Source organism: Roseateles sp. GW821-FHT09G09 (assembly GCF_059415965.1).
Genome location: NZ_JBWKOG010000004.1, coordinates 586854 through 634207, shown reverse-complemented (window position 1 = coordinate 634207; position 47354 = coordinate 586854). Strand labels below are relative to the sequence as shown.

Sequence of the window (47354 nt, the reverse complement as noted above, 5' to 3'; positions counted from 1 at the left end):
GTCATCCTCAACGCCATCTTCAAAACCGGCCAACCCTGGAGAAGTGCCGAGGGCGCTTGACACGGTTGCTCTCCCGCAAGCGGGAGAGGGAGTTCGACCGAGGCCGTCGAAGCGGGGTGGCGCCTCGGCGGGAGTGAGGCAGGCACTGCCGCTTGGTGGATCAGCGAGTCACTTCACCAGCCGCGACAGTTCCGCCGCGTCGAAGTGCTCGCCCTGCTGGGCGCCCTGCGGCACGCAGTCGGTCTGCTCCTGCTCGGACAGCTTCGCGATCGCCTGCCACAGCAGCGCGATCTGGTGTTCCTGGGTCGAGGCGTTGTCGATCAGGCCCTTCATCGCCAGCGCCACCGGGTCATCGCCCTGCGTCACGCCATAGGCCGAGAAGCCCATGCGGGCCGCCGCCTCCTCGCGTCTGGCATCGAGCTTGGCCTCGATGACGCGCGCCGGATTGCCGACCGCGGTCGCGCCCGGCGGCACCGGCTTGGTCACCACCGCGCCGGAGCCGACGCGCGCGCCCTCCCCGACCGTGAAACCGCCCAGGATGCAGGCATTGGCGCCGACGATCACGCCGCGTTCCAGCGTCGGGTGCCGCTTGGCGCCCTTCACCAGCGAGGTCCCGCCCAAGGTCACGCCCTGGTAGATCGTGACCTCGTCGCCGATCTCGGTCATCTCGCCGATCACGACGCCCATGCCGTGGTCGATGAACACGCGTCGGCCGATGGTCGCGCCGGGGTGGATCTCGATGCCGGTCAGGAAGCGGCCGATGTGGGATGTGAAGCGCCCCAGCCAACGGAAGCCCCGGAGCCAGAACCAGTGCGCACAGCGATGCACCACCAGCGCGTGCAGACCCGGGTAACAGGTCAGCACCTCCCAGGCCGAGCGGGCGGCGGGGTCGCGTTCGAGGATGCAGGCGATGTCTTCGCGAAGACGCTGGAACATGGTGGGGGGACCCGATGGCAGCCCGCGAGGGGCTGGAGCTGAGGGTCGGCCAGTTTAGCGGCGGGTCCCGACCTTGCCGGGCGCAGGCTTACTGACGTGCCGCGTGATCGCCACGCCGCGGCGACGCCCGGTCTACTCGTCCCCCCCGAGCGCGGGGGGCGTGCCCGCGGCGGGGTGGGTCTTCGCTATCGCCCGGGCGATGCCGCGCAGGATGTGGACCTCTTCCTTCGTCAACCCGGCGCGGTTGAAGAGCTGGTTCAAGCGCGGCATCAGCTTCTTGGGCGAGGCCGGATCGAGGTAGCCGAGGTGCACGAGGCTGCTTTCCAGATGCGTCAGCAGGCCTTGCACCGCCTGCGCGTCCGCGAGCTGCGGATCCGCCGTGCGCGCCTCCACCGCAAAACCGCCGAGCGCTTGGCGCCAGTCGTAGGAGATCAACTGCACCGCCTGCGCGAGGTTCAGCGAGCCGTACGCCGGATGCGTCGGGATCGAGAGCACCGCGTGAGCGCGGTACACGTCCTCGTTGCTCATGCCGTAGCGTTCGGACCCGAAGAGGAAGGCCACCTGATGGGGGAGCGGTTCCCCCCGGGCCAATTCCGCGAAGAGCGATCTCGGCTCGCGCGTCGGCGGCCCGAAGTCCCTGGGCGTCATCGCCGTGGCGCAGACGAAGGTGCAGCCGTCCAGCGCGTCCTCGACGCGATCGACGATGCGCGCGCGGGCCAGGATGTCGGCGGCGCCGCTGGCCATCGCGACGGTCTCCTCCTGGCTCAGCACATCCGCGAAGCGGGGTCGAACCAGCACGAGGTCGCGGAAGCCCATCACCTTCATCGCCCGCGCGGTCGAGCCGACGTTGCCGGGGTGGCTGGTCTCGATCAGCACGAAACGTGTCGGATCCGACGTCGGAGGGCGGGCGGTCGAGCCGGAGTCAGCCGGGGGCATAGGGGAAACCACGAGTCTGTGTCAAAATGGTCGATTATCCGCGCCGGCCCTGCCTCGTTCCGATTCCATTCGGACCGAAGCTCTGCAGGTCCGACGCCCGCTCTTTCCCTTCGCCAGTCCACTTCCCAGCACAGGAACCGTCCCGCATGACGCAAGCCGCTCACCATCCCATGCTCAACGTCGCCATCAAGGCGGCGCGTACCGCCGGCGCGATCATCAACCGCGCGTCGATGGACCTGGACATCCTGAAGATCAACACCAAGTCGCCCAACGACTTCGTGACCGAAGTGGACCAGGCTGCCGAGCAGGCGATCATCGAGACGCTGCTGCAGGCCTACCCCGACCACGGCATCCTGGCCGAGGAATCCGGCCGCGAACACGGCGCGAAGCATTCCGAGTACCAGTGGATCATCGACCCGCTGGACGGCACGACCAACTTCATCCACGGCCTGCCGTTCTACTGCGTGTCGATCGCGCTGGCGCATCGCAACGTCGTGCAGCAGGCCGTCGTCTACGACCCGACCCGCAACGACCTGTTCTACGCGACCAAGGGCCGCGGCGCCTACCTGAACGACAAGCGCATCCGCGTGAGCAAGCGCACCCGCATGAGCGACGCGCTGATCGGCACGGGCTTCCCGTTCCGTCGCGGCGACAACTTCAAGCGCTACCTGAAGATGTTCGAGGACGTCATGACGCAGGTCGCCGGCGTGCGCCGCCCCGGCGCCGCGGCGCTGGACCTGTGCTACGTGGCCGCCGGTCACTACGACGGTTTCTTCGAGACCGGCCTGAACCCGTGGGACGTGGCCGCGGGCTCGCTGATCATCCAGGAAGCGGGCGGCCTGGTGGGCAACTTCACCGGCGAGCCGGACTTCCTGCACCAGCGCGAGATCGTGGCCGGCACGCCGCGCATCTACGGTCCGCTGGTCCAGATCCTGGCGCCCTACACCCGCGTGATCACGCAGGACGCGCTGGACGCGGACGCTGCGGCGGCCGAAGAGCCGACCGACACGCCCATCCCCAGGAAGAAGGCTGCGGCCACCACCGAAGGGGGAAGCGAGGCGCCGAAGAAGCGCGCGCCGGTGCGCATCAAGAAGAACGACGGCGGCGCGGAAGCCTGATTCCATCGGCCTTCCGGACGATCTTCGGCGTCATTGACGCCGATCAAACAGAGCCCTCCCCTTGGAGGGCTTTGTCGTTTTTGGCGCGAACGGATGATCCCGCAGGGCCTGGCGCCCTCCTAGGATCAGCGCATCCGATTCACCGCGCCACGTGCCATTGAACGCCATGCTCTCCAACGCCCAGACCATCGCGGACTACATCCTTCATTTCTTCCAGTGGAAGAACGATCCGATCAACAACGCCAAATTGCAGAAGCTGCTCTATTACGTGCAGGGATGGCACTTGGCCATCCGTGACGAACCGGCCTTCCACGAACGACTCGAGGCCTGGATTCCTGGCCCCGTATGTCCGCCGGTCGATGAACGCTACAGGTCCCTGCGGTGGTACCCCATCCTCGAGGAGGTGAGCGAGCCGCAGGGTTTGCCGGAGACACTGACGGCAGTCATCGACGATGTCCTGCAGCTGTACGGTTTTGACACTGGATGGGATCTGGAACGACGCGTCCACCTCGAGTCGCCTTGGAACGAAGCGCGCCGTGGTGTCGCCACCATTGAAGAATCGACTGCCGAGATCACGCACGACTCGATGAAACGGTTCTTCAAGGCTGAAGCCGCGGCCATGGAAGGCTGACCATGCTTGTCACGAAACGCACAAGCCGGCATCTCGCCGTCCGGGAACACGACGTCGCCGGGCTGCCTGACACGCTCCTGCGCTTCTCCTTCCGATTTCTTCATTCGGACGGAAAGTTTGGAAGTGAGCATGCCCCGGATCCTGCAACATACCTCCCCCAGTTGCTCAGCAGGCTGCGCGGTCTTTCGACCATGCGACCGGAAGAGTTCCGCACGACTCGGGACCCCAGCTTGCGCATTCACACGCACGACTGGGCGGGCACAACGGAAAAACACGGGTTCGGGAAGCTGTCCGCACAACTGAACGGTCACGTGGGATGGCAGTTCCAACTCAGCGCCAACAAGCACGGCCGCGTCCACGGCATCCTGGTCGACGAAGTTTTCTACATCGTCTGGCTGGATCCCGAACATCGTCTCTACCCATGAGCCCGGAGCGACCGATCATGAACGGCCATGCCCTACACTCGTTGCCCAGCCCGCCACCCCAGCGCCCTCAGCCCGAGGGCGTTGTCCATTTCCCGTCCCCACCGCTCCCGATGACCAGCGCCGTCCCTGCCGATTTCAGCCACCATACGCCGATGATGCAGCAGTACTTCGGCCTCAAGGCCGAGCATCAGGACACGCTGCTCTTCTACCGGATGGGGGACTTCTACGAGGTCTTCTTCGACGACGCGCGCAAGGCCAACGCGCTGCTCGACGTCACGCTGACCACCCGCGGCCAGAGCGGTGGCGAACCGGTCGTCATGGCCGGCGTGCCGGTGCACTCGCTGGAGTCCTACCTCGCCAAGCTGATCAAGCTCGGCGAGTCCGTCGCGATCGCCGAGCAGACCGGCGAGGTCGGCGTCAACAAGGGCCCCGTCGAGCGCAAGGTGACACGGGTCGTCACGCCCGGCACCATCACCGAGTCGGAGCTGCTCGCCGACAAGCAGGACGCGATCCTGCTGGCCATCGCGACGCAAGGCAAGACCTTCGGCCTGGCCTGGCTGTCGATGACGCAGGGCCAGATCGGCCTGGCCCAGTGCGCCGAACGTGAACTGGCCTCGTGGCTCGCGCGCCTGTCGCCGGCCGAGGTGCTGGTCGACCGCGAGAAGCATCCGGCCGCCGTGCTGGCCGCCAAGCTGCCGATCACCAACCGCCAGAGCTGGCAGTTCGACGCGCCGCTGGGCCAGCGCAAGCTGTGCACGCAACTGGGCGTCACCGGCCTGCAGGGCCTGAACGCGCAGGACCTGCCCGCCGCCCACGCCGCCGCGTCCTGCCTCCTCTCCTACGCGGAGAGCACGCAGGGCAGCCGGGCGTTGACCCATGTGAAGAGCCTGCGCGTGCTGCGCGCCTCCGATCTGCTGGACCTGCCGCCCGCCACGCAACGCAACCTGGAGCTGACGCAGACGCTGCGCGGCGAAACCTCGCCGACGCTGCTCTCGCTGCTGGATTCGTGCCGCACCGGCATGGGCAGCCGCGCGCTGCGTCACTGGCTGCTGCATCCCGAGCGCGACCGCGCCGTCGCGCGCGAACGTCAGGCCGCCATCGCCGAGCTGATCACCACCGGCTTCGAGCCGCTGCGCGAGGCCTTCCGCCAAGTGTCCGATGTCGAGCGCATCACCGCGCGCATCGCGCTGCGCCAGGTGAAGCCGCGCGAACTCGCCGGTCTGCGCGCGACGCTGCTGATCCTGCCCGAACTGGCCCAGACCGTGCCCGGCGGCTCCGCCCTGCTGGAGCAACTGTCCGAAGGCCTGCGCGCCTCGCCGCACATCGCCGAGCTGCTGACCCGCGCGATCGCCGAGGAACCGCAGGGGCTGATCCGTGACGGCGGGGTGATCGCCAAGGGCTTCGACGAGGAACTCGACGACCTGCGCGCCGTGCAGACCGACTGCGACCAGTTCCTGCTCGCGATGGAGGTCCGCGAACGGGCGCGCACCGGCATCAACAACCTGCGCGTCAAGTTCAACAAGGTGCACGGCTTCCATATCGAGGTCACCAACAGCGGCCTCGGCAAGATCCCCGCCGACTACACCCGCCGCCAGACGCTGACGAACGCCGAGCGCTTCATCACCCCCGAGCTCAAGGCCTTCGAGGACAAGTCGTTGTCCGCGAACGAACGCGCGCTGGCCCGCGAGAAGATGCTCTTCGATCTGGTCATCGACCAGCTCACCGAGGAGATGCCGGCGCTGAGCCGCCTGGCCCAGTCGCTGGCCTCGCTGGATGTGCTGGCCGCGCTGGCGGAACGCGCGGCGACGCTGAACTGGTGCCGCCCCGAGTTCGTCGCGCACCCCTGCATCGACATCCAGGGCGGCCGCCACCCGGTGGTCGAGGCGCGGCTGCGCGAGACCGGCGCCGGCGAGTTCATGGCCAACGACTGCCGGCTCGACGCCCGCACCAAGCTGATGGTCATCACCGGCCCGAACATGGGCGGCAAGAGCACCTTCATGCGCCAGGTCGCCCTGATCGCGCTGCTGGCGGCGATCGGCGCCTACGTGCCGGCGACCGCCTGCCGCCTCGGCCCGATCGACGCGATCCACACGCGGATCGGCGCGGCGGACGACCTCGCGAACGCACAGTCGACCTTCATGCTGGAGATGACCGAGGGCGCCGCGATCCTGCATGCCGCCACCGAGCAGTCGCTGGTGCTGATGGACGAGATCGGCCGCGGCACCTCGACCTACGACGGCCTGGCGCTGGCCGGCGCGATCGCCACGCACTTGCACGACAAGTGCCGCGCATTCACGCTGTTCGCGACGCACTACTTCGAGCTGACCGAGTTCCCGGCCAAGCACCCGCAGGCGGTCAACATGCATGTGTCGGCGGTCGAGAGCGGCGAGGACATCGTCTTCCTGCACGAGATCCAACCCGGCCCCGCCAGCCGCAGCTACGGCGTGCAGGTCGCACGGCTGGCCGGCATGCCGGGCCCCGTCGTGCGGCAGGCCCGCGCGGCGCTGGAGGCGCTCGAAGCGCGGGCCACCGAAGGCGAGACGCAGATCGACCTGTTCGCCGCGCCGCCGGAGCCCGCGCCGGGCGCGGCGGCCGAGGAATCCTCGGAGCTGCTCGACGCGCTGCGCGACCTCGATCCCGATGCGCTGAGCCCGCGCGAGGCCCACGCGGCGCTGTACCAGCTCAAGCAGTTGGCCGCCGGCCGGGCCTGACCGCGCCCGCAAGGCCCCACGTCCCCACGCCCACACGACGCCCCATGGACGCCGCCAAGACCATCGTCTTCTCGCATGCCAACGGGTTCCCGGCGGGCTGCTACCGGGTGCTCTTCGAGCGCTGGCGCGACGCGGGCTGGACCGTGCACGCGCTGCCGCGCATCGGCCACGACCCGCGGTATCCGGTCACCAGCAACTGGCCGCACCTGCGCGACGAACTGCTGCACTTCATCCAGGACGAGGTCCAGCCGACAGCGCCGGTGATGCTGGTCGGGCACTCGCTGGGCGGGCTGCTGTCGCTGCTGGTCGCCTGCCGCAAGCCGGCCTTGGCGCGAGGCCTGGTGATGCTGGATTCGCCGGTGATCGACGGCTGGCGCGCGCACAGCCTGCGCGTGGCGAAGTCGGCGGGCTTCATCAAGCGCGTCTCGCCGGGCAAGATCTCGCACCAGCGGCGCTACGAATGGCCCAGCCTCGACGAGGCGCACGCGCATTTCGCCGCCAAGAACAAGTTCGCGCGCTGGGACCCCCGGGTGCTGAAGGACTACATCGCCAGCGGCTTCGACGCCCACGAGGATGGCCAGGTGCGCCTGGGCTTCCAGCGCGAGATCGAGACCCGCATCTACAACACGCTGCCGCACAACCTGCCGCGCATCCTGAAGGGCCACGCCCCGAAGTGCCCGGTGGCGTTCATCGCGGGCACGCAGTCGGAGGAACTCCGGCAGGCCACCGCGGCGGGCTCCAAGGCGCTGGCCAAGGACCTGTTCCGCTGGTTCGAGGGCACCCACCTCTACCCCTTCGAAAGACCCGACGACACGGCAGCGCTCGCCCTCGAATTGATGGGCGAGATCGAGGCCAAATCGGCGTCGCTATAATCTCCTTTTACCACCACGGCGTTTTCGGTTTCCTGCGCGGAAAACCGGCGCTGCAAGACAATGACCAAGTACGTCTTCGTCACCGGCGGTGTCGTGTCCTCTCTCGGCAAGGGCATCGCATCGGCCTCTCTCGCGGCCCTTCTCGAGTCCCGCGGCCTCAAAGTCACCCTGATCAAGCTGGATCCCTACATCAACGTGGATCCGGGGACGATGTCGCCGTTCCAGCACGGTGAAGTGTTCGTGACCGACGACGGCGCGGAGACCGACCTGGACCTGGGTCACTACGAGCGCTTCATCACCACGCGGATGAAGAAGAGCAACAACTTCACCACCGGACAGATCTACATGTCGGTGCTGGAGAAGGAGCGCCGCGGCGACTACCTCGGCAAGACGGTCCAGGTGATCCCGCACATCACGAACGAGATGCAGGACTTCATCCGTCGCGGCGCCGGTCACGGCACGCCGGACGCGGTGGACGTGGCGATCGTCGAGATCGGCGGCACGGTCGGCGACATCGAGTCGCTGCCCTTCCTGGAAGCCGCGCGCCAGATGAGCCTGAAGTCCGGCCCGAACAACGTCGCGTTCGTGCACCTGACCTACGTGCCCTGGATCGCCGCCGCCGGCGAGCTCAAGACCAAGCCCACGCAGCACACCGTGCAGAAGCTGCGCGAGATCGGCATCCAGCCCGACGCGCTGCTGTGCCGCGCCGACCGCCGCATCCCGGACGACGAGCGCGAGAAGATCTCGCTGTTCACGAACGTGCCCGAGTACGGCGTGATCTCGATGTGGGACGTCAACACGATCTACAAGGTCCCGCGCATGCTGCACGAGCAGGGCCTGGACCAGATGATCTGCACCAAGCTGCAGCTCAACACCAAGTCCGCGGACCTGAAGCGCTGGGACACGCTGGTCAACGAGGTCGAGAACCCCAAGACCGAAGTGACCATCGCCATGTGCGGCAAGTACACCGACCTGTCGGACAGCTACAAGTCGCTGAACGAGGCGCTGCGCCACGCCGGCATCCACAACCACGCCCGCGTCAACATCGAGTATGTCGATTCGGAGACGCTGGATGCCGAGCACTCGAAGCAGCTCGACAAGTACGACGCCATCCTGGTGCCGGGCGGCTTCGGCAAGCGCGGCGTCGAGGGCAAGATCCTCGCCGCCCAGTACGCCCGCGAACACAAGACGCCTTATCTGGGCATCTGCCTGGGCATGCAGGTCGCGACCATCGAGTACGCGCGCCACAAGGCCCACCTGGACGGCGCGAACTCGACCGAGTTCGAACCCGACGCGCCGCACAAGGTGATCGCGCTGATCGACGAGTGGCAGGACGCGGACGGCTCGATCCAGAAGCGCAACGCCCAGTCCGACCTCGGCGGCACGATGCGCCTGGGCGCGCAGAGTTCCGACGTCAAGCCGGGCACGCTGGCCTACGAGATCTACGGCCCGGTGGTGAACGAGCGTCACCGCCACCGCTACGAGGCCAACGAGCAATACCTGGACCAGCTGCAGGATGCCGGCCTGGTGATCTCGGCGATCACGCAGCGCGAGAAGCTGACCGAGATCGTCGAGCTGCCGCGCAACGTGCACCCCTGGTACATGGGCGTGCAGTTCCACCCGGAGTTCAAGTCGACCCCGTGGGACGGCCATCCGCTGTTCATCGCGTTCATCAAGGCCGCGCTGGAACACAAGGCCAAGGCCGGTCACGAGGTCAGCGCCCCCGCGGCGGCCTGAACGCCGCCGGTATCCGGGACGACTTCAGACACCAACGATAGCGACACCGCCCATGCCCGCCTTCATCATTGCCGACGTGACCGTGACCGACGCCGACCAGATGGCCAAGTACCGCGAATGGAGCACGAAGGCGATGCAGGAACACGGCGCGGAAGTGCTGGTCCGCGGCGGTGCGTTCGAGGTGCTGGAAGGCCCCTGGACGCCGAGCCGGCTCGTGGTGCTGAAGTTCCCCGACCGGGCTGCGGCCAAGGCCTTCTACGACTCGGAGACCTACCAGCATGCGAAGTCGCTGCGCGAGCACGCCGGCGTCATGCGCATGATCGTCGTCGACGGCGTCTGATCCCCCGCCATGCCCTGCACGAGCCATCGCGCCGCCAGCCTGTCCAGACGGACGGCGAGCGGCCCGGTGGCTTTTTCTCGTCCCGCTTCGTTCGTCCTCATTTCAGGGCGCAGCTTGTTCAGCACAGGTAACCCGTTGCTGGCACCATGCGCGCCGACCGAGTTTTTTCACTTCTGGAGACTGTTCCCATGAGCGCCATTGTTGACATCGTCGGCCGAGAGATCCTCGACAGCCGCGGCAACCCCACCGTGGAATGCGACGTGCTGCTGGAGTCCGGCGTGATGGGCCGCGCCGCCGTGCCGTCGGGCGCATCGACCGGCTCGCGCGAAGCCATCGAACTGCGTGACGGCGACAAGTCGCGCTACCTCGGCAAGGGCGTGCTGAAGGCCGTCGAGCACATCAACACCGAGATCTCGGAAGCCGTGCTGGGCCTGGACGCCTCCGAACAGGCCTTCCTCGACAAGACCCTGATCGACCTGGACGGCACCGAGAACAAGAGCCGCCTGGGCGCCAACGCCATGCTGGCCGTGTCGATGGCCGTGGCGCGCGCCGCCGCGGAAGAATCGGGCCTGCCGTTGTACCGCTATTTCGGCGGCATGAGCGGCAACCAGCTGCCGGTCCCGATGATGAACGTCATCAACGGCGGCGCGCACGCCAACAACTCGATCGACCTGCAGGAACTGATGATCATCCCCGTGGGCGCGCCGACGTTCCGCGAGGCGCTGCGCTGGGGCGCGGAGGTCTTCCATGCGCTCAAGAAGATCATCGACGCCAAGGGCATGTCCACGGCCGTCGGCGACGAAGGCGGCTTCGCCCCCAACGTCGAGAACCATGAAGCCGCGATCCAGATGATCCTGGAAGCGATCGACAAGGCCGGCTACACCGCCGGCGAGCAGATCGCGCTGGGCCTGGACTGCGCCGCCAGCGAGTTCTACAAGGACGGCAAGTACGTGCTGGAAGGCGAAGGCGGCATCCAGCTGACGGCCGAACAGTGGACCGACATGCTGGCCACCTGGGTCGACAAGTACCCGATCATCTCGATCGAGGACGGCATGGCCGAAGGCGACTGGGACGGCTGGAAGCACATCACCGAGAAGCTCGGCGACAAGGTGCAGCTGGTGGGCGACGACCTGTTCGTCACCAACACCAAGATCCTGAAGGAAGGCATCGACAAGGGCATCGCCAACTCGATCCTGATCAAGATCAACCAGATCGGCACCCTGACCGAGACCTTCGCCGCCATCGAGATGGCCAAGCGCGCCGGCTACACGGCCGTGATCTCGCACCGTTCGGGCGAGACCGAGGACTCGACCATCTCCGACATCGCCGTCGGCCTGAACGCCGGCCAGATCAAGACGGGTTCGCTGTCGCGCTCGGACCGCATGGCCAAGTACAACCAGCTGCTGCGCATCGAGGAAGACCTGGGCGACGTGGCGGTGTACCCGGGCCGCGCGGCGTTCTACAACCTGCGCTGATCGTCGGCGTCGACCTCCCGCACCGGCAGGCGACGCTGGAACGTGCACCGCGCGGGCGCTCCCCGCGTTCGAAGGGCAGGCCGTGGGGCCTGCCCTTTTTCGTTGCAGCTAAACTCGCGGCCTGTGAAAGCCCTGGCCATCGTCCTCACCGCGTTCCTTGTCGCCATCCAGGCCCAGCTCTGGTTCGGCAAGGGCGGCCTGGCCCGCGGCGTCCAGCTGCGCGCCGAACTGCGCGAGCAGGCCGACGCCAACGAGAAGGCCCGCGCGCGCAACACGCAGCTCCAGGCCGAATTGCTGGACCTGCGCGAAGGCCTCGAGATGGTCGAGGAAAAGGCCCGCATGGAACTGGGCATGGTCAAGCCGGACGAGGTCTTCGTCCCGCTGCGCCGCTGAACCACAATTCCCCTTCCGCAACTCCCGCATGCTCTCAGCGATGGATGCACTGCTGGCCTGGGCGCTCTCGCCCGCCTTCCATGCCCTCGGCAGCCCGATCAGTTGGCTGGAACTCGTCGCCTTCGCGCTCGCGATCTGGATGGTCGTGTGCAACATGCGCGTGCAGGTGATGGCGTGGCCGCTGGCACTGACCAGTTCGCTGCTCTACTTCCTGCTGTTCTGGAGCGGCAAGCTCTACGGCGAAGCGTCGCTGCAGCTGCTGTTCGCGGCACTCGCGCTGTGGGGCTGGTGGCAATGGATGCGCGGCCGCACCGCAGACGGCGACACCTTGCACGTGCGCACGCTCGGACCGAAGGGCCGAGTCGCCGCCGTGCTGTTCACGCTCGCGGCCTGGCCGCTGCTGGGGCTGTTCCTGCAGCACCGCACCGATTCGCCCCTCCCCTATTGGGATGCCCTCCCGACGGTGGCCAGCATCACCGGCCAGTGGCTGCTCGGGCGCAAGTACCAGGAGAACTGGCCCGTCTGGGTGATGGTCAACCTGGTGAGCATCGGCTTGTTCGCGTTGAAGGGCTACTGGCTGACGGTCGTGCTGTACGCGGTGTTCGTGCCGATGTCGGTGGCGGGCTGGCGCGCTTGGCAACGTCAGCTGCGGCCGGCGGCGATTGCCGCCTGAGCGGCAACGCCTGACCCTCTTCGACCCTCTTCAATTTCTTTCGATCCTTTTCGACCCGAAGCGACCCCGCCGGCCGTCCCCCTCATGACCTTGCACATCGCCCTCGTCGGCGCAGAGAGCACCGGCAAGAGCCGTCTCGGCGTGGCGCTGCTGGAGCATCTGACTGCCCAGACGCGGCTGCGCTGTGCGCTGGTCGGCGAGTACCTGCGCGAGTGGTGCGAGCGCGAGGGCCGCACGCCGCGCCCCGACGAGCAGCGCGCGATCGCCGAGGAGCAATGGCGCCGCGCCGAAGCCGCCGCTGCGGATCACGACCTCGTCCTGCACGACACCACGCCGCTGATGACCGCCGTCTACAGTGAGCTGCTCTTCGACGACACCAGCCTCCATCCCTTCGCGCTGCAGGTCCAGGCCCGCATGGACGCCACGCTGCTGATGGCGCTGGACTTGCCCTGGATCGCCGACGACTTGCGCGACGGCCCGCACGCGCAGCAGCCCACGGACCGCTTGCTGCGCCGCGCCCTGCGCGATGCGGGCCTGGGCTACAGCCTGGTCTCGGGCAGCGGCCCGGAGCGCCTGCAGCATGCGCTCAATGCGCTCGGTCCGCTGCTGAGGCCGCATCTCGGCCGCGAGGACGGTCTCTTCGGCCGTCTGCTCCAGCGCGAGGAAAGCCTGGGCGGCCCGGGCGGCTGGCAGGGCTGCGAGCTCTGCGACGACCCGGCGTGCGAGCACGCCAGCCGCGCCGCCAGCCGCAGCGCCGAACGCGAGCCGCGCGGCTGAACGCAGGGCTCACCGCGCCGCCACACAGGCGAGGCACAATCCGCCGCTTCAAATTCGTGGACTTTTCGCAGACCTTTCCGCAGACCTTTTCGCAAACTTTTTCGCAAACATTTGCGACCAACGAATTTCCCGAGATTCACGGCGTTCCAGGAGCCTCCCCCGATGAACCGTCCTTCCGTCCGCCGCCCGCTGGGCGCCCTGTCGATGCTGCTGAGCGCGGCCCTGCTCGCCGCCTGCGGATCGATGAGCTCCTCCGGACCGCAGGCGCCGCTGCCGCCCGCGCTGGAGGCGGCCGCCGTCAGGACGGCCCAGCCCGCGAAGCCCGTGTCGGGCTCGGTCGCCGTGAAGGTGCTGGCCATCAACGACTTCCACGGCAACCTGCTCCCGCCGGCGGGCGGCATCAAGCTGCCCGACCCGCAGGACCCCGACAAGACGATCACGCTGGGCGCCGGCGGCGCCGAGCGCATGGCCACGGTGGTCGCGCAGATCAAGGCGAAGAATCCCAACCACGTGTTCGTGGCGGCCGGCGACCTGGTCGGCGCGAGCCCGCTGCTGTCGGCCCTGTTCCACGACGAGTCGACGATCGAGTCGCTCGGCATGATGGGCCTGGACATCTCCTCGGTCGGCAATCACGAGTTCGACCAGGGGATCGAGGAACTGCTGCGCAAGCAGCGCGGCGGCTGCCACCCGAAGGACGGCTGCAAGGGCCCGACCGAGTTCAAGGGCGCGAAGTACCAGTACCTGGCCGCCAGCACCATCGACGAGAAGACCGGCCAGTCGGTGCTGCCGGCCTACGCGATCAAGCGCTTCGACGGCGTGCCGGTGGGCTTCATCGGCCTGTCGCTGAAGGGCACGCCGGAGCTGGTCAGCCCGACCGGCATCCGCGGCCTGCGCTTCGACGACGAGGCCGAGACGGTCAACCGCCTGGTGACCGAGCTGGACCGCCAGGGCGTGCATGCGTTCGTGGTGCTGATTCACGAAGGCGGCTACCCGACCGGCGGCATCAACGATTGCCCGGCGATCTCCGGGCCGATCGTCGACATCGTCAAGAAGCTGGACAAGCGCGTCGGCCTGATCGTGTCGGGCCACACGCACCGGGCCTACAACTGCCGCATCGACGGCCGGCTGGTCACCAGCGGCGACAAGTACGGCACGCTGGTCACCGAGATCGACCTGACCCTGGACCGCGCGACCGGCGCCATGACCGAGGCGCGCGCCAACAACGTCGTGGTGCGGCCTGAGACGGCCAAGGACCCGCGCCAGACGCTGCTGATCAGCAGCTACCAGCACGTGGCACAACCCTTGATCGAACGCCAGGTCGGTTTCCTGGCGCAGGCGCTGAGCAAGGAAGGCGACGACCGGAACGAAGGCGGCGGCTCGACGATGGGCCAGCTCGTGGCCGACGCCATGCTGGCCGCGACGCGGGCTCCGGAGAACGGCGGGGCGCAGGTCGCGTTCCAGAACATCGGCGGCGTGCGCACCGGCCTGATCCACCGCGCGGACGACACGGTCACCTTCGGCGACCTGTTCGCGGCACTGCCGTTCTCGAACGCGCTGGTGGTGCTCGAGATGAGCGGCGCGCAGTTGCAGGCCGTGCTGGAAGAACAATGGTGGGCCAACGACGCGAAGTTCCTGCCGCTGCAGGCCTCGCAAGGCTTCCGCTACCGCTGGGACAAACGACGTCCAGTCGGCTCGCGCGTGGTGCCGGGAAGCATGACGCTGAACGGCACGGCGGTCGCGCCGGACCAGAAGATCCGCGTCGCCATCAACAACTTCCTGCAGGTCGGCGGGGACAGCTTCAAGACCTTCACGACCGCACGGCTGGTGCAGACCGGACCCATGGACGTGGAAGCGCTGGAGGCCTACTTCAAGGCCCATGGCACCCAGCGCGTGAAAGCCACGGCGCTGGATCGGGTCGTGCGCGTGGATACGCCGTGACGGGTCGAAGACCGACGTCGGCAGGCCAGGCGCGGGCTCTCCGCGACGCAGGGGGCATCGCGTCCGCGAACCCCCAGCATCACTCCGGCCCCACTCGCGCTCGCTGACCCCGGTTCTTGGCGGAGCGCTTGGGTGGTGGCGTTACTGAACTTGCTTCGAGCCGGGGGCTTGGTATTGCGGGTCGGTGAAGAGCTCGCCGACATCCACCGGGTCGAAGACGTAGTGGTTGCCGCAGAACTCGCAACCGATCTCGACACCACCCAGCTCCGCCAGGATCTCGTCGACTTCCTGTCTGCCCAGGCCCAGCAGCATGCGGCCCACGCGCTCGCGCGAGCAGGTGCAGGCAAAACGCGGGTACTGCGGATCGAAGCGGCGGACGTTCTCTTCCCAGAACAGGCGGCGCAGGATCGTGTCACTGTCCAGCGTCAGCAGCTCTTCCGCCGTCAAGGTCGCGGCCAGCATGCTGATGCGGTTGTAGGCGTCCTCCATCTCCTCGCGCTCGACGCCCGACGTGGCACCCGGCTCCAGGTTGCCTTCGCCTTCGATCGGCAGGCGCTGGATCAGCAGGCCGGCGGCCAACTGGTCGTTGGCGGCCAGCACCAGCGTGGTCTCGAGCTGCTCGGACTGCCGCATGTAGTGCTGCAGCACGTCGCTGAGCTTCTCCAGCGGCTGGCCCTGCGGACCGCTCAGCGGGACGACGCCCTGGTACGGCTGCTGGCCCGGCAGGCGGTCCTTGGGATCGAGCGTGATTGCGACACGGCCCTGGCCGTGCACGTTGAGCATCTGCTGCAGCGTCGCGTCGTCCGCCACCGTCTCGCGCGTCTTGGCGGTGGAACGGAAGCTCGCATCCGGCTGCACTTCGACGACGGCCAGCTTCAGCGGGCCGTCGCCCATCACCTGGAAGATGAGCGCGCCGTTGAACTTGATGTTGGCCTGCATCAGCACGCCGGCCGCGGTCATCTGACCGAGCAGGTCGCGCACCGCCGGCGCCAGCGGCTCCTTGCGGCGGCCAAGCAGTTCCTTCCAGCTGTCGTCGAGCCGGACCAGCATGCCGCGCACGGGCAGGCCTTCGAAGAGGAATTTGTGGAGCTCGCTCGGAGCGGGCTTGATCGACGTGGCCATGGGCTTCCTTTGAATTCGAGTTATCTGGGGACGGATTGCGGATCGTCAATGCGGACGAGTTCGTCGGCGTAACGCTGGCCGTTCTTGACGTAATGGGCGGCGCTCATCGCGAGGCCCTGGATCTGCTGCGGCGTGAGCTCGCGCACGACCCGCGCGGGCGAACCGACGATCAGGCTGCCGTCGGGGAACTCCTTGCCCTCGGTGACCAGCGCGCCGGCGCCGACCAGGCAGTTGGCGCCGATGCGCGCGCCGTTGAGCACGACCGCGCCGATGCCGATCAGCGCGTTGTCGCCGACGGTGCAGCCGTGCAGCATGACCTGGTGGCCGACGGTGACGTTGCGGCCGAGGACCAGCGGCATGCCGGCGTCGGCGTGCAGCACGCTGCCGTCCTGGATGTTGCTGCCGGCGCCGATGGTGAGGTGTTCGCTGTCGCCGCGCAGGACGGCGTTGAACCAGACGCTGACGTCGTCCTCGAGCGTGACGCGGCCGACGACCTGCGCGCTGTCAGCGATCCAGACGCCGGTGCCGAGTTCCGGCGTGTGTTCGCCGAGGCGGTAGACGGCCATGCGCTGCTCCAGCTTGTCCAAAAGGGATAATTCTACGAATGGAACTTCGAACCCGCGCGCTGCAGGTGCTTCTGATCGCGGATCCGCAGGCCAAGGCGCTGGCGGCCCGGGAGCTGTACGCTGCGGCCGATGTCGCGGAGCTCGACATCGCCGCCCTCCTCACCCCCGACATCGAGCCACCCGGCCGCCCGGAGCGGCCGCGGCTGCTCGCCGCGCTGCAGGTGGGCTCGCGCTCGCCGTTCACGCCGGAAGGCCGAGCGGCGCTGATCCACGCGATCGCGCACATCGAGTTCAACGCGATCAACCTGGCGCTGGATGCGGTCTGGCGCTTCCCCGGCATGCCGCGCCCGTACTACCTCGACTGGCTGCGGGTGGCGTCCGAGGAGGCGTTGCACTTCACGCTGCTCGACGAGCATCTGCGCGGCCTCGGCCGGTCCTACGGCGACTTCGACGCGCACGACGGCCTGTGGACGATGGCGATGCGCACGGCGGGCGACGTGCTGGCGCGCATGGCGCTGGTGCCGCGCACGCTGGAGGCGCGCGGGCTGGACGCCACGCCGCCGCTGCAGGCGAAGTTCGCCAAGGCCGGCGACGCGCGCGCGGTGGAGATCCTGGACGTGATCCTGCGCGACGAGGTGGGCCACGTGCGCATCGGCAACCACTGGTACCGCCACCTGTGCCGCGAGCGCGGGCTGGATCCGCTGACGCTGTATCCCGAGCTCGTCGAGCGCTACGAGGCGCCGCGGCTGCGGCCGCCTTTCAACGTCGAGGCGCGCAGCGCCGCCGGCTTCAGCGATGAAGAGATCGCCTACCTGAGCAGTTGATCGTCAAGCGCACCGGCGCTCCCGCAAGCCTCCCCTGCCCGCCCAAGAAGGCTGACTCGCCCGTGCCATCCGGCGCGGGCGCCGAGATCCCCGACACTCCCGCCCATGACCCGCATCCAAGCCAACCTGCTGCTGACCCTCATCGCGATGATCTGGGGCTCGGCCTTCGTCGCCCAGGCCCATGGCATGGAGAGCATCGGCCCGATGATGTTCACCGGCATCCGCTTCCTGATCGGCGCGCTGGTGGTGCTGCCGCTGATCGTGCGCGAGCGGCGCGCGCCGGGCGCGACCGTGCTGCGCGGCAGCGACGCGCTGAAGATCATGGGCCTGGGCGCGCTGCTGACCACGGGCGCGGCCTTGCAGCAGATCGGCATCCAGTACACCTCGGTGACGAACGCCGGCTTCCTGACCGCGCTGTACGTGCCGCTGGTGCCGCTGCTGGGCTGGCTGCTGCTGCGCCAGCTGCCGCACTGGTCGGTGTGGCCCGGTGCGCTGGCCTGCCTGGTGGGCGCCTTCCTGCTGTCGGGCGCGCATCAGCTGGACATCGGCGTGGGGGACGCCTGGGTCATCGCGTCCTCGCTGCCCTGGGCGGTGCACGTGCTGCTGATCGGCATGGTCGCGGACCGGATGAATTCGCCGTTCACCGTCGCGGGCGGGCAGTTCCTGTTCTGCGGCCTCGTCTCGCTGGCGTGGGCGCTGGGCTTCGAGTCGTGGAGCTGGGCCGGCATCCAGGCCGCCGCCGGGCCTATCCTCTACACCGGCGTGCTGTCGGTGGGCGTGGCCTTCACCGGCCAGGTCGTCGCGCAGCGCTATGCGCACGCGGCGGACGCCGCGATCATCCTCTCGTCCGAGACGCTGTTCGCCGCCGTCTTCGGCTACCTGATGATGGGCGACCGCCTCAACGGCGCCGGGCTGCTGGGCTGCGCGCTGATCCTCGGCGCGATGCTGCTGATCCAGCTGCTGCCGATGCTGCGCGTGCTGCGGCCGCGCACGGCCTGACCCCCGGCGCTCAATCCAACGGGAACGCGCTCGTTTTCTTGACGGTGCGCAGCACCAGCATCGAGTTCGCCTTCGCCACACCCGGGAGTTGCATCAGCACGTGGGTGTGCAGGCGCTCGAGGTCCTCGGCGTCCTTGTAGGCGAAGCGCAGCAGGTAGTCGTTGCTGCCGGCGACGTAGAAGCAGTCGAGGATGTCGGGCGCGTCCTTCACCGCCTGTTCGAACTCGGCCAGCGCGGCGGGCGTCATGCGCTCGACGTTGACGATGGTCCAGCTCGTGCCGGGCTTGCCGATCGCCTTCGGATTGAGCAGCGCGACGACACGGTCGATCACGCCGGAATCCTCCAGCCGCTTGACGCGCCGCAGACAAGCCGACGGCGACAGGTGGACCTGCAGCGCGAGGTCCTGATTCGAGATGCGCGCATCGCGCTGCAAGACCGCGAGGATCGCGCGGTCGATCGCATCCAGTTGCACTTCCTTGATCATGGACGGCATTCTGTTCGAAGAATCCGGCGTCAAGCCGCATCGGATTGCGTCGCCGCGGGTTTTCCCGCCGACGGAACGCTCACCGATTGCGCGTCGGCTTGCCTAGACTGAGTCCATCGCTGAGCCTATTGATCACGCGCGCCGAACGCGCTCCGGGAGCTTCACCATGTCCACCCCCACCCGCCCCGACCTCGACGCCTACTGGATGCCGTTCACGGCCAACCGCCAGTTCAAGCAGGCGCCGCGCCTGCTGACGCGCGCCGACGGCATGTTCTTCACCGACGACCAGGGACGGCAGATCCTGGACGGCGTCGCGGGCCTGTGGTGCGTGAACGCGGGCCACAACCGGCCGCGCATCGTGAAGGCGATCCAGGAGCAGGCGGCGGAGCTCGACTTCGCGCCGCCGTTCCAGATGGCGCATCCGAAGGCGTTCGAGCTCGCGTCGCGACTCGCGGAGATCTCGCCGGAAGGCATGAACAAGGTGTTCTTCACCAACTCCGGATCGGAGTCGGTGGAGACGGCGCTGAAGATCGCGCTGGCGTATCACCGCGTCCGTGGCGAAGGCCAACGCACGCGGTTGATCGGCCGCGAGCGCGGTTATCACGGCGTCAATTTCGGCGGCATGTCGGTGGGCGGCATGGTCGCCAACCGCAAGATGTTCGGCACGCTGCTGTCGGGCGTCGACCACCTGCGCCACACGCACGACATCGGTCGCAACGCGTTCAGCGTCGGCCTGCCGGCGCACGGTGCGGAGCTGGCCGACGACCTCGAGCGGATGGTCGCGCTGCATGACGCGTCGACGATCGCCGCGGTGATCGTGGAGCCGGTGGCCGGCTCGGCCGGCGTGCTGATCCCGCCGCAGGGCTACCTGAAGCGCCTGCGCGAGATCTGCGACAGGCACGGCATCCTGCTGATCTTCGACGAGGTCATCACCGGTTTCGGCCGCACCGGCAGCCCGTTCGCGGCGCAGACCTTCGGCGTGACGCCGGACCTGATGACGGTCGCCAAGGGCCTGACCAACGGCTGCGTGCCGATGGGCGCGGTGTTCGCGCAGCAGCGCATCCACGACACCTTCATGAGCGGGCCGGAGCACCTGATCGAGTTCTTCCACGGCTACACGTACTCGGCGCATCCGCTGGCCTGCGCGGCGGGCCTGGCGACGCTGGATACCTACGCGGAGGAAGGCCTGCTGACGCGGGCCTCGGAACTGCAGGGCTACTTCGCCGAACAACTGCATTCGCTGCGCGGCGAGCCCAACGTCATCGACGTGCGCAACCTCGGCCTGGTCGGCGGCGTCGAGCTGTCGCCCCGCGCGGGCGAGCCGACCAAGCGCGCGTTCGAGACCTTCCTCGACTGCTGGCAGCAGGGCGTGCTGATCCGCACCACGGGCGACATCCTGGCGCTGTCGCCGCCGCTGATCGCGGAGCGGGAACACCTGGATCGGATGATCGACGCGATCCGGGTGGCGTTGCGGCGGTTGAAGTGAGTTTGCTTTCCACCTGCTCAGGCCAGGGCGTTGGCCGCCAGGTCGCGGGGCCCTGGCGTCAAGCGCCAGAACCCCGCGACCAGCCGTCCCCGATCACTTGCTGACTGCCCGCAGTTCTTTGCGTACGACGAGCTTGAGGCCAGACCACACCGCGCTGACGGCGCAGACCTTCACGTCGACCCAGCCGAGCGGCAGACACTCCTCGCGGATGACATCCTCGGTGATCGTGGTCGGAACCCTCGAGGCCTTCTTCGGCCACGAGATCCACAGCGCGGCGTCGTCGCGCAGTTTGCCTCGCAAGGCCTTCAACTGATGCGCAAGGTCCTCACGTTCGACGAGGAACACATGCGCGACGTCGACGGTCGCCGACGGCTGCTTCGCGCGTGCGACGCCCTCGGGCATCGGCGCGAGCCAGTCCTCGTAGCCCTCGGGCGCACTCAGTGTCCACAGCGAGCTGCCCGCCTGAATGCCCAGCTTGCGTGCGAGGGGCGTTCCCGAGTAACCCGCCGACGTCGCTCCCACCCCTGTCGCCATGTCTGACCCCTCCCTGCGTCGGGCATCATCACCCACCATGTCCAGCGCCACAACCGACCGGAAACCCGCGACCGCCACGACGTCCTCCGCGACGCCCTCCCCGGCAGCCGACGCAAGCTCCGGAATGATCGCCTCCCCCGGCCATCACGTCCCGTGGCTCTCCTATCTGAGCCTGGCCGCCAGCACCAGCGTGATCGGCAGCTACGTCGGCCTGTCCAAGCTGCTGGTCGTCGTGTTCCCGGTCTTCCTGCTGGCCTTCCTGCGTTTCGGCATGGCCGCCGTGTTCATGCTGCCGTGGCTCAGGCGCGGCCCGGCCGAGAAGCCGCTCACCGGCCGCACGCGCTTCCTGCTCTTCCTCGAATCCTTCTTCGGGAACTTCCTGTTCTCGATCTGCCTGCTGTTCGGGATGAAGCACAGCTCGGCCGTCGTGGCGGGCGTGATCATGGCCGGCATCCCGGCCACCGTCGCGCTGATGAGCTGGATCTTCCTGCGCGAACGCATCGCGCCGCGCACGCTGTTCGGCATCGCGATGGCGGTGGGCGGCATCGCGATGGTCGCGCTCGATCGCCATGGTGGCGGTGAACACCTCGGCGACACCTCCGCCTGGGGAGCGTTGCTGTTGGTCGGGGCCATGTGTTGCGAGGCCAGCTACGTCGTGATCGGCAAGAAACTCACCGCCGACCTGCCGCCGCGCCGCATCAGCGCGCTGATCAACCTCTGGGGCCTGATCCTCGTCACGCCGCTGGGGCTCTGGCAAGCCGTCGACTTCGATTTCGCCACCGTCGCCGTCAAGGACTGGGGCCTGCTGCTCTTCTATGCCATCGCCGCCAGCACCGTCACCGTCTGGCTCTGGATGAAGGGCCTGCAGCACGTCAGCGCGGCGAAGGCCGGCGTCTTCATGGTGTTCCTGCCGATCTCGACCGCGCTCATCGGACTGTTCCTGCTCGGGGAGCAGATGAGCGGCACCCAGTTGCTCGCCTACGCGCTGGCGCTGGGCGGCGTCGTGCTGGCGACCTGGCCCGGACGCGCCGCGTCCTGATGTCATCGACGCCGCGTCCCGACGACCGCCGGCAGCGTCAGGTTCTGTCTTCGGGCACCGGGGGCCGGCGGTGTCGCCAGACGGTCCAACCGGTCTTCTCCGGGATTACACCGGTCTCCATCTAGTTTTACTACCAATGTAATACCATTCGGCGATCCGGCCCGCTAAGATGGGTCGATCGAACCTGCCCGGACGCCTCGCGCCCGAGCCGCCAACTTCTCGCCGATGAACGCGACCGCCCCTTCCACGGCCTCTGCGCCTGCCTTTCCGACCGCCGTCAGCCCCGCCGTCAGCCAGGTCGACAACCAGGTCGTCAGCCAAGTCGTCAGCCAGGCCGACTGGGAAAGCTGGATCGCCAGCTGGTATGCCCTCCTGCGGCAACCCGTGCGTACCGGTGTGAGTCCGTTGGCGCCGACGTCGACGCCGCCTGGTTCCGGTACCAGACCGCCGCACGTGCTGGTCTTCGCGCCGCATCCGGACGACGAATGCATCGTCGGCGCGCTGCCGTTGCGGCTGCGCCAGGAAGCCGGCTGGCGGGTCACCAACATCGCCGTGACCTTGGGCAGCAGGCAGGACCGCCGCGCCGAGCGCTGGACCGAGCTCGGCGCCGCCTGCGACGTGCTGGGCTTCGACCTGCGCCTGCTGGCCGCCGACGGCTTCGAGCAGGTGAAGCCGGAAGCCGCCGCCGCGCGCACGCCGCTCTGGCAGCAGCAGGTCCGGCTGGTCGCCGAATTGCTGGCGGCCGAGCAGCCCGCGCTGATCCTCGTGCCGCACGCCGGCGACGGCATCCCGACGCACATCGGCGTGCACCTGCTGGTGAGCGAGGCGCTCGCGCAGGCGAAGATCTCCACCGTCTTCGCGCACACCGAGTTCTGGGCCACCCAGCCCGCACCCACGACGCTCGTGGAGACCGGCCAGCGCGACACCGCGCTGCTGGTGCGCGCCCTGGCCTGCCACCACGGCGAGATCGCCCGCAACCCCTATCACCTGCGCCTGCCGGCCTGGATGGCCGACAACGTGCGCCGCGGCGGCGAACTGCTCGCCGGTCCGGGCGAAGCACCGCCGGACTTCGCCTTCGGCACGCTGTACCGCCTGACGCGCTGGGTCGATGGCTCCGCCGCCGGCGAGCTGCCCAACACGCACTGGTCCTGCGACGCGCCGCTCGATCCGGACGCGCTGCTCAGCGCCTGACGCATCCCGGCGCAAGGCTGGGCGCCTCCCAACTTCAACTCATCGCTGCCCGCGCTTTCGGCATACGCGACGCGCACGCGGGGACGGTGCGCGGCCTCCTGCGGGCCTATGCTTCGGATTCCTTTTCGAGCCCTTCCGCCACGCCATGAGCGACGCCCGCACCGATCATCCGACCCACCTCCGCGTCCACCAGTTCGCCGGCCTCCAACCCGGTCCCAAGCTACTGGTGACGGCCGCCGTGCACGGCAACGAGGTCGCCGGCGTCGGCGCGATCCAGCGCGTGATCGCGATGCTGGACGAGGGCGCGCTGACGCTGCGCAAGGGCACGCTGACGATGATCCCCGTGGTCAATCCGCTGGCCCATCGCCTGCAGCGCCGCGAGGGCGAACGCAACCTGAACCGCAACCTGCGCGTCAACCCGATCCCGCAGGACTTCGAGGACCGCATCGCCAACCGCCTGTGCCCGTGGATCGCCGCGTGCGACGTGCTGCTGGACCTGCACAGCTTCAACAACCCCGGTCCGGCCTTCGCGATGATCGGCCCGCGCGACAACGACGGCGACCTGGAGCCCTTCCGCCACCAGGCCGCCGAGACCGCGCTGGCGCTGGCCGTGGGCACCTCGCGCCTGGTCGAGGGCTGGTTGTCGACCTACGCGCTGGGCCTGAAGCGCCGCGCCGACAAGGCCGCGGACGGCTCGCGCAAGATGGCGCTGCAGCAGGACCCGCACTACGGCGTCGGCACCACCGAATACATGCGCAGCACCGGCGGCTACTGCATCACGCTCGAATGCGGCCAGCACGCCGATCCGCAGGGCCCCGAGGTCGCCTTCAAGGCGATCCTGCGCACGCTGGTGCTGCTGGGCATGATCTCGCCCGAGGGCGTCGAGCTCGCCGACCCCAAGCGCCCCGTCGAGCTGCTGCAGCTCTATGAGGTCGTCGACCGTGAGAGCCCGGAGGACACCTTCACCCGCGCCTGGGCCAGCTTCGACGCGATCGCCGAGGGCGAACGCATCGGCACCCGCGCCGACGGCACGCCGGTGCTGGCGCCCTCCGGCGGCCGCATCGTCTTCCCGAACAACAACGCGCAACCCGGCCACGAGTGGTTCTACCTGGCAAAGCCCAGCGACCGCGTGTTGACTTGAGCTTCTGGCTAGAGTGGGCGGCATGAACCACACCCCCGCTGACACCCCCGCTGACACCTCCGCTGGCACCAACGCGTCTTCCGCCGGCGCCTCCGCTGCTGCTTCCGCCCAGCCGCCGAGCCCCCTCCAGCCGCTGCGCATCGACTTCGTCTCCGACGTCGCCTGCCCCTGGTGCGCCGTCGGCCTGAAGTCGCTGGAGACCGCCCTGGCGCGCGTGCCGGAGGTGCAGGTCGACATGCACTTCCAGCCCTTCGAGCTGAACCCGCAGATGGTCCCCGAGGGCGAGGACATCGAGGAACACCTGACGCGCAAGTACCGCTCGACGCCCGAGCAGCGCAAGGACATCCGCGCGCATCTGAAGCAGCGCGGCGCCGACGTCGGCTTCACCTTCACCGAAGGCGCGCGCAGCCGCGTTTGGAACACCTTCGACGCGCACCGCCTGCTGCACTGGGCCGGGCTGCAATCGGCACGGGCGCAGCGCGACCTGAAGCTCGCGCTGCTGACCGCGTATCACACCCACGGCAAGAACCCGGGCGATCGCGAGACGCTGCTGGACACGGCGCGCGAGATCGGCCTCGACGCCGCCGAGGCGGCGCGCGTCCTGGACAGCGGCGAGTTCGCCGACGAGGTGCGCGACGCCGAGTCGCTGTGGCAGAGCCGCGGCATCAGCTCGGTGCCGGCGGTCGTGATCAACGAGAAGTACCTGATCTCGGGCGGCCAGCCGCCGGAGGCCTTCGAACAGGCATTGCGCCAGATCGCGAGCGAACAGCAAGTGCAGGCGACGTAACGTACGCAAGGGGGTTGTTCCGCTGCCGGCACGACCGCCAGACCTGAGACAATCCCTCATCGTTTGAACGGGGCCCGCGTCGTCCGCGTGGCCCCGTTTTCATTGCTGTCGTCTGTCGTTGTCGCGAGTTTTCGTCCGTATGTTCAAGAACCTGATCGTTTACCGTCTGGCCGCCGATTGGCAGCCCAACGTCGAGAAGCTCGAGGAGGCCCTCGAGAACGAGCGTTTCGCCCCCTGCGGCGCCACGGAAGCGCTGTCCGCCGGCTGGGTGCCGCCGCGTGGCGAACCGGGCGCCCGGCTGCTGGAAGAGATCGGCGACCACTGGCTGCTGAGCCTGCGCATGGAAAAGCGCGTGCTGCCCGGTTCGGTGGTGCGCGAGAAGGTCGACGAGATGGTCGAGCGCATCGAGCTCGAGACCGGCCGCCGTCCCGGCAAGAAGCAGCAGCGCGACATGAAGGAGCAGGCCACGCTGGAGCTGCTGCCCCGCGCCTTCACGCTGCAGTCCCACCTGCGGGTGTGGATCTCCCCCAAGCAGGGCTTCCTGATGGTGGACGCGGGCTCCATCGGCAAGGCCGACGAGCTGATCACGCTGCTGGTGAAGGCCGACTCGTCGATCAACCTGCACCTGCTGCAGAGCGCCGAATCGCCGGCCGCCTGCATGGCCGCGTGGCTGATGGACGGCGTGCCGCCGGCGGAGTTCGTCATCGACCGCGACTGCGAGCTCAAGGCCGCCGACGAGATGAAGGCCGCCGTGCGCTACGCCCGCCACAACCTGGACACCGACGAGGTCAAGGCGCACCTGACCAGCGGCAAGATGCCCACGCGCCTGGCGATGACCTGGAAGGAGCGCGTCTCCTTCACGCTGACGGACACGATGCAGATCAAGGGCATCAAGTTCCTGGACGTGGTCTTCGACGGCCGCGACAAGCCGGCCAAGGACGAGGCCTTCGACGTCGATGCGGCGCTGGCCACCGGCGAACTCGCGCAGCTGATCCCCGACATGATCGAAGGACTGGGCGGCGAGCTCGACTTCATCGGCCAGTCGGCCAAGATCGCGGCGGAACATGCGCCAGGGGGCGCGGCGGCCAAGCCGGCGGCATCGGCATCGGCATCGGCATCCGAAGCCGCCGGAGCGAAGGCGTCCAAGACGGCCTCGCCCGCGAAGGACGAAGACCTCGCCGCTGAAGCGGCGCCCTGGGACTGAGTCCGCAGAGCCTGCCATGACGCACGCCCCCGCCGCGGACACCGACTGGGTGCGTCACGGCGCGGGCCAGGACGGCCTCCATCGACTCGAGGCCTTTTTTCATGGCGAGGCCTACACGCCGCATCGCCACGACACCTACGCGATCGGCACGACGCTGGCCGGCGTCCAGTCCTTCACCTATCGCGCGTCGCTGCGGCACAGCCTTGCCGGGCACACGGTCGTGCTGCATCCGGACGAACTCCACGATGGGCACGCGGGCACCGACGCCGGTTTCCGCTATCGCATGCTCTACCTGGCGCCGGCGCGGCTGCAGGAGATGCTCGGCGGCGTGGCCCTTCCCTTCGTGCCGGGCGGCGTGTCGACCGATCCCCGGCTCGCCCGTGCCACACGCGCGCTGCTGGCGCAGCTCGCCGCGCCGCTTGACGCGCTGGAGCAGGACGACGGGCTGCTGACACTCGCCACCGCGCTGCAACTTGCGGCGGGCTCGTCGCCGCGGCGACTGCGCGGCGACTACCGCGCCGCCCAGGTCGCGCGCGAGTACATGGACGATCGCCTTGACGGCGTCGTCACGCTGGATGAGCTGGCCAGGGTCGCGGGCCGCGATCGATGGAGCCTCTCGCGCGACTTCCGCGCGAGCTTCGGCACCAGTCCGTATCGCTACCTCACCTTGCGGCGGCTGGACCTCGCGCGCCGCTTGATGCTCTCCGGGCAAGCGCTCGCGGACTGCGCGGTCCACGCCGGCTTCGCGGACCAGAGCCATCTGACGCGTCAGTTCGCAAGCGCCTTCGGTGTCACGCCGGCACGATGGCTGCGCATGACAGGCAAATAGGGCCAGGGCTAAAGCTAGAGCTAGGACTCGAGTTCGAGTTCGAGTTCGAGTTCGAACTGGACGCACGATCGTTCAAGACGCAGCGAGGGCCGGTCGACAAGATGGGCGCTCCATCAGATTTCTTCGCGCTGAACGCCTTGAACGCCATGACAAGCCCTGCCTCCCTTCCGACCTCGCCGCGGGGCTACCGCGCCGTCAACCTCGCCGACAAGCTCTCACTGCTGCACGAGCAGTGGTCGCAGCGCGTGGTGGCCGAGATCAACGACTACCAGTTCAAGATCGCCAAGGTCGAAGGCGAGTTCATGTGGCACGCGCATGCCGAGACCGACGAAGCCTTCCTCGTCGTGGCCGGCGAGCTGCGCCTGGACTTCCGCGACGGCGCGGTCACGCTGCGCGCGGGCGAGCTGTTCGTCGTCCCGCGCGGCGTGGAGCACAAGCCCAGCGCCGAACGGGAGACGCATATCCTGGTCATCGAGCCGCGCGGCGTGGTCAATACCGGCGAAGCGCACAACGAGCGCACGCAACCGAACGACCGCTGGGTCTGAGCTGCGTCGTCGACCGGCGGCCGATGTCGGTCACCGCGTCCGCCCATCCTGCCCCATCAGACGCAGCATCTCCGCCGGGTTCACGTCGACGAGCCGGAACAGGGCGTCGCGGAGCGACTTCCTGAACTGGTCGAACTCGTCCTGAGAAGGCAGCTCGTCCTGACGCCCCTGTGCACGACGCCGCAACACCTGGCACAGCAGATCGGCGAATCCTTCGAAGCCCGGTCTGTCGAAAGCGACCCAGGTGATCTCACAGCCGAAGCGTTCCGTGATCGCCACCATCACCTCGCTCTGCATGCCCTTGTCCGAGTGGAGGACGCGCAAGGTTCGAGAGTTCGGAGGATCGACGGGACGTTCCATCGAGCCGCTCGCGCTGGCCGGCAGCACCGTCACCTCCGTGCCGTCCAGGTCCTTCATCTCGACGGCCACGATCGCCAGGGTGGTCATCGACGCGGTGCGCAGGGTGGGATCGCCCCAGGTGGCTTCCTCGTCGATCATTTTCTTGACCAGGGCGTGAGCCAGGTCGGTCTGCTTTGCTCGTTCGACGGACGACGTCGTGGTGGCGGATGGCGAACCATCGCGCGTCAGGATCGACGTCGTGTCAGCAGAAGTGGCGAGGGACAAACAGTTCAGCAAGAGGAGCTCCTGGAAATCGCAAGGAGCCACTCAGTGTGCAGATGACAACGACCGTTCGCCTCTGCGCGAACAAGCGCGCTAGAACAGATCCTGCTGTTCGCCCACCTGCTGCCCGGTCGCCCGGGCCTCGATCGCGAGGATCTTCAGCTTGGTCGCGACGCCGCCCGGCGCGGAGAAGCCCGTCAGGTTCGCCGCCTTGCCCGCCGCCGGCGCGCCCATCACGCGATGGCAGGGCACGATGGGCGCGAACGGGTTGTGGCCCTCCGCGCGGCCGACGGCGCGCGCGGCGTTCGGCTGCCCGAGCCGCGCCGCCACCTCGCCGTAGGTCAGCGTCTGCCCGACCGGGATGCGCCGCGTGAACGCCAGCACCTCGCGATCGAAGGCCGGGACCGCGCTGTCGTCGAGTTCGATCTCGAGCAGGTCGCGCGACTCGCCGTCGAGCAGCGCGCGCACGCCGAGGCAGGCCTGCTTCACCGCTTCGGGCAGGAGCTCGAAATCCGCCTCCTCGCGCGCAGCGGGGAAGCGCACCCACATGCGGTCGCGCGTGACGGACAGGCTCTCTTCCGGCAACTGCGAAGCGACGATGCCGCGCTCCGTCCACGCGATGCCGCAGTGGCCGAGCACCGTCGGATAGCAATGGAAGAACACCTGCGGCGCCATGGGGCAATGCTGATCCGCGACGCGGTCAGTTCGTGACAGGAACCGGCGAGGCCGGCGAAACTGGCGAGGCCGGATCGATCGACGCGTCGACCGGCGGCTTGAACGCGGGATGCTGCATCGCGATCTCGGCGGCCTGCAGGCGCGCGGCGGTGGCGAGCTTCGCGACCTCGCGCGGCGCCATCGCCTTGAGCTTGTGGTCCGACCACACCTGGCGCCAGCGGCGCGCGCCGGGCAGGCCGTTCCACAGGCCGAGCGCATGCCGCATCGCCTGCGACCACGGTCGGCCGAGCGCCACCTGCCGGTCGAGATAGTCCAGCCACTGCGCCTCGACCGCCTCGCGGCTCGCGACCGGCGCCTGCGACTCGCCGAAGAAGCGCTGGTCCCACTGCGCCATCTGCCAGGGCTCGTGATAGGCCTGCCGACCGACCATCACGCCGTCGACATGGTCGAGCTGCGCGGCGATCTCGTCGTCCGTCTTGAGGCCGCCGTTGATGGCGATGGTCAGATGCGGGAACTCGCGCTTGAGGCGGTGGACGAGTTCATACCGCAGCGGTGGGATGTCGCGGTTCTCCTTGGGCGACAGGCCTTGCAGCCACGCGTTGCGCGCATGGACGAGGAAGACCTCGCAGCCGGCCTCGGCGACCTGGCCGACGAAGTCGCGCACGAAGTCGTAGCTCTCGATCCGGTCGATGCCGATGCGGTGCTTGACGGTGACCGGAATCGCGACCGCGTCGTGCATCGCCTTGACGCCGTCGGCGACCAGCGCCGGCTCCGCCATCAGGCAGGCGCCGAACGCGCCGCGCTGGACGCGTTCACTGGGGCAGCCGCAGTTCAGGTTGACCTCGTCGTAGCCCCACTGCTCGGCCAGCTTCGCGCAGGCGGCGAGATCGGCCGGCTCCGAGCCGCCAAGCTGCAACGCGACCGGGTGTTCCTGCGCGTTGAAATCGAGGTGCCGGGGCTTGTCGCCATGCAGGATCGCGCCGGTCGTTACCATCTCGGTGTAGAGCAGCGTGTGGCGGGTCAGCAGCCGATGGAGATACCGGCAGTCGGCGGTCGTCCAGTCCAGCATCGGTGCAACGGACAGGCGCCAAGGGGAAAACTTCGAGGACATGGGGCGATTATCCCGCGATGCCCGCGAGCGGGCGCCCGACGGGGCTTGTCGGCTGCACCCCACATCGGCGCCGTCAACGCCTCCTTCGAGGCAGTCGATTGTTTCCAATTGCATCGAAGCCCTCGAATGCGGCGACGCCCCGGCTTGCGTACGTCGTACCATCCCCGCGCCTCCGCGGTCTCCTGCTCCACGTCCGATGTCTCCGTTCCGTCGCCCGCCTGGCTTTGCCAGGGGCCTCCTGCGCCTTCGCGGCGCCGTCCCTGCGCTGCTCATCGCCGCGGGAATGGCGCTGCCGTCGGCGCACGCGACGCAGGCACTTACGAAGCCCAGGACGGCCAAGGCAATCACGGCAACGACGGCTGCGAAGGCAGCAAAGCCAGCGACGGCGGCTTCCTCGGCGACCGAGCCGGCGCCCAACCTGGCGAAATCCGAACTTGCCGACATCGCCGACCTGCGCAAGCGGATGGCCGCCAAGACCGTGGTCGTGACCCGGCATGCCGAGGTCGCCGACATCGCCATCCAGGTCTGGGCGCGGACGACGCTCCCAAGGAAGTACTACGCGGCCGTGACGCAGCAGGGCACGCTGCGGCGCACGCTCAGTTTCAACGACGAGGCCGAGGCCTGGCGCAGCTACGACAGCTTCCGCCGCATGGCCGGCCTCGGCGAGGTGGGACGCCCGGTGCTGCTCGGTCAGCAGATGCCGGCGACGGTCGGGCAGGCGACGGCGTCGACGATTGCGACGATTCCCCTGCCGACGACGGTGCCCTCGACGTCGCCTTTCACGGCGCCTGCGTCTCGCGTGCCGGTGCCCGTGCCCGTGCCCGTGGCCATCGCCGCCATTGGCTCACCTGATCCGGACGTCATCGCCCGCGCGCCATCGCCGAGGAACGACACGCTCATGGCGGCGCGCGAGATCTCCGCGACATCGGGCGAATCCGTGGAGCCGCGCGCGGCAGGTTCCGCCGTCGAGACCCTGCGTCGCGCCCGCTTCGGCGACGAGGTGGCGCGCCTGGTCTGGAGCGCCGAGAGCTCGCAGTACCTTGTATCGCTCACGAGGCAGGGCTCGGTCGTGGCCATGCTGCGCAGCCGCGATGCGGCCGAGGCGACACGCGCCTACGAGGACTATGCGCGCCAGGCTGAGACGCGCGCCTCGCTGCTGCCGGGGCGCTCGGCGGCGCCCGTGTCGGCGGCGGCTCGCTAGCGGCGGCCCCTCGTCCTACAGACACCGACCCGGGAACGGCGAAGACTGCATGCATCCGGCCCTCGCGGCCATTCGCGCATCAGGAGCACGCCATGATCCGCAAGCTCAGCAACGGCCAGTACCGCCTGTACTCCCGCAACCCCGATCCGAAAACGGGCAAACGCCGCAACCTCGGCACCTTCGACACCCGCGAGGCCGCCGAGAAGCATGAGCGGGAGGTGCAGTACTTCAAGCGGCATTGAGCGCCTCAAGGCGTTCACTCGTCCTCCTCGTCGTAGTCTTCGTAATGGTCGTAGCGAAGTCGATTCGCCCTCGAAGGGCGATTAAACGGGGGACACACCTTCGTGTGAGTCACTCCCCCTACACAAACCGATGCAGGTCACTGCATCCAAGCCTCTATGCTTGTGTCGAACCGGCACGCCCGGGCGTGCCGATCACCAGAGCACAGGGAGACAAGACATGCGACTTTCCGTTCGAGGCGGCAGCAGGCCGCTGGGTGCATTGACCTTGGCGATCGCCGTCGGATCGGCCGCGCTGCTTGCGGGCTGCGGCGGCGATGACGACGGCGACGATGGCGGCACACCCGCCGCCAGGTACAGCGCCGAGATCCGGCGCACCGCCCTGGGCGTGCCCCACATCAAGGCCGCCGACTGGGGCGGCGCCGGTTACGGCTACGGCTACGCGCAGGCCCAGGACGACCTGTGCACCATCGCCAACTCGATGCTCACCTTCCGCGGCGAACGCTCGCGCCACTTCGGCGCCGACGCCGTCGTCCCCTTCCAGGGCACCATCGGCCAGCCGAAGAACCTGGACTCGGACTTCTATCACCGCCACGTCCTCAACGACGACGCGATGCAGCGCCTGATCGCCGCGCAGCCCGACAAGCTCAAGCAGCTCGTCGCCGGCTTCGCCGCCGGCTACAACCGCTACGTCCGCGAGATCAAGACCGGCGCCGAACCCACCGCCCACGCGGCCTGCCGCAACGAGGCCTGGGTCGTGCCGGTCACGGACACCGACATCTTCCGCCGCATGTACGCCGCCCACTTCGCGGCGGGCTACAGCAACTTCGTCGCGCAGATCGCCAACGCGACGCCGCCCGCCGCCGCGACACCCACGATGGCCTCTGCCAAGCCGCAGGCCACGCGCCGCGCGCGCACCGCGGCGCCGCGACCGCTCGCCATCGCCAGGGCGCACCTGCCCGACTTCCAGGTCGGCGGCAGCGACGGCGTGGGCAGCAACATGATCGGCTTCGGCACCGCCGCGACCGGCGACGGCAGCCCGCTGCTGTTCGGCAATCCGCACTGGTACTGGCGCGGCCCCGACCGCTTCTACCAGGCGCAGCTCACCATCCCCGGCGAGCTCAACGTCGCCGGCACGTCCTTCCTGGCGGTCCCGGTCATCCAGATCGGCTACACCGACAACGTCGCCTGGAGCCACACCGTCTCCACCGCGCGCCGCTACGGGCTGTTCCAGCTCACGCTGACGCCCGGCGATCCGACCAGCTACCAGCGCGACGGCGCCGCCGTGAAGATGACGGCGCGCGCCCTCACCGTGCAGGTCAAGCAGGCCGACGGCAGCGTGACGCCGGTCTCGCGCACGCTCTACGAATCGCAGTACGGCCCCATCGTCAACCTCGGCCCGCTCAACGCCGCCCTGGGCTGGAACACGAACACCGTCTTCGCGATCCGGGACATCAACGGCGACAACCACCGCGTGTTCCGCGTCTGGCTGCGCTGGAGCCAGGCCAAGACGCTGGACGAGCTCGCCGCCATCCAGCGCGAGGAGTCCTCCATCCCCTGGGTCAACACCGTCGCCGTCGCGCGCGGCAGCGGACAGGCCTGGTACGCCGACATCGGCGCGATGCCCAATGTCTCGGCCTCGCAGCTCGCGAGCTGCGCGACGCCCTTGACCGCCGCGCTCAGCGCCGCGCTGCCGCGCACGCCGGTGCTGGACGGCTCCAAGAGCAGCTGCGACTGGCAGAGCGATCCGGACTCGAAGCAGCCCGGCGCGCTCGGCCCCGCGCGCATGCCCAGCCTGCTGCGCGACGACTACGTCCTCAACAGCAACGACAGCTACTGGCTCGCCAACACGGCCGCGCCGCTGACCGGCTATCCGGACGTGCTCGGGCCGGCCGGCACGACCTCGGTCAGCTTCCGCACGCGACTGGCCCATCTGCTGGCGCAGGGACGCCTGGCCGGTACCGACGGTTACGCCGGCAACAAGGCCACCAGCGAGACCGTGCGCGCCATGGTGCTCAACAGCCGCACGCTGACCTCGGAGCTCTTCCGCGACCAGGCGGTCGCGATGTTCTGCGCGCCGCCGGCGGCCTTCACCGTGAGCGGCGATCCCGCCACGGGCGAGACCTTCAGCCCGGCGCGCAGCGTCGATCCGACCGAGGCCTGCGCGGTGCTGCAGGCGTGGGACGGCAAGGCGCTGCTCGCATCACGCGGCGCGCATGTGTGGGACGAGTTCTGGACGCGCGCGTCGCGCATTCCCGAGGCCACGCTGTTCGCGGTGCCCTTCAGCAGCGCCGACCCGCTGCACACGCCGCGCGACCTGAACCCCGCCGTGAAGACGACGCTGCAGCAGGCGTTCGGCGCGGCGATCCTGCGCGTGCAGGCCAGCGGTTTCGCGCTCAACGCGACGCGCGGCGAAACGCTCTTCGCCACGCGCGGCGCCGAGAAGATCCCGCTCTTCGGCGGCTGCGGCCAGCCGCAGGGCTACTACACGGTGGCCTGCGCGCTCAGCCGGCTGGACCAGGGCGGCTACGACCTCAACACCGCGACCAGCGCCAACAGCTACATGCAGGTGGTCCGCTTCCCTGGCGAAGGCGTCGAGGCCTACACCTTCCTGACCTTCTCGCAGTCGGACGATCCGGCCTCCGCGCACTACAGCGACTACACGCGCGCCTACAGCGCGGGACAGTGGCAGAAGGTGCCGTTCTCGGAGGCCGACATCGCGAAGGACACGGCCTTCTCGACGAAGACGATCAGCGAGTGACCCGGCACGCGGGCCCACGACGACACAGCCGGCCGACCGCCTCGACATCGAGGCGGCGCGGCCGGCCGTGGCGCCCGATCGCGGGAGCGATCGGGTGGGGGGGAACGTCTGGGTCAGACCTGCAGCGCGCGCTCGATCTCGGTGAGCTTGTAGCGGGCCAGGGCCAGGTTGCCCTTGTTCTTGTCCAGCACCAGGTACAGGAACAGGCCGGCGTTGTTGGGCACCAGGCGGATCAGGTGGTACTGGTCCGTCAGCGTGATCAGGATGTCCTCGATGCCCTTGCGCAGGCCCAGCGACTCCATGGTCTGCAGCTTGGCGCGCACCACCTGCGTGTTGCCGGCCGCGGCCAGGTCCAGGTTCACGGCGGTGCCGGCCTGGGCCAGGCACATGCCGCTGCGGAAGTCGACCAGCGCGGCGGCCAGTGCGCCGTCGATGGTCATGGCGGCGTCGATGGACTGCTTCAGATTGCTCATGGGGTCTTTGTTCAGGGAGGGGGTGGGTTGCAGGGAGGTGAGCCCGAAGCGGCTCGTCAGCTTGTTGAATTCCTCGATCAGGACGAACCACAGCGTCTCGGGGCTGCTGTCGGGCAACCGGTAGAGCAGCGTGGACGGCGTGTCCGCCGTCACCATCGGCACGAGGGTCATCTCCTCGACGATGGCGCTGGGCATCAGCAGCAGGCGCACGGCCGGCACCTCGGCGGCCCAGGCGCGGCGCAGCAGGTCCAGCGCGCCGTGGACCGAACCCGGTCCGACGATCACCAGCAGACCAGCGGGGCCGTCGGCGGCGGCGAGGTCGTCGTTGGGATACGGCGGACGCACCCAATCGATGGTGGGCATGCCCGGCGTCGTGCTCAGCGCGATCGCCTGGCGGGATTCCGTGGTGGACAAGGTCGCGCCGGTCTGGCCGATGGCCAGACCGCCCAGGCGGGCCGTCATGTCGACGACACGCACACCGGATCTGCTCATGAAGTGGTCCCGAAAGTGGAGGAGACGACGCTTTGGCCGCCGGTCGCGGAGTGTGGAGAAAGCGCTTGCAGAGCGCGCCCCCACGCTTGAGGGGTCAGGGCTTGCTGCAGGCGCTCCGCGTGCCGAAGGTCACGACCGTCATGACGGGTCGCGGTGCATTCGGGCGCTGAGCGCCCTCGCCTTCACAGGCGTTGGCTGAAGGTCAGCTTGATGTTGCGACCCGGCGCATAGACCTGCTCGGCCAGGTAGGGCTGCACGCTGCGGTTGAAGAGGTTGTCGACCGCGAGCTGCACCTTCGTGTCCGCCCACGCGCCGCGGCCCTGCCACTGCGCGAAGAGCCCGTGCAGCCCGTAGCCCTTGGCCGGCGGCAGCGCGTAGGGCACGACCTCGTCGTCCGGCACCTTGTTCTGCGCGGCGACGAACTTCCCCTGCCAGCCCGCGGCCAATCCCAGCGACGGCCACTTCCCGCCGATCACGACGACCGCCTTGGGCGCGCCGATGTCGATCAGCGGCTGGTTCTTCGTCGCCCACGGGTCGCGGATGGAGCCGCGATGCTCGCCCCGCATCCAGGCCAGCGACACGCTGGCGAAGCCGCGCCGTTGCTCGTAGTGCGTCTCCGCCTCCGCGCCCTCGCTGCGGTAGCCGGGCAGGTTCCGGTAGAACGGCATGTTGGGCGGACGCTCGGTGCCGGGCTCCACGAAGATGCCGAAGCGCTTGTGGATGTTGTCGTGCACGAGGTTGCGGAAGACGGTGAAGGTCGCGGCCAGCGCGTCGCCGCTGCTGAGCCAGTCGGTGCGCTCGTGCTTCAGGCCGCCGCGCAAGGCGGTGACGCGCTCCTTGCGCAGGCCGCGGCTGGTGGCCGGCGCGCTGCTCGCGGCGGACTGGACCTCGAAGAGCTCGTCGATCACCGGCGCGCGCCAGGTCTTGCCGGCGTCCGCGAACAGCGCCGTGGCGGCCGTGGCCTGCCACTTCGCCGACAGGTGCTGCGACCAGCCGCTGTGATAGACGGCGCTGTAGTCGTGGCCGGCGGCCGGGTCGTTGTAGCGCGGCGCGAAGTTCGGCTGCCCCGCCGTGCGGACCTGGTCGTAGCGCAGGCCCGGCGTGACGGTCCAGGCGCCGAGGCGCAACTCGTCCTCCACCCAGCCGGAGACGGTGCGCTGCTCGCCGGACGGCATGTAGTACGGCTGCAGCCAGCCGTAGTTGTAGCTGGCGTCCCCGGTGCGGGTGTGCAGGAACATCAGCGTGTCGCGGTCATGCCGCTGCGCCTGCAGGCCCGTGGCCAGCGCGTGCGTCACGCCGCCGAGGTCGAAACGCGCGGTGTTGGTCACGTCGATCTGGCGGTCGCGGTAGGTCGCGTGGCTCTCCTTGCCGAGGCTGGCCGCGAAGTCGCTGGTGATGCTGTCGGGGCGCTGGTCGTCCTGGCGGCTGGACGACTGGGTCAGCCGCACCTGCAGGTCCAGCAGCGGCTGCGACGCGGGCGCATAGCTCCACAGCAGCGACTGCGTGCGGTCGGTCTGGTCGCGCCACAGCACCTTGCGGAGCCAGGCTTCGCGCTCGCCGTACTTCGCGATCTCGGCGGGCGTTGGCGCTGGCACCTCGTCGCGCTTGGCGGCGAACGGCGCCCAGGCCTTGCTGCGGCCTTCGATGTCGGAGAGCGTCAGCCGGCTCTCCCCGAGCTGCAGCGTCAGCTTCGCGAGCGCGGAGCGGCTGTGGGTCTCGGAGAACTCGTAGACGGTGTGATCGGCGCGCTCCTGGTTGCCGGAGTCGCGTCCGGTGACGGCGACCAGGAACTGCCAGGGCAGCGCGGCGCCCGGCTCGGCGCGGGCGAAGACGCTGCCCGACACGACGCGCTGGTCGTCGTTGCTCGCCCAGCCGAGCTTGGCCAGACCACCGATGCGCTCGCCGGGGCGCAGCAGGTCCTCGGCGTCCTTGCTCTCGACCAGCACCGTGCCGCCGAAGCCGCCGTTGCCGTAACGCACCGAGTGGGCACCCTTGTCGACGGTGATGCGCTTGATCAGTTCGGGCTCGATGAAGATCGATCCCTGCCGATACTTCTCGAAGCCCTTGTTGGCGCCGTCGAGCTGCACGCGGATGTCCTCGACATCGCCGAAGCCCCACATGTTCAGGCTCTGGCCGCCGGGGCGGAAGCTGCCGTTGAGGTCGACGCCCGGGAGGTTGTCGAGCAACTGCTGGACGGTCAGCGCCTGCTGACGCTCGATCTCGTTGGGCGTGATCGTGGTCTTGCCCGGAGCGACGCTGCGCACGCCGTAGACGGTGACTTGAGACAGCGTGACGGTGGGTGCTGAGGCAGCCGCTGCTGGCGCGGGCGCGGCGCTCGCGGAACTCGGCGCAGGCACCTCATCCGCCCAGGCGGCGAACGCGATCAGGGTGCTGACGAGGGGAAGAAGGCGGAACCGTTGGACGCTTCGAACTTGACGGAAGGACTGATTTTGCTTTTTAACTTCAAACACTTACAGAACAGATGAGAATTATTCTCAACAAAGTGTAGCAGCAGAACTTCCGTCTTGTGAACGAGCCGTGAAGGGGGAAGGGGTTTGTGCGAACAGCGCCGGACGAGGCACCGGGGTCAGGGTGTGCGTCGGGCGTCGCCGATGCATGTCGCGATCGATCAGGCGCCAAATGAACTTGTCGGTCAGCGCGCGAGCGACCTGATGCGACGCGTCGATCCGGAGGTCGTAGCTGAAGCCGGGCTCTTCCATCTCCGGCGGATAGATGTCGACACACTCGGGGTTTCCGCGGCAGATCTTCAGCCCACTTTCTCGCAGCACTTCCGCTGCGACCTGCAAGATCTCGACCATGCTGGTTGCCGTCATCCAATGCTCGGCAGCCGTCTGCTGAGCAACGTCCAGCAACTCATCCCAGTCGACGCGAGGGCATTTGGCATTCGGATCGACGCCTTTGTCGCAGGGCACCCCGAACAGCGCGTTCGGCTCTCGCAGAATGGCCATCAGATCGTGGAAATGGAAAGTCTTCCGGGGCGGAAGCCGCGACATGCCGGCCACCACCAGAGTTGCCCGTTCCAACTGCGCATTCATGTTCATTCCACATCTCCTGTTGCCAAGTCCACGACCCGGGAAGGCATGCAGTGTCGAATCAGAAGCGCGTTTGTCGATTCCCCTCGAAGGGCGATTCGGTGGGGGAAATCACTTCGAGTAGGTGAGTCCCCCTGCACATACTCATGAGGGCCATTGCGAAAGAATTGCGAGCGTCGCTGCGACGCTCACGGGCCTATTGATTGCAATGCCTGCGCGGCTTCGGGACGCGCGGGCTGCGCGTCGCGGAGTGCGGTGAGGACGCGGCTGGCCGTCGCCGCATCGCGCGGTGCGAGCGCCACGGCCATCTGCAGCAGCGGGTCGTAGGCGGGCCGGAAATCCGGACTCAGGCGCACCGCCTCGAGCAGCGGCCCGCCCACCTGCGCGAGCATCTCCGCAGGATCGGCGACAGGACGGGCCGAACGTCCCGCTTCCAGGAATCGGTCGCGCGCCTGCCAGTACGCGGCGATCCGCCGAGCGTCGGTCGGCGACCGCAGGCCGATGTCCGACGGTGAGGCGCTCACCTGATGCAGGAACTCGAAGAGCCGCTCCCTCGGTGTCGATGTCGATGTCGGCGCGTACACCAGACGCGGCGCGAGGTACGCGACGATCGGACGATCGTCCGTGTTCATCGGCACCCCAGCAGAGAAGGTCGCCAGCGATTTCGGTCCCGCAACGACGACGCCAAGCAACGCGAATTCGTCGTCGAGTCCGAAGTCGGCCAGCGACCGGCCATCGCGTCGCGCAGGCGCCCCTTCGACACGCGCGTGCCAGAACGCCAATGTCGGAGCCGGAACCAGAGTGGGAGTCGATGACGCCGCCGGACGCGGCGTCGTGGGATCGCGGCGGCCCACGAGCCCGATCACCGGCGTTTCCAGGCTGTTGGCCGCCAATACCGCGATCGCGTCGGGGTACACCGACAGGAAAGCGCGCGTGACGCTGCGCAGGCTGTCGAGGTCGAGCTGGTGCAACGGCAGCCATTGGCAGAACAGCCCCTGCGGTGCGAGGCGCTCGCGCACCGCTGCGAAATGCTCGCGGGTGTAGAGCGCGCCGGAGCCGCTGCGCGCCGGATGGAAGTTGTCCGAGACGATCACGTCGTAGTGCGCCTCGGACGCGCGCACGAAACGCCGCGCGTCCGCCGCGACGAGGCGCGGCATTGCGCCGTCCAGTCCCAACGCTCGCGTGAAATGCGGCGACGCCTCGATCACCTCGGGAAGCAGCTCGACCGCGTCGACCTGCAGCGAGGCATCCTGCGCCGCGACGCCCGAGGTCGCACCCGTGCCCAGTCCCAGGAACAGAGCGCGACGCGGCGCCGGGTGCATCAGCACGGGCAGCAAGGCCTGACGCCCGTCGACGAACAGGCTCGCGCTGCTGCCCTCCTGCTGCCGGTTGTTGATGCGCAGCCGGGCGACGCCTTGTTCGTCCTCGACGACGCTGACCGCGGCCATGCTGTCTTCGGCGTAGCTCACAAGATGCGCACCGACCGGCAGGTCGACGAACGCGAGCGGCGCCCCGAATGCAGCCATGAACACGAGCGCAACGGCCGCCACCGCCGGGATCGACGGGACCACCGCGATCGCGCGCCCGGACACCGCCCTCGATCCGCTCCTCGGCGCGCGCTTCAGCCTCCGCCACGTCTGCGAGCCGGCCATCGCGGCGGCCAGGTAGCCGCCAGCGATCAGCAGCAAGGCCGCCTTCGGACCGAGCCACGGCGCAATGACGACGCCGAACAGCGGCGCGGCCAGGGCGGCGCCGAGCGTGTTCACTGCGAGCGCGCGTCCGAAGGCGACGCCCTGCCCCATCGCCTGCGCGCTCAGATGGCTGAACCACGCGCCCATGGCGAGCGTCGGCAGCCCGAAGGCGGCGACGGCGAGCAGCGCCTCCGCGCCGAGCGCCGCCGCGAAGCCCGTGCCGAGCGTGTTCATCGCACCGTTCTTCAGCCCTGGCGCCGCCCACAGCGCGGCGAGGCCGAGCAGGCAGGCCGCGCCGAGGGCACCGGGCAGCAACGACGAGAGCCGGTCCTCTTCCTTTGGCTTCACCCATCGTCGCCACCACCACTGGTAGCCCGCCGCGCCGAGGGACGTGCCGACCAGGTACACGGCCAACAGCAACGCGAAGGTATAGACGGTGTCCTCGTTGAGCTGACTGAGCACGCGCACGACGATGACTTCGTACCCGATGCCCAGCAGGCCGCTGAGCGCGAGCAGCGTCAAGGCCATGGCCCGAGGCCAGCGAGCGCCGGCGGGACCGGAACGGTGCGTGGAGGTCCCGGACGGGAGCCTCCATGCATCGTGCAGGGCCGCGCTCGGCCGTTCGGAGTGAAGCCACGTCCATGCGCCGATCGCGCACAGGGCGTTCATCCCCACGCAGACGCCGGTCGTCGCCGCGAGGCCGAAGGCGGGCACCAGCCAGAACGTCGCCAACAGCACGCCAAGCACGGCGCCGAACGTGTTGGCGGCGTAGAGCCCGGCGATGGAGCGTTTCTCCTCGGCACCGACGATCCGTTCGATTGCCGGCAGCGTCGCGCCCATCGCGGCGGTCGCGGGCAGCAGCAACAGGAAGCTCGCGCTGAAGGTCACCGTCCACTGCCACCAGACGGCGGGCTCTGCGCCGATCCAGTGCTCGACGGCGTCCCCCACGGGTTGCATCAGGACGATCAGCGCCAGCCCCCACAAGCCGATCACTGCCTCGCAGGCGATGTACCAGCGCAGCGGCGACGCCGATCGCTCGATGCGTCCTCCGAAGGCGACCGCGCCCAACGCGAGTCCGCCGAAGAACGCCGTGATCACGGCCAGCACGGCCGCCGCTTCGAATCCGAGCCACAGCGCCGATTGCTGCGTCCAGACCATCTGGTAGCCCAGCCCCGCGAAGCCCGACAGGCCCATCAGCGCCAGCGCGACGCTGCGCGCGCGTGTCGTCATCCGCTGAACCCGACCGTGTAGCCCCACGAATTCAGCCGCGCCGGGATCGCGTTGAACGCGAGGCTGACGCGCGTCTGGCCTTCGTTCGGCGGCACCGCGTGCATCAGGTAGCTCGGGAACAGCACCAGGTCGCCGGGCGACGGCGACGGGCTGATCCACTTCTCCGCGTTGAACGGCCCCGCGACCATGCCGGGGTGATCGTTCTTGAAGCTGAAGTCCGTCCCGCCCGGCGATTTCATGAAGACGGTCCGCGCGGAGTCGTCCGTCCCCGTCAGGTACACGATGCCAGAGGCGAAGCTGTTGGCATGGTTGTGCATCGCCTGATGACCGCCGTGCGCCATCACGTTGACCCAGAGCTCCTTGACGCCCCAGGGCATGCGCTCGCCGAAGAGCAGCGCGCCGAACTCCGACAGCGGCCCCGCCAGCAGCGCGGCGACGTCGACCAGCAAGGGGCTGTCGCCCGGTTGCAGCATCCGCGTGTGCACCAGCTTCGTCGAGCTGTTGTTGTCCCGCATGGCCTGCGTGCTGAAGTGGTCCACGAGGGCCGCGACCAGCGTCGCCGGCAAGGCGCCCGGCACGCGCATCACGGGCGTCGGGAACAGGCTGAAGGTTTCTGGGGCGCTCGTGGTCATGGTCGTGGTCATGGTTGCGCCCCCCTCAGCCGACGATCGCCGCGATGCGCAGCCACGACCAGTAGGCCGCCGCGGAACCGATCAGGTACAGCAGCGCCGTACGCAGCCGGCCGGTCCACGACCAGCGGCCCGCCACGCGCCACAGCGCCCAGCACGCGCCGACCGTCATCAACTGCCCGATCTCGACGCCGACGTTGAAGGTCAGCAGCGCGACCAGCAGGTGGTTCTCCGGCAGACCGATCTCGCGCAGCGCGCCGGCAAAGCCCAGGCCGTGCACCAGCCCGAACAGGAAGGCCACCAGCGCCGGCCAGCGGCGCGCCAGCGTGTCGCTGCCGTTGCCGCCGCCGACGTTGGCTCCGCCGTTGCTGGTGCGGCTCGTGCCGTCATGACGGTGGCGTGACGGCCTCAGCGCCTCGCACGCGACCAGCACGATGGACAGCGCGATCGTGGCCTCCACGGGCGGCGGACGCAGCTGCAGCCAGCCCAGCGCGCTCATGCCCAGCGTCAGGCTGTGCGCCGCGGTGAACGCCGTGATCGTCCACAGCAGCTGGCGTCGGAAGCCCACCAGGAACAGCAACCCGATCACGAACATCAGATGGTCGATGCCCGCCAGGATGTGCTCCACGCCCAGCAGCGTGTAGGCGCGGGCGATCTCGCCCATGCCGCGCCTGTCCTGCGCCGAGCCGAACAGCTGCACCGACGGCTGTCCCGCCGTCAGCGTGTAGACGCTGGTCTGGCCGTCGATCCAGAACACCTTCACCAACGCCGCCGAATACTGCCGGCCGACGCCCTCCATCGTCAGCGTGCCCGTCAGGCCCGCCTGGCCGCAATGCAGGTTCAGCCCCTCCGCCGTGCAGCCCTCGGGCCACACCGGCGCGAGCACCTCGTCGGCGGCGCGTTTCTCGCTCGCCGTCCATTGCCAAATGAACTCGCCGCGCGCGGTCTCGCGCACCTGCATCTCGGCCATGCTCATCTCGTGCGCCTGCGCGGCGCCGCCGACGAACGCGGCCGTCGCCATCAAGAGGCTGAGGATCCCTCGCATCCAGCGGCTCATTTCGATTCGCCTCCGACGGCGGTGGCTGGTGCGGTCTTCGCCGGCGAGGTCGTGGACCCGGCGCCTTCCCGGCTGATCGTGTACTTGCGGCTCAGCGCGAGCACGGCGGCACTGCGCTGCTCCGACAGCGTCGCGTCGGTCCAGTCCTGCAGCACGATGCCGCGCAGCACGTTGAAGTCGCCCGGACGGGCCGGCGACGTCGAGACCAGCCGCATCGCGCGCCACGCCGGATTGCCGCCCTCCACCGTGCGGAACACGCGCCATTCGCCGACCGTCGACGACTCGATCGCCTTCGCGAAGTCCGCGCCGTAGCTCTGCACGAGGTTGGCGTGCGGCCGGCCCTTGAAGACGCGCAGACCCGCGCCGGCATCGCCCGAGGCGCCGCCATTCCCGCTGCCACTGCCACTGCCACTGCCACTGCCGTTCAGCTTCGCGACGAACGCCCGCAAGGCCGCCTCGTCGGCGTCGCCCGAAAGCACAGCCTCCTCGAAGTCGAAACGCGCGGGATCGTCGTACTTCTCCCGGTGCGATTCGAACCAGCGCCGCAGATGCGCGTCGTCTGCCGGCGGCAGCTTTACGCCGGCGTCGATCATGCTGAGCGATTTGAAGATCACGCGCTCGCGGATCGCAGAGTCGCCCTTGTCGAGCTGCAACGCCAGGCCTTCGCGATACAGCACCTCGTTGTCGAGCCACACCTGGCGCAGCGCGGCGAGTTCCTTCGCATCCGGCGCGCGGCCGCGCGAGGCGGTGAAGACCTGCGTCGCCTCGGCGTCGACCTCGGGCCCCACGACGATCCGCATCGGGTCGTCCGCGCGGCTGACCATCACGTGGTCCACGCCGAACAGCACGCCGCCGAGCAGCAGGAAGTGCAGCAGCGGCTCGCGCGTCCACGCGGGCCAGCGGCGCTTGGAGGACGAGGAGGACGAGGAGGACGAGGAGGAAGTGGAAGCGGCGCGCGCTTCGGTCGCAGGGGGCATCGTCATCGACATGGCAATCGGATCTCTTCAGAAAATGAAAATGCGCCGCACGACCTGGCGTGCGGCGCTGCCGGTCAATTGACCAGCGCGGCGACGGTTACTTGACGCCGGCGACCTGCGTCCAACCGCTGACCTCGATGTAGACGGGGTTGCTGTAGAACCAGAGGTCCGACCAGGCCGCCACGTCGTAGGCCACGTACTTCACGCCGCCGACGGTCGGCAGGTGGTTCGGGCAGCCGTCGATCGTCGTGCCGGTGTAGGTCGTGCCGTTGGCCGGGACGTTGCTGCCCACCGTCGTGCAGGCGATGCGCAGCTTGGTCGAGTCGTTGGCGTTGGTGTACAGGTCGGCCAGCGGATTGCCGCTGCCGTCGGTCTCGAAGGGCACCGACGCCGGCAGGTTGGTGCCGCGCAGGCGCACGTACTGCGAGGCCGTCACCGCCGGGATGCGATAGCTCATCTTCAGGAACTGCGTGCTGTCCGCGCCCGAGACCACCTTGACCCACGGCGACGCCCCGGCGCCGTTGAAGGTGCGGATGACCGCGGCCGTCGTGTTCTTGGCGGCGGCCGGCACGTTGGCCAGGCCGGTGGTCGTGCCGTCGGTGCGCAGCCAGTTCGTGTTGCGCGGCCATTCGCCGGCGTAGTCGGCCGAGCCGGGCGCGCGGTAGCCGCTGACCAGACCGCGGATCAGGTCGATGTGGTCCAGCACCGGCTGGTTGATCGGCTGCTCGATGCCGACCTGCTTCAGCGACGGATTCGGGAAGCTGTAGGGCGAGTAGTTCGTGCCCGCCGGATCGCGCACCGCGACGGCGACGACGAGCTCGGCGCCCGGACGCACCACCAGCTTCTCGCCCATCGTGGCGCAACCGGTCACGTCGGTGTCGGTGTTGCCGGAGGCGGCATTCAGCGCGAGCTGCTCGACCGACGCGCTGCTGCGCGCGCCCGGACCCGCGTACGAGGCGCAGACGACCACGGCCAGGCGGTCGATCAACTGGCCGGTCGTCGACCAGGCGTTGCCCGACCGCAGGCCGTTGACGATGGCCTGCGGGCGCAGCTTGTCGGTGCCGTTGCGGACCATCGCGTAGGTGCGCTGGTATTCGCCGGGGTAGAAGTCCTGCGTCGAGCGGCGGTCGTCCGGACCGAAGCTGCCGCGGTTGTGCCAGTCGGAGCTGGCGAAGAACCAGAAGTTGCGGCCTTCCCCGAGCAGCGCGTCCCACACGCCGCCGACCACGCCCGCGTACACGCCGGTGCCGCCGAAGGTCGTGCCGCCAACGGAGTCGACCTTCTCGCTGCCGAAGGTGTTGCGGTTGACCTGGTACTCGCCGCGGTTGGCCGACGCGCCGTGGCCCGGCTGCGACTCGAAGCCGAAGGCGATGCCCGGGGCCGCGTTGTTGAAGTTGCGCAGGTGCTCGATGTTGAAGCCCTGGTTGCCGTCGGCGTAGAACGGGCCGGCGCGCTCCAGGTGGGCCGGCACGTAGTAGCTGGCGGTCGCGTGGTTCTGCGCCATCCACTTCAGCGCCTCCACCGTCTTCAGGTGGCCCCGCGTGCCGGTGCCGGCGCCGCCGGCGGGCATCAGCTTCTGGGCCTGGGTGTTCCAGCTCGCGTCCGACTGGCTGTTGCTGCCGGAGACGGCGCAGTTCCAGTTGTTGCCCACGTTGGAGCCGGTGACGTTGCCGCGGCTGCGGTCGGTGTCGCCGCGGTCGAAGCAGTAGGACCACTGGGCCAGCGCGTCGGCGTTGCCCAGCGCGGAGAAGCTGCCGCTGGCGGGCAGCGTGGTGTTGTCGATGCCGTTGGGCATCTGGCCCGTCACGATGGACATCGAGCTGTGCTCATGGCCGGCGACGACCGATTCCATGCCGATGAACAGCGGCACGTTCTTGGCGACCGCCAGGTATTCCAGCAGCGGGTACTGGAACTCCTGGATCGACTGCCAGCGCCACATGTTGCCGTTGCCGCCGATGCCGCCGCCGTCGCCCTTGATCGCGGCCGCGCCGATGCTGGCGGTCCAGGTCGTCGTCGGCCCCTGGCCTTGCACGAAGGGGTAGGCCGGCGTGGAGAGCGAGGCGTCCTCCACCAGCGTGCAGTTGCGGTTGCCGTTGCCGCCGTGGCCGGCCTGGACGAACCAGTCCAGGCCCCAGGGGGTGTCCTGCTTGTCGGTGACCTTCTTCACCAGCTTCTGCATCGAGATCGAGCCGTCGGAGCAGGTGGTGTGGTTGTGGAAGTCGCCGCTGACGTAGCGGCCGGGGGTCTTGCCCGCGGCGGCGGCCGGCGCCGGCACGGTGGACAGCGAGAGGGAGCCGAGGGCGGCGAGCGCGGCGAGGGCGACGTCGCGTCGGGCGAAGGGGAAGCGCATGGTGGAAGCTCCAGGAGTCCGTGAGGACCGGTGAGGGTCGGTGAGGATCGGGTGAGGACCGGATGAGGAAAAAGTCACGCGGAGCGTAGAAAGCCGGCTTGACCGAGCCGTGACAGCGCCGTGGCAGTGGCCGGAAACGCGTCCCCTGAAACCAGGGACGCGGGAAACCCGTGGAACGAGACTTCCGTCACGCGACTGCCTTGGACGGATTCGAGACTGCCGGGCGACGCGTCTCGACGTGCAGGCCCGATCCGCCCGGCCTGCACGCGGGAGGCAACCCCTGACCCCCACCGGAGAACCTCCATGAAGCGTGCTGCTTCCCCCGTCCTGATGTCCCTGGCCGCGCTGTCGGCCCTCGCCCTGTCCGCGGCGCCGGCGCATGCCGCCAACGCCTGGATCGACTTCGACGGCCCGACGAGCTTCGCCTCGGTCGCGGACTACTACAACGGCGGCACCGACGGTGCCGGCGCCAGCGGCGCCAACCTGGGCGTGTCGTTCAGCGGCTCGATCCTGGGCTTGGCCAACGACGGCCTGGCTGACAGCCCAAGCGGCAACTACTTCAGCAACGCCCCGACGATGGGCGGCGTGATGTTCAACAACATGGGCGAAACCGGCCTGATGAACGTCGCCAAGGGCTTCACCGGCGAGGTGTCGCTGTTCTATTCGTCGGCCAGCGCACTGGCCGGCGCGGTCACGATCTACAGCGGCCTGAACGGCACGGGCTCGATCCTGGGTTCGTTCTCGCTGCTCAACAACGCGCAGGCGGGCTGCTCGGATTCGTCGTATTGCCACTTCGACCTGGCGTCGGTGAGCTTCGCCGGTGTGGGCCGCTCGCTGGTGTTCAGCGGCGATCTGAACGCGGCGGTCGACAACATCGCCATCACGGCGGTGCCGGAGCCGCACACCTACGCGCTGATGCTGGCCGGCCTGGCGGCCGTCGGATTCGTGGCGCGGCGCAAGCAGTCGAAGTAAATTTCCACCGGGGCCTTGCCGGCCCCGTCCTCAGCTGCCACAGGTCTTGAAAAGCAGTCGCGCGTCGTGGAGTTGCTTCTTGAGATCGATCACGCTCACGGAGCGGCGT

At 68.8% G+C, this 47354-nt stretch carries 44 protein-coding genes (1 of these 44 only partly in view); 26 read left to right on the top strand and 18 right to left on the bottom strand.

The window, feature by feature from the left end:
* Nucleotides 1–168: 168 nt before the first annotated feature.
* The gene (gene cysE, locus AC07O8_RS14205; RefSeq protein ID WP_495048631.1) at nt 169–936 is read right to left on the bottom strand and encodes a serine O-acetyltransferase; all 768 of its coding nucleotides are present in this window, start codon (nt 934–936) and stop codon (nt 169–171) included.
* 132 nt (nt 937–1068) lie between these two features.
* Nucleotides 1069–1872: an RNA methyltransferase gene (locus AC07O8_RS14200; RefSeq protein ID WP_495048630.1), complete on the bottom strand. Its 804-nt coding sequence runs from the start codon at nt 1870–1872 to the stop codon at nt 1069–1071.
* Nucleotides 1873–2018: 146 nt separating this feature from the next.
* Between AC07O8_RS14200 and AC07O8_RS14195 the strand changes: the two genes are divergently transcribed.
* From AC07O8_RS14195 to AC07O8_RS14140, 12 genes are all read left to right on the top strand, one after another.
* On the top strand, nt 2019–2990 hold the full coding sequence (locus tag AC07O8_RS14195; protein ID WP_495048629.1) for an inositol monophosphatase family protein: 972 nt from the start codon (nt 2019–2021) through the stop codon (nt 2988–2990).
* Nucleotides 2991–3156: 166 nt separating this feature from the next.
* Nucleotides 3157–3621 carry a Panacea domain-containing protein gene (locus tag AC07O8_RS14190; protein WP_495048628.1) on the top strand — a complete coding sequence of 155 codons (465 nt, stop codon included), beginning with the start codon at nt 3157–3159 and terminating at the stop codon, nt 3619–3621.
* A gap of 2 nt (nt 3622–3623) precedes the next feature.
* Nucleotides 3624–4046, top strand: coding sequence for a hypothetical protein (locus tag AC07O8_RS14185; protein ID WP_495048627.1), 423 nt, complete (start codon nt 3624–3626; stop codon nt 4044–4046).
* A 110-nt stretch (nt 4047–4156) separates the two neighbouring features.
* Nucleotides 4157–6757, top strand: coding sequence for a DNA mismatch repair protein MutS (mutS, locus tag AC07O8_RS14180; protein ID WP_495048626.1), 2601 nt, complete (start codon nt 4157–4159; stop codon nt 6755–6757).
* 44 nt (nt 6758–6801) lie between these two features.
* Nucleotides 6802–7629, top strand: coding sequence for an alpha/beta fold hydrolase (locus AC07O8_RS14175; RefSeq protein ID WP_495048625.1), 828 nt, complete (start codon nt 6802–6804; stop codon nt 7627–7629).
* A 60-nt stretch (nt 7630–7689) separates the two neighbouring features.
* Complete coding sequence (gene pyrG / locus AC07O8_RS14170) at nt 7690–9366, top strand: CTP synthase (protein ID WP_495048624.1); 1677 nt, start codon at nt 7690–7692, stop codon at nt 9364–9366.
* 52 nt (nt 9367–9418) lie between these two features.
* Entirely contained in the window at nt 9419–9706 is a 288-nt protein-coding gene (locus AC07O8_RS14165) for a DUF1330 domain-containing protein (RefSeq protein WP_495048623.1), read from the top strand.
* A 188-nt stretch (nt 9707–9894) separates the two neighbouring features.
* Nucleotides 9895–11181, top strand: coding sequence for a phosphopyruvate hydratase (eno, locus tag AC07O8_RS14160; RefSeq protein ID WP_495048622.1), 1287 nt, complete (start codon nt 9895–9897; stop codon nt 11179–11181).
* 123 nt (nt 11182–11304) lie between these two features.
* Entirely contained in the window at nt 11305–11574 is a 270-nt protein-coding gene (gene ftsB / locus AC07O8_RS14155; RefSeq protein ID WP_088405488.1) for a cell division protein FtsB, read from the top strand.
* A 40-nt stretch (nt 11575–11614) separates the two neighbouring features.
* Nucleotides 11615–12247 carry a nicotinamide riboside transporter PnuC gene (pnuC, locus tag AC07O8_RS14150; RefSeq protein WP_495048621.1) on the top strand — a complete coding sequence of 211 codons (633 nt, stop codon included), beginning with the start codon at nt 11615–11617 and terminating at the stop codon, nt 12245–12247.
* An 84-nt stretch (nt 12248–12331) separates the two neighbouring features.
* Nucleotides 12332–13024, top strand: coding sequence for an AAA family ATPase (locus tag AC07O8_RS14145; RefSeq protein WP_495048620.1), 693 nt, complete (start codon nt 12332–12334; stop codon nt 13022–13024).
* A gap of 162 nt (nt 13025–13186) precedes the next feature.
* Entirely contained in the window at nt 13187–14962 is a 1776-nt protein-coding gene (locus tag AC07O8_RS14140; protein WP_495048619.1) for a bifunctional metallophosphatase/5'-nucleotidase, read from the top strand.
* Between the two features lie 141 nt (nt 14963–15103).
* Here AC07O8_RS14140 and hslO read toward each other — a convergent pair whose 3' ends face one another.
* Both hslO and AC07O8_RS14130 read right to left on the bottom strand, forming a co-directional pair.
* On the bottom strand, nt 15104–16084 hold the full coding sequence (gene hslO, locus AC07O8_RS14135) for an Hsp33 family molecular chaperone HslO (protein WP_495048618.1): 981 nt from the start codon (nt 16082–16084) through the stop codon (nt 15104–15106).
* 20 nt (nt 16085–16104) lie between these two features.
* Nucleotides 16105–16650: a gamma carbonic anhydrase family protein gene (locus AC07O8_RS14130; protein WP_495048652.1), complete on the bottom strand. Its 546-nt coding sequence runs from the start codon at nt 16648–16650 to the stop codon at nt 16105–16107.
* Nucleotides 16651–16688: 38 nt separating this feature from the next.
* Here AC07O8_RS14130 and AC07O8_RS14125 point away from each other — a divergent pair, with 38 nt between their 5' ends.
* The gene (locus AC07O8_RS14125) at nt 16689–17474 is read left to right on the top strand and encodes a ferritin-like domain-containing protein (protein ID WP_495048617.1); all 786 of its coding nucleotides are present in this window, start codon (nt 16689–16691) and stop codon (nt 17472–17474) included.
* A gap of 105 nt (nt 17475–17579) precedes the next feature.
* Complete coding sequence (locus AC07O8_RS14120; RefSeq protein WP_495048616.1) at nt 17580–18473, top strand: DMT family transporter; 894 nt, start codon at nt 17580–17582, stop codon at nt 18471–18473.
* Between the two features lie 10 nt (nt 18474–18483).
* Here the strand turns inward: AC07O8_RS14120 and AC07O8_RS14115 are convergent, their stop codons facing one another.
* Nucleotides 18484–18957: an Lrp/AsnC family transcriptional regulator gene (locus AC07O8_RS14115; protein WP_495048615.1), complete on the bottom strand. Its 474-nt coding sequence runs from the start codon at nt 18955–18957 to the stop codon at nt 18484–18486.
* Nucleotides 18958–19123: 166 nt separating this feature from the next.
* On the opposite strand from AC07O8_RS14115, the gene aptA reads away from it, so the two are divergent.
* Nucleotides 19124–20443 (top strand): omega-aminotransferase AptA, encoded by a 1320-nt coding sequence (gene aptA / locus AC07O8_RS14110; protein WP_495048614.1) that lies wholly within the window; start codon nt 19124–19126, stop codon nt 20441–20443.
* Between the two features lie 93 nt (nt 20444–20536).
* Here aptA and AC07O8_RS14105 read toward each other — a convergent pair whose 3' ends face one another.
* Nucleotides 20537–20977 carry a DUF3052 domain-containing protein gene (locus tag AC07O8_RS14105; RefSeq protein ID WP_495048613.1) on the bottom strand — a complete coding sequence of 147 codons (441 nt, stop codon included), beginning with the start codon at nt 20975–20977 and terminating at the stop codon, nt 20537–20539.
* Between the two features lie 124 nt (nt 20978–21101).
* Between AC07O8_RS14105 and AC07O8_RS14100 the strand changes: the two genes are divergently transcribed.
* The 7 genes from AC07O8_RS14100 (at nt 21102) to AC07O8_RS14070 (ending at nt 27713) form a co-directional block, all read left to right on the top strand.
* The gene (locus AC07O8_RS14100) at nt 21102–22016 is read left to right on the top strand and encodes a DMT family transporter (RefSeq protein ID WP_495048612.1); all 915 of its coding nucleotides are present in this window, start codon (nt 21102–21104) and stop codon (nt 22014–22016) included.
* A gap of 225 nt (nt 22017–22241) precedes the next feature.
* A complete protein-coding gene (locus AC07O8_RS14095; RefSeq protein ID WP_495048611.1) occupies nt 22242–23207 on the top strand; it encodes a PIG-L deacetylase family protein in 966 nt (321 codons plus the stop codon).
* A 145-nt stretch (nt 23208–23352) separates the two neighbouring features.
* Nucleotides 23353–24348 (top strand): succinylglutamate desuccinylase/aspartoacylase family protein, encoded by a 996-nt coding sequence (locus AC07O8_RS14090; protein WP_495048610.1) that lies wholly within the window; start codon nt 23353–23355, stop codon nt 24346–24348.
* Nucleotides 24349–24370: 22 nt separating this feature from the next.
* The gene (locus AC07O8_RS14085) at nt 24371–25135 is read left to right on the top strand and encodes a DsbA family oxidoreductase (protein WP_495048609.1); all 765 of its coding nucleotides are present in this window, start codon (nt 24371–24373) and stop codon (nt 25133–25135) included.
* Between the two features lie 139 nt (nt 25136–25274).
* Complete coding sequence (locus AC07O8_RS14080) at nt 25275–26339, top strand: recombination-associated protein RdgC (protein ID WP_495048608.1); 1065 nt, start codon at nt 25275–25277, stop codon at nt 26337–26339.
* A 16-nt stretch (nt 26340–26355) separates the two neighbouring features.
* The gene (locus tag AC07O8_RS14075; protein ID WP_495048607.1) at nt 26356–27168 is read left to right on the top strand and encodes an AraC family transcriptional regulator; all 813 of its coding nucleotides are present in this window, start codon (nt 26356–26358) and stop codon (nt 27166–27168) included.
* A gap of 146 nt (nt 27169–27314) precedes the next feature.
* Nucleotides 27315–27713 (top strand): cupin domain-containing protein, encoded by a 399-nt coding sequence (locus AC07O8_RS14070; protein WP_495048606.1) that lies wholly within the window; start codon nt 27315–27317, stop codon nt 27711–27713.
* A gap of 30 nt (nt 27714–27743) precedes the next feature.
* On the opposite strand, the gene AC07O8_RS14065 is transcribed toward AC07O8_RS14070, so the two are convergent.
* The 3 genes from AC07O8_RS14065 to dusA form a co-directional block, all read right to left on the bottom strand.
* Nucleotides 27744–28349, bottom strand: coding sequence for a hypothetical protein (locus tag AC07O8_RS14065; RefSeq protein WP_495048605.1), 606 nt, complete (start codon nt 28347–28349; stop codon nt 27744–27746).
* A gap of 78 nt (nt 28350–28427) precedes the next feature.
* Nucleotides 28428–29009 carry a methylated-DNA--[protein]-cysteine S-methyltransferase gene (locus AC07O8_RS14060; protein WP_495048604.1) on the bottom strand — a complete coding sequence of 194 codons (582 nt, stop codon included), beginning with the start codon at nt 29007–29009 and terminating at the stop codon, nt 28428–28430.
* A 25-nt stretch (nt 29010–29034) separates the two neighbouring features.
* Nucleotides 29035–30120, bottom strand: a complete 1086-nt coding sequence (gene dusA / locus AC07O8_RS14055; protein WP_495048603.1) for a tRNA dihydrouridine(20/20a) synthase DusA — start codon at nt 30118–30120, stop codon at nt 29035–29037.
* A 283-nt stretch (nt 30121–30403) separates the two neighbouring features.
* Between dusA and AC07O8_RS14050 the strand changes: the two genes are divergently transcribed.
* The 3 genes from AC07O8_RS14050 (at nt 30404) to AC07O8_RS14040 (ending at nt 34321) form a co-directional block, all read left to right on the top strand.
* Nucleotides 30404–31321, top strand: coding sequence for a hypothetical protein (locus tag AC07O8_RS14050; protein WP_495048602.1), 918 nt, complete (start codon nt 30404–30406; stop codon nt 31319–31321).
* Between the two features lie 92 nt (nt 31322–31413).
* On the top strand, nt 31414–31563 hold the full coding sequence (locus AC07O8_RS14045) for a hypothetical protein (protein WP_377155956.1): 150 nt from the start codon (nt 31414–31416) through the stop codon (nt 31561–31563).
* A 217-nt stretch (nt 31564–31780) separates the two neighbouring features.
* Entirely contained in the window at nt 31781–34321 is a 2541-nt protein-coding gene (locus AC07O8_RS14040; protein ID WP_495048601.1) for a penicillin acylase family protein, read from the top strand.
* Nucleotides 34322–34434: 113 nt separating this feature from the next.
* Here the strand turns inward: AC07O8_RS14040 and AC07O8_RS14035 are convergent, their stop codons facing one another.
* From AC07O8_RS14035 to AC07O8_RS14000, 8 genes are all read right to left on the bottom strand, one after another.
* Nucleotides 34435–34794 carry a hypothetical protein gene (locus AC07O8_RS14035; RefSeq protein ID WP_067281747.1) on the bottom strand — a complete coding sequence of 120 codons (360 nt, stop codon included), beginning with the start codon at nt 34792–34794 and terminating at the stop codon, nt 34435–34437.
* A 674-nt stretch (nt 34795–35468) separates the two neighbouring features.
* Nucleotides 35469–37643, bottom strand: coding sequence for a TonB-dependent receptor domain-containing protein (locus AC07O8_RS14030; RefSeq protein ID WP_495048600.1), 2175 nt, complete (start codon nt 37641–37643; stop codon nt 35469–35471).
* Between the two features lie 138 nt (nt 37644–37781).
* On the bottom strand, nt 37782–38348 hold the full coding sequence (locus AC07O8_RS14025) for a hypothetical protein (protein ID WP_495048599.1): 567 nt from the start codon (nt 38346–38348) through the stop codon (nt 37782–37784).
* A 179-nt stretch (nt 38349–38527) separates the two neighbouring features.
* A complete protein-coding gene (locus tag AC07O8_RS14020; RefSeq protein ID WP_495048598.1) occupies nt 38528–41098 on the bottom strand; it encodes a fused MFS/spermidine synthase in 2571 nt (856 codons plus the stop codon).
* Nucleotides 41099–41256: 158 nt separating this feature from the next.
* On the bottom strand, nt 41257–41892 hold the full coding sequence (locus AC07O8_RS14015; protein ID WP_495048597.1) for a putative 2OG-Fe(II) oxygenase: 636 nt from the start codon (nt 41890–41892) through the stop codon (nt 41257–41259).
* A gap of 25 nt (nt 41893–41917) precedes the next feature.
* On the bottom strand, nt 41918–42934 hold the full coding sequence (locus tag AC07O8_RS14010) for a HupE/UreJ family protein (RefSeq protein WP_495048596.1): 1017 nt from the start codon (nt 42932–42934) through the stop codon (nt 41918–41920).
* An 8-nt stretch (nt 42935–42942) separates the two neighbouring features.
* Nucleotides 42943–43923, bottom strand: coding sequence for a peptidylprolyl isomerase (locus tag AC07O8_RS14005; RefSeq protein ID WP_495048595.1), 981 nt, complete (start codon nt 43921–43923; stop codon nt 42943–42945).
* A 97-nt stretch (nt 43924–44020) separates the two neighbouring features.
* Entirely contained in the window at nt 44021–46273 is a 2253-nt protein-coding gene (locus tag AC07O8_RS14000) for a hypothetical protein (protein WP_495048594.1), read from the bottom strand.
* Nucleotides 46274–46576: 303 nt separating this feature from the next.
* On the opposite strand from AC07O8_RS14000, the gene AC07O8_RS13995 reads away from it, so the two are divergent.
* Nucleotides 46577–47245 carry a PEP-CTERM sorting domain-containing protein gene (locus AC07O8_RS13995; protein WP_495048593.1) on the top strand — a complete coding sequence of 223 codons (669 nt, stop codon included), beginning with the start codon at nt 46577–46579 and terminating at the stop codon, nt 47243–47245.
* Nucleotides 47246–47275: 30 nt separating this feature from the next.
* Here AC07O8_RS13995 and AC07O8_RS13990 read toward each other — a convergent pair whose 3' ends face one another.
* Nucleotides 47276–47354, bottom strand: partial view of a hypothetical protein gene (locus AC07O8_RS13990; RefSeq protein WP_495048592.1) — the final stretch only. Its footprint extends 308 nt past the window's final position; the window shows 79 of its 387 coding nt (coding positions 309–387); its start codon lies off the right edge, out of view; the stop codon is at nt 47276–47278.

What these genes read in the sequence shown, in the direction of transcription:
- cysE (WP_495048631.1), bottom strand. Translation starts at nt 936, where the DNA reads ATGTTCCAGCGTCTTCGCGAAGACATCGCCTGCATCCTCGAACGCGAC.
- AC07O8_RS14200 (WP_495048630.1), bottom strand. Translation starts at nt 1,872, where the DNA reads ATGCCCCCGGCTGACTCCGGCTCGACCGCCCGCCCTCCGACGTCGGAT.
- AC07O8_RS14195 (WP_495048629.1), top strand. Translation starts at nt 2,019, where the DNA reads ATGACGCAAGCCGCTCACCATCCCATGCTCAACGTCGCCATCAAGGCG.
- AC07O8_RS14190 (WP_495048628.1), top strand. Translation starts at nt 3,157, where the DNA reads ATGCTCTCCAACGCCCAGACCATCGCGGACTACATCCTTCATTTCTTC.
- AC07O8_RS14185 (WP_495048627.1), top strand. Translation starts at nt 3,624, where the DNA reads ATGCTTGTCACGAAACGCACAAGCCGGCATCTCGCCGTCCGGGAACAC.
- mutS (WP_495048626.1), top strand. Translation starts at nt 4,157, where the DNA reads ATGACCAGCGCCGTCCCTGCCGATTTCAGCCACCATACGCCGATGATG.
- AC07O8_RS14175 (WP_495048625.1), top strand. Translation starts at nt 6,802, where the DNA reads ATGGACGCCGCCAAGACCATCGTCTTCTCGCATGCCAACGGGTTCCCG.
- pyrG (WP_495048624.1), top strand. Translation starts at nt 7,690, where the DNA reads ATGACCAAGTACGTCTTCGTCACCGGCGGTGTCGTGTCCTCTCTCGGC.
- AC07O8_RS14165 (WP_495048623.1), top strand. Translation starts at nt 9,419, where the DNA reads ATGCCCGCCTTCATCATTGCCGACGTGACCGTGACCGACGCCGACCAG.
- eno (WP_495048622.1), top strand. Translation starts at nt 9,895, where the DNA reads ATGAGCGCCATTGTTGACATCGTCGGCCGAGAGATCCTCGACAGCCGC.
- pnuC (WP_495048621.1), top strand. Translation starts at nt 11,615, where the DNA reads ATGGATGCACTGCTGGCCTGGGCGCTCTCGCCCGCCTTCCATGCCCTC.
- AC07O8_RS14145 (WP_495048620.1), top strand. Translation starts at nt 12,332, where the DNA reads ATGACCTTGCACATCGCCCTCGTCGGCGCAGAGAGCACCGGCAAGAGC.
- AC07O8_RS14140 (WP_495048619.1), top strand. Translation starts at nt 13,187, where the DNA reads ATGAACCGTCCTTCCGTCCGCCGCCCGCTGGGCGCCCTGTCGATGCTG.
- hslO (WP_495048618.1), bottom strand. Translation starts at nt 16,084, where the DNA reads ATGGCCACGTCGATCAAGCCCGCTCCGAGCGAGCTCCACAAATTCCTC.
- AC07O8_RS14130 (WP_495048652.1), bottom strand. Translation starts at nt 16,650, where the DNA reads ATGGCCGTCTACCGCCTCGGCGAACACACGCCGGAACTCGGCACCGGC.
- AC07O8_RS14125 (WP_495048617.1), top strand. Translation starts at nt 16,689, where the DNA reads ATGGAACTTCGAACCCGCGCGCTGCAGGTGCTTCTGATCGCGGATCCG.
- AC07O8_RS14120 (WP_495048616.1), top strand. Translation starts at nt 17,580, where the DNA reads ATGACCCGCATCCAAGCCAACCTGCTGCTGACCCTCATCGCGATGATC.
- AC07O8_RS14115 (WP_495048615.1), bottom strand. Translation starts at nt 18,957, where the DNA reads ATGATCAAGGAAGTGCAACTGGATGCGATCGACCGCGCGATCCTCGCG.
- aptA (WP_495048614.1), top strand. Translation starts at nt 19,124, where the DNA reads ATGTCCACCCCCACCCGCCCCGACCTCGACGCCTACTGGATGCCGTTC.
- AC07O8_RS14105 (WP_495048613.1), bottom strand. Translation starts at nt 20,977, where the DNA reads ATGGCGACAGGGGTGGGAGCGACGTCGGCGGGTTACTCGGGAACGCCC.
- AC07O8_RS14100 (WP_495048612.1), top strand. Translation starts at nt 21,102, where the DNA reads ATGATCGCCTCCCCCGGCCATCACGTCCCGTGGCTCTCCTATCTGAGC.
- AC07O8_RS14095 (WP_495048611.1), top strand. Translation starts at nt 22,242, where the DNA reads ATGAACGCGACCGCCCCTTCCACGGCCTCTGCGCCTGCCTTTCCGACC.
- AC07O8_RS14090 (WP_495048610.1), top strand. Translation starts at nt 23,353, where the DNA reads ATGAGCGACGCCCGCACCGATCATCCGACCCACCTCCGCGTCCACCAG.
- AC07O8_RS14085 (WP_495048609.1), top strand. Translation starts at nt 24,371, where the DNA reads ATGAACCACACCCCCGCTGACACCCCCGCTGACACCTCCGCTGGCACC.
- AC07O8_RS14080 (WP_495048608.1), top strand. Translation starts at nt 25,275, where the DNA reads ATGTTCAAGAACCTGATCGTTTACCGTCTGGCCGCCGATTGGCAGCCC.
- AC07O8_RS14075 (WP_495048607.1), top strand. Translation starts at nt 26,356, where the DNA reads ATGACGCACGCCCCCGCCGCGGACACCGACTGGGTGCGTCACGGCGCG.
- AC07O8_RS14070 (WP_495048606.1), top strand. Translation starts at nt 27,315, where the DNA reads ATGACAAGCCCTGCCTCCCTTCCGACCTCGCCGCGGGGCTACCGCGCC.
- AC07O8_RS14060 (WP_495048604.1), bottom strand. Translation starts at nt 29,009, where the DNA reads ATGGCGCCGCAGGTGTTCTTCCATTGCTATCCGACGGTGCTCGGCCAC.
- dusA (WP_495048603.1), bottom strand. Translation starts at nt 30,120, where the DNA reads ATGTCCTCGAAGTTTTCCCCTTGGCGCCTGTCCGTTGCACCGATGCTG.
- AC07O8_RS14050 (WP_495048602.1), top strand. Translation starts at nt 30,404, where the DNA reads ATGGCGCTGCCGTCGGCGCACGCGACGCAGGCACTTACGAAGCCCAGG.
- AC07O8_RS14045 (WP_377155956.1), top strand. Translation starts at nt 31,414, where the DNA reads ATGATCCGCAAGCTCAGCAACGGCCAGTACCGCCTGTACTCCCGCAAC.
- AC07O8_RS14040 (WP_495048601.1), top strand. Translation starts at nt 31,781, where the DNA reads ATGCGACTTTCCGTTCGAGGCGGCAGCAGGCCGCTGGGTGCATTGACC.
- AC07O8_RS14035 (WP_067281747.1), bottom strand. Translation starts at nt 34,794, where the DNA reads ATGAGCAATCTGAAGCAGTCCATCGACGCCGCCATGACCATCGACGGC.
- AC07O8_RS14025 (WP_495048599.1), bottom strand. Translation starts at nt 38,348, where the DNA reads ATGAACATGAATGCGCAGTTGGAACGGGCAACTCTGGTGGTGGCCGGC.
- AC07O8_RS14015 (WP_495048597.1), bottom strand. Translation starts at nt 41,892, where the DNA reads ATGACCACGAGCGCCCCAGAAACCTTCAGCCTGTTCCCGACGCCCGTG.
- AC07O8_RS14010 (WP_495048596.1), bottom strand. Translation starts at nt 42,934, where the DNA reads ATGCGAGGGATCCTCAGCCTCTTGATGGCGACGGCCGCGTTCGTCGGC.
- AC07O8_RS14005 (WP_495048595.1), bottom strand. Translation starts at nt 43,923, where the DNA reads ATGCCCCCTGCGACCGAAGCGCGCGCCGCTTCCACTTCCTCCTCGTCC.
- AC07O8_RS14000 (WP_495048594.1), bottom strand. Translation starts at nt 46,273, where the DNA reads ATGCGCTTCCCCTTCGCCCGACGCGACGTCGCCCTCGCCGCGCTCGCC.
- AC07O8_RS13995 (WP_495048593.1), top strand. Translation starts at nt 46,577, where the DNA reads ATGAAGCGTGCTGCTTCCCCCGTCCTGATGTCCCTGGCCGCGCTGTCG.